This window comes from Billgrantia zhangzhouensis (assembly GCF_021404465.1).
GTDB lineage: Bacteria > Pseudomonadota > Gammaproteobacteria > Pseudomonadales > Halomonadaceae > Halomonas > Halomonas zhangzhouensis.
Map to the genome: position 1 here is coordinate 282,008 of NZ_JABFTT010000005.1, position 40,554 is coordinate 322,561.

The 40,554-nt window shown below is 62.0% G+C and carries 44 protein-coding genes and 7 tRNA genes (1 of these 51 running past the window's edge); 26 read left to right on the top strand and 25 right to left on the bottom strand.

Going from position 1 to position 40,554, the window contains the following annotated elements; all coding sequences use genetic code 11:
* From HOP51_RS08600 to HOP51_RS08685, 19 genes are all read left to right on the top strand, one after another.
* On the top strand, nt 1-369 hold the 3' portion of the coding sequence (locus HOP51_RS08600; protein WP_234273525.1) for a hypothetical protein. The gene continues 225 nt to the left of window position 1, outside the view; 369 of the gene's 594 nt are visible here — the last part of the coding sequence; the start codon falls outside the window, past its left edge; its stop codon occupies nt 367-369.
* Between the two features lie 90 nt (nt 370-459).
* Entirely contained in the window at nt 460-660 is a 201-nt protein-coding gene (locus HOP51_RS08605) for a helix-turn-helix transcriptional regulator (RefSeq protein WP_234273526.1), read from the top strand.
* Entirely contained in the window at nt 657-1,007 is a 351-nt protein-coding gene (locus HOP51_RS08610) for a hypothetical protein (protein WP_191225069.1), read from the top strand. Before HOP51_RS08605 ends, HOP51_RS08610 begins: the two co-directional genes overlap by 4 nt.
* Nucleotides 1,008-1,148: 141 nt before the next feature.
* The gene (locus HOP51_RS08615; RefSeq protein ID WP_191225068.1) at nt 1,149-1,547 is read left to right on the top strand and encodes a helix-turn-helix domain-containing protein; all 399 of its coding nucleotides are present in this window, start codon (nt 1,149-1,151) and stop codon (nt 1,545-1,547) included.
* A 349-nt stretch (nt 1,548-1,896) separates the two neighbouring features.
* Nucleotides 1,897-2,070, top strand: coding sequence for a hypothetical protein (locus HOP51_RS08620; RefSeq protein ID WP_234273527.1), 174 nt, complete (start codon nt 1,897-1,899; stop codon nt 2,068-2,070).
* Nucleotides 2,071-2,142: 72 nt separating this feature from the next.
* Nucleotides 2,143-2,511 (top strand): hypothetical protein, encoded by a 369-nt coding sequence (locus tag HOP51_RS08625; RefSeq protein WP_234273528.1) that lies wholly within the window; start codon nt 2,143-2,145, stop codon nt 2,509-2,511.
* Entirely contained in the window at nt 2,508-2,783 is a 276-nt protein-coding gene (locus tag HOP51_RS08630) for a hypothetical protein (RefSeq protein ID WP_234273529.1), read from the top strand. Before HOP51_RS08625 ends, HOP51_RS08630 begins: the two co-directional genes overlap by 4 nt.
* Nucleotides 2,784-2,938: 155 nt before the next feature.
* Nucleotides 2,939-3,874, top strand: a complete 936-nt coding sequence (locus tag HOP51_RS08635) for a hypothetical protein (RefSeq protein WP_234273530.1) — start codon at nt 2,939-2,941, stop codon at nt 3,872-3,874.
* A 95-nt stretch (nt 3,875-3,969) separates the two neighbouring features.
* A complete protein-coding gene (locus HOP51_RS08640; protein WP_234273531.1) occupies nt 3,970-4,497 on the top strand; it encodes a hypothetical protein in 528 nt (175 codons plus the stop codon).
* 281 nt (nt 4,498-4,778) lie between these two features.
* On the top strand, nt 4,779-4,949 hold the full coding sequence (locus HOP51_RS08645) for a hypothetical protein (protein WP_191224648.1): 171 nt from the start codon (nt 4,779-4,781) through the stop codon (nt 4,947-4,949).
* A 23-nt stretch (nt 4,950-4,972) separates the two neighbouring features.
* The gene (locus tag HOP51_RS08650) at nt 4,973-5,584 is read left to right on the top strand and encodes a hypothetical protein (protein WP_191224649.1); all 612 of its coding nucleotides are present in this window, start codon (nt 4,973-4,975) and stop codon (nt 5,582-5,584) included.
* Between the two features lie 11 nt (nt 5,585-5,595).
* Entirely contained in the window at nt 5,596-6,534 is a 939-nt protein-coding gene (locus HOP51_RS08655; protein ID WP_191224650.1) for a major capsid protein, read from the top strand.
* A gap of 52 nt (nt 6,535-6,586) precedes the next feature.
* Nucleotides 6,587-7,411: a hypothetical protein gene (locus HOP51_RS08660; protein WP_234273532.1), complete on the top strand. Its 825-nt coding sequence runs from the start codon at nt 6,587-6,589 to the stop codon at nt 7,409-7,411.
* A gap of 221 nt (nt 7,412-7,632) precedes the next feature.
* The gene (locus HOP51_RS08665) at nt 7,633-10,269 is read left to right on the top strand and encodes a tape measure protein (RefSeq protein WP_234273533.1); all 2,637 of its coding nucleotides are present in this window, start codon (nt 7,633-7,635) and stop codon (nt 10,267-10,269) included.
* Entirely contained in the window at nt 10,269-10,673 is a 405-nt protein-coding gene (locus tag HOP51_RS08670; RefSeq protein ID WP_234273534.1) for a hypothetical protein, read from the top strand. Before HOP51_RS08665 ends, HOP51_RS08670 begins: the two co-directional genes overlap by 1 nt.
* Nucleotides 10,651-10,818, top strand: coding sequence for a hypothetical protein (locus HOP51_RS08675; protein ID WP_234273535.1), 168 nt, complete (start codon nt 10,651-10,653; stop codon nt 10,816-10,818). Before HOP51_RS08670 ends, HOP51_RS08675 begins: the two co-directional genes overlap by 23 nt.
* Nucleotides 10,815-11,033 (top strand): toxin-antitoxin system protein, encoded by a 219-nt coding sequence (locus HOP51_RS08680; RefSeq protein ID WP_191224655.1) that lies wholly within the window; start codon nt 10,815-10,817, stop codon nt 11,031-11,033. The genes HOP51_RS08675 and HOP51_RS08680 overlap by 4 nt, the downstream gene beginning before the upstream one ends.
* 187 nt (nt 11,034-11,220) lie before the next feature.
* Complete coding sequence (locus tag HOP51_RS20965) at nt 11,221-11,484, top strand: HGGxSTG domain-containing protein (RefSeq protein ID WP_276574348.1); 264 nt, start codon at nt 11,221-11,223, stop codon at nt 11,482-11,484.
* Between the two features lie 241 nt (nt 11,485-11,725).
* The gene (locus HOP51_RS08685; protein WP_191224656.1) at nt 11,726-12,085 is read left to right on the top strand and encodes a hypothetical protein; all 360 of its coding nucleotides are present in this window, start codon (nt 11,726-11,728) and stop codon (nt 12,083-12,085) included.
* 142 nt (nt 12,086-12,227) lie between these two features.
* On the opposite strand, the gene HOP51_RS08690 is transcribed toward HOP51_RS08685, so the two are convergent.
* The 12 genes from HOP51_RS08690 to HOP51_RS08745 form a co-directional block, all read right to left on the bottom strand.
* Nucleotides 12,228-12,315 (bottom strand) — tRNA-Ser (locus tag HOP51_RS08690).
* 106 nt (nt 12,316-12,421) lie between these two features.
* Entirely contained in the window at nt 12,422-12,925 is a 504-nt protein-coding gene (locus HOP51_RS08695; protein WP_234273536.1) for a YiiD C-terminal domain-containing protein, read from the bottom strand.
* 5 nt (nt 12,926-12,930) lie between these two features.
* On the bottom strand, nt 12,931-13,491 hold the full coding sequence (locus HOP51_RS08700; protein ID WP_234273537.1) for a nitroreductase family protein: 561 nt from the start codon (nt 13,489-13,491) through the stop codon (nt 12,931-12,933).
* Between the two features lie 43 nt (nt 13,492-13,534).
* Nucleotides 13,535-14,371 (bottom strand): NADPH-dependent 7-cyano-7-deazaguanine reductase QueF, encoded by an 837-nt coding sequence (gene queF, locus HOP51_RS08705; RefSeq protein ID WP_234273538.1) that lies wholly within the window; start codon nt 14,369-14,371, stop codon nt 13,535-13,537.
* Nucleotides 14,372-14,374: 3 nt separating this feature from the next.
* Entirely contained in the window at nt 14,375-15,148 is a 774-nt protein-coding gene (locus HOP51_RS08710) for an ABC transporter permease (RefSeq protein WP_234273539.1), read from the bottom strand.
* Nucleotides 15,145-16,110 carry an ABC transporter ATP-binding protein gene (locus HOP51_RS08715; RefSeq protein WP_234273540.1) on the bottom strand — a complete coding sequence of 322 codons (966 nt, stop codon included), beginning with the start codon at nt 16,108-16,110 and terminating at the stop codon, nt 15,145-15,147. Before HOP51_RS08715 ends, HOP51_RS08710 begins: the two co-directional genes overlap by 4 nt.
* Before the next feature lie 151 nt (nt 16,111-16,261).
* Nucleotides 16,262-16,336, bottom strand: a tRNA-Gly gene (locus HOP51_RS08720).
* A 43-nt stretch (nt 16,337-16,379) separates the two neighbouring features.
* Nucleotides 16,380-16,455: transfer RNA gene (locus tag HOP51_RS08725), tRNA-Glu, on the bottom strand.
* Between the two features lie 20 nt (nt 16,456-16,475).
* Nucleotides 16,476-16,550 (bottom strand) — tRNA-Gly (locus HOP51_RS08730).
* Between the two features lie 58 nt (nt 16,551-16,608).
* Nucleotides 16,609-16,684 (bottom strand) — tRNA-Glu (locus HOP51_RS08735).
* A gap of 88 nt (nt 16,685-16,772) precedes the next feature.
* Nucleotides 16,773-16,847, bottom strand: a tRNA-Gly gene (locus HOP51_RS08740).
* Nucleotides 16,848-16,884: 37 nt separating this feature from the next.
* Nucleotides 16,885-16,960: transfer RNA gene (locus HOP51_RS08745), tRNA-Glu, on the bottom strand.
* 150 nt (nt 16,961-17,110) lie between these two features.
* Between HOP51_RS08745 and msrB the strand changes: the two genes are divergently transcribed.
* From msrB to htpX, 4 genes are all read left to right on the top strand, one after another.
* Nucleotides 17,111-17,512, top strand: coding sequence for a peptide-methionine (R)-S-oxide reductase MsrB (gene msrB / locus HOP51_RS08750; RefSeq protein ID WP_234273541.1), 402 nt, complete (start codon nt 17,111-17,113; stop codon nt 17,510-17,512).
* Nucleotides 17,513-17,578: 66 nt separating this feature from the next.
* A complete protein-coding gene (ylqF, locus tag HOP51_RS08755) occupies nt 17,579-18,559 on the top strand; it encodes a ribosome biogenesis GTPase YlqF (RefSeq protein WP_234273542.1) in 981 nt (326 codons plus the stop codon).
* 65 nt (nt 18,560-18,624) lie between these two features.
* The gene (locus HOP51_RS08760; RefSeq protein WP_234273543.1) at nt 18,625-19,857 is read left to right on the top strand and encodes a pyridoxal phosphate-dependent aminotransferase; all 1,233 of its coding nucleotides are present in this window, start codon (nt 18,625-18,627) and stop codon (nt 19,855-19,857) included.
* Nucleotides 19,858-19,981: 124 nt separating this feature from the next.
* Nucleotides 19,982-20,881: a protease HtpX gene (htpX, locus tag HOP51_RS08765; RefSeq protein ID WP_234273544.1), complete on the top strand. Its 900-nt coding sequence runs from the start codon at nt 19,982-19,984 to the stop codon at nt 20,879-20,881.
* Between the two features lie 75 nt (nt 20,882-20,956).
* On the opposite strand, the gene pdxB is transcribed toward htpX, so the two are convergent.
* Complete coding sequence (pdxB, locus tag HOP51_RS08770; RefSeq protein WP_234273545.1) at nt 20,957-22,111, bottom strand: 4-phosphoerythronate dehydrogenase PdxB; 1,155 nt, start codon at nt 22,109-22,111, stop codon at nt 20,957-20,959.
* Between the two features lie 134 nt (nt 22,112-22,245).
* On the opposite strand from pdxB, the gene HOP51_RS08775 reads away from it, so the two are divergent.
* Nucleotides 22,246-22,527, top strand: coding sequence for a hypothetical protein (locus HOP51_RS08775; RefSeq protein ID WP_234273546.1), 282 nt, complete (start codon nt 22,246-22,248; stop codon nt 22,525-22,527).
* A gap of 30 nt (nt 22,528-22,557) precedes the next feature.
* Here HOP51_RS08775 and HOP51_RS08780 read toward each other — a convergent pair whose 3' ends face one another.
* Nucleotides 22,558-22,914: a glutaredoxin family protein gene (locus tag HOP51_RS08780; RefSeq protein ID WP_234273547.1), complete on the bottom strand. Its 357-nt coding sequence runs from the start codon at nt 22,912-22,914 to the stop codon at nt 22,558-22,560.
* On the bottom strand, nt 22,911-25,109 hold the full coding sequence (gene rlmKL, locus HOP51_RS08785; RefSeq protein WP_234273548.1) for a bifunctional 23S rRNA (guanine(2069)-N(7))-methyltransferase RlmK/23S rRNA (guanine(2445)-N(2))-methyltransferase RlmL: 2,199 nt from the start codon (nt 25,107-25,109) through the stop codon (nt 22,911-22,913). The genes HOP51_RS08780 and rlmKL overlap by 4 nt, the downstream gene beginning before the upstream one ends.
* A gap of 282 nt (nt 25,110-25,391) precedes the next feature.
* Between rlmKL and rmf the strand changes: the two genes are divergently transcribed.
* Entirely contained in the window at nt 25,392-25,598 is a 207-nt protein-coding gene (gene rmf, locus HOP51_RS08790; protein WP_043516906.1) for a ribosome modulation factor, read from the top strand.
* 121 nt (nt 25,599-25,719) lie between these two features.
* Here the strand turns inward: rmf and HOP51_RS08795 are convergent, their stop codons facing one another.
* The 5 genes from HOP51_RS08795 to HOP51_RS08815 form a co-directional block, all read right to left on the bottom strand.
* Complete coding sequence (locus tag HOP51_RS08795) at nt 25,720-26,751, bottom strand: quinone-dependent dihydroorotate dehydrogenase (RefSeq protein WP_234273549.1); 1,032 nt, start codon at nt 26,749-26,751, stop codon at nt 25,720-25,722.
* Between the two features lie 120 nt (nt 26,752-26,871).
* Nucleotides 26,872-31,710 (bottom strand): NAD-glutamate dehydrogenase, encoded by a 4,839-nt coding sequence (locus HOP51_RS08800; RefSeq protein WP_234273550.1) that lies wholly within the window; start codon nt 31,708-31,710, stop codon nt 26,872-26,874.
* Nucleotides 31,711-31,912: 202 nt separating this feature from the next.
* Nucleotides 31,913-33,022: a tRNA (uridine(54)-C5)-methyltransferase TrmA gene (gene trmA, locus HOP51_RS08805; protein WP_234273551.1), complete on the bottom strand. Its 1,110-nt coding sequence runs from the start codon at nt 33,020-33,022 to the stop codon at nt 31,913-31,915.
* A 35-nt stretch (nt 33,023-33,057) separates the two neighbouring features.
* Nucleotides 33,058-33,834, bottom strand: a complete 777-nt coding sequence (gene murI / locus HOP51_RS08810) for a glutamate racemase (protein ID WP_234273552.1) — start codon at nt 33,832-33,834, stop codon at nt 33,058-33,060.
* Between the two features lie 101 nt (nt 33,835-33,935).
* On the bottom strand, nt 33,936-34,481 hold the full coding sequence (locus HOP51_RS08815) for a hemerythrin domain-containing protein (protein ID WP_234273571.1): 546 nt from the start codon (nt 34,479-34,481) through the stop codon (nt 33,936-33,938).
* A gap of 248 nt (nt 34,482-34,729) precedes the next feature.
* Here HOP51_RS08815 and HOP51_RS08820 point away from each other — a divergent pair, with 248 nt between their 5' ends.
* A complete protein-coding gene (locus HOP51_RS08820) occupies nt 34,730-36,073 on the top strand; it encodes a replication-associated recombination protein A (RefSeq protein WP_234273553.1) in 1,344 nt (447 codons plus the stop codon).
* Between the two features lie 112 nt (nt 36,074-36,185).
* On the opposite strand, the gene HOP51_RS08825 is transcribed toward HOP51_RS08820, so the two are convergent.
* The 5 genes from HOP51_RS08825 to HOP51_RS08845 form a co-directional block, all read right to left on the bottom strand.
* Nucleotides 36,186-36,563: a hypothetical protein gene (locus HOP51_RS08825; RefSeq protein ID WP_234273554.1), complete on the bottom strand. Its 378-nt coding sequence runs from the start codon at nt 36,561-36,563 to the stop codon at nt 36,186-36,188.
* A gap of 70 nt (nt 36,564-36,633) precedes the next feature.
* On the bottom strand, nt 36,634-36,945 hold the full coding sequence (locus HOP51_RS08830) for a hypothetical protein (RefSeq protein ID WP_234273555.1): 312 nt from the start codon (nt 36,943-36,945) through the stop codon (nt 36,634-36,636).
* 185 nt (nt 36,946-37,130) lie between these two features.
* Nucleotides 37,131-37,289, bottom strand: coding sequence for a hypothetical protein (locus HOP51_RS08835; protein ID WP_234273556.1), 159 nt, complete (start codon nt 37,287-37,289; stop codon nt 37,131-37,133).
* A gap of 80 nt (nt 37,290-37,369) precedes the next feature.
* Nucleotides 37,370-38,425, bottom strand: coding sequence for a DUF6708 domain-containing protein (locus HOP51_RS08840; protein ID WP_234273557.1), 1,056 nt, complete (start codon nt 38,423-38,425; stop codon nt 37,370-37,372).
* Nucleotides 38,426-38,428: 3 nt separating this feature from the next.
* On the bottom strand, nt 38,429-40,554 hold a 2,126-nt coding region (locus HOP51_RS08845), incomplete at its 5' end, for a T6SS effector BTH_I2691 family protein (protein WP_234273558.1).

Below are 40,554 nucleotides of genomic sequence, written 5' to 3' on the forward strand. Positions count from 1 at the left end.
GAGATAGGCGTCGCAACCGGGGTTCTGATCAGTAGGATTGGGTATGGATACTCTGTTGATGAGGTGGCTGAAATGTCTTTAAAGACAGAAACGGGTAGCAAAAATCTCATCAGCAAACAAAAACAGAGGGGGTATGAAGCGCTGCGCAGGGAAGCTAGGTCACTAGCGCTAGATAAGTGGGCTAGGGGGCAGTCTGAAGGGCCAAGGGTAGGAGAGATGGCTAGTTGGGTACATGAGGTGCTATGCGACAAGTACCGGAGAGGGCACCCGTATTTTGATTGTGTGCCTGCCTTATCTAAAAAAGTGGCAGAGTGGATCCGCCCGATAGCCCCCGACTACGCAAAAAAACCAGGCAGGAGCAGGAAATAATTGGCCCGCCTGGCCTAGCAGGAATATTTCTCTATCCTGCCAAACCGCACCATCAACCTTGTCGATAGCCGATGAGACAAGGTGACTCAGATGGAGAAAGCAACACACACTGCCAGCAAGTGGCTCAGTGATAAGCAGGTAGCCGAGCGGTACGCAATTGGCCGGGTTACACCCTGGCGCTGGGCAAGGGAAGGCAACTTCCCGGCACCCGTAAAGCTAGGCCCGAGCTGCACCCGCTGGCGCCTAGCCGATCTGGAAGCATGGGAGGCAACACGGGAGGTGGCACAATGAGCCGACTCCCGCTGTTTCCCACCGACGAGCACTTCATCACCCATACCCGCGCTGTTCTCGCCATGCTGCTGCGTGGCGAGCACTGCGATCAATTCTCCTATCACCAGCATACTGGTTTGCCTATCGCGGACTTCCGAACCCGCGTGAGCGAGCTATATCGCAATGGCTGGCCCATTGAGCGTGCATTCCACCATACGCACGACAACAACGGTGAGCCACGACGATGCAAATATTACTGGCTGGATCGTGAACTGATGAGGGCTTACTTCGGCCAGGAACCGGCTTTCAAGACACGCTGTGAAGCGTTCGCCCAGAAGTACGGAGGCAGCCTATGCCGAGCCAGCTAAAAGAAAACCCCGTCCTGGCGGCTACCAGTGACGAGGCTTCATTCCAGACTGAACACCTGAATGATAGCCCAGCCGCCCAGGAGAATACCAGCAGTCTCACGGCCCCCTCATGCGGGGCCGTACCCAAGGCAGGTTGACTCTATGGCGAAGAAACCCAAGGTCCATTGGGGGGCTGGGGGCGCTCTCGCCATACCCAAGTTTCTGATGGGCCACGAAGACTTCCGCGAACTGTCGCCGTCTGCGCTCAAGGTGCTGCTTGTGCTGGGATACCAGTACAACGGCAAGAACAACGGGGATCTCTCGGCCACTCACAAGATGATGCAGGACTGGGGCGGTATGGCAGAAGCAACGCTCTCCAGAGCCCTACGAGAGCTTCAGGAGCGCAATCTGATAACCAAGACACGGACCAACTATAAAGGCCGTGACGGCGCTCGCTGCGCCCTGTACGCACTGACATGGGCACCTGTCGACGAATGCCCCGGCAAGATGCTTGAGGTCCGCCCTACTATCGTCGCACCACGGAAGCTGTCAGGAGGATAGAGCATGAGTTTCGATGATTACCAGCTTCAAAAATTGAAGTCATAGGCACCAAAAAATGAAGCCTTCCAGCCCGTCGAGCCGAATATCGACCGATAAGGCATCAAAATTTGCAGCCTTACCCCGGCTTTTCGAGGTTTTGTGACTTCAATTTTTGAAGACCCTTATAAGTTACCAGGGGGTATAGCTCAGATGAGGGGTTATCGGACCGTTGCGGGGCGATGGCGGGAGTGCCAACGGGCCCCGATCATCACTGGACCAGCCCGCCCTATCGTCACCGGGCAAAAAGGGCTTGCCCATCCCAGCAGCATGGCATACATTGTCACACATACGCACACACAAGGAATGAAGCATGGCCCCGCACGATCAACACATCAGCCTCAGGCTTTCTGCCGACCTGTTGGAGAGGGTGGAGACGTACCGCTTGGAGCTGGAGAAGATGACGCGCCAAACCGTGAGCCAGGCGGCTGCGCTTCGGGCGCTGATCGACGCAGGGCTAGAGCTCGTAGAGAAGGGAAGGAAGTAGTAAGAGCGCCCCCGCGACTGCGCCAACAGTCCGAGGGCATGACACATCGGCTGCCACTGAGGAGACGCCGGCATGCAAGCACATATTAACACCGAAACCCGCCGCAACATCGCCCGCGCCTACGACACACTGCGCCGTGAGCAGGCCAAGGCCTATCGGCTCGATACCACCAGCCATATTCGGCCCGACTTCAACCGGACTGCCATTCAGGGCAACTACATCTTCCTGAATCAGGTTCCAGGCCTGACCAAGGACCAGCATATCCGGCTCATGCGTGAGGCCAAGGAGCGCATCCGCAAGCGCGATGCTGAACCGGCCGCATGGTTCTACCGCCCCGACCGTGCCACTTGGGTACATGCCCGCTATGAGCGCGGCGAGTTTAAGGACAAGTCAGACGCAGAGCTGGGACGTGCATTCACTGGCGACGAGGAGCAGTCATGAGCAGCCAACAGCAGACCAACGAGCCGACCCTGGCCCTGGTGCATGCCGCCGACTACTACGACGCGCTCACCCTGGCCAAGGCATATTTTGAGGAGGCTGACGCCCTGTTCACCGCCATAAGGAATGAAGCGAGTAGCGATAATCCAGATATGTCGGTGATTGAGCGCCTGGCAGGACTTGGGCAGCGTGAGTCTGACGACAATGCCGGCCACTACGGCAACGAGGCCGACAAGCTCAAGATGGGGCTAAAGGAGCAAGGGTGGTCAACATGACCATTCATGTCGGGAGTCGGCTCATGAGCAGCGAGCCGCCGCCAAAGTAGCCCCAGTCTTGAAACCCAAGCCCTGGCCAACGCCGGGGCTTTTCCGTTGATTCCCGCTCAGCGTTGAGTGGTAGCCTATAAGCAAAACCAAAAAGGGGGCGCGGGATGAGGAAGTGGATTGGCATCACAGCATTGGTGTATCTGTCAGGCTGCGCCAGCCAGGCAGCCAATAACAGCGATTACTTGGCATTCAGCACGAATCAGGAGCAAGAAGAGACCCTGATGCGATCCGTACACGCTGAGGTCGGCACAGATGGTGAGTACCTTTTTTCTGGCCTGTATCGCATTCAGAGCATGCATGGACGAGGTCATTGGCTCTGCGGTCAAGTCAAGCTGCCCAATGAGCAAGAGGTCTATAACGTGGTCCGCCATCGCTCGGGTACAGTTGAACTGGCTCCAGAACCACAAAAACTTGAGGCTTGCGACCTAGAGCGGTACTCCGCTGCCTTAGGTTTTAGGCCCTCAGGAGAGAGGATGTTTATCGGCGAACAGGCAAAGGAACCCTGCAGCCATATGCAAGACATGAAGCCACACTATCCAGCAGGGGCAATCACGGTGCGAGAAATCGCCACGCTTGGTTGCGTGGCAGAAGAAAGAGGGGAAGTACACGGCATCCCTTATTGGATTAACCGTGCTTCGAATGCTGGGCGTTTTTACAACGCACCGGCTCGTTACGGTGTGGGGGATGATCACTATTGGGTGGTAAACTGCTCTACAGACGCCATCACGGATGCTCGTTCTTGCACGATCAGGCGGGATGGCTTCTTCCTATTTTGGCAGAATGGCTACGGCATCATGACCACAGGAACTGCTTACCCTGGATCCAATATGCATTTCAGGGTAGATAGCAATGCAGCCTTATCAGCACCCGAAAGCACAGGCCTTACTGGAGCTGCTGCCAATCGGCTTGTGCAACAGATGCTTGCAGGCAACTCACTGATCACTCGGTATTCAGACTGGCCATACAACACGCGTAATGATGTGACGATTCCCACACGCGGATTCGCCCAAGCGCTTGATTATATGCACAGTATTAGATAGCACCTGCGTACAGGACCAGAACAGGCCCTTCGCACTTACAACCATCAGGTATGGATGCAACCTTTCTTGACCACTACACCAAAAAGGACAGGGAAATGAAGACGGATAAATGGGACGGCTGGGCAATGACGGTCACGCTGCTGGCGTGCCTCACGGTGGCGTTTTCTGGATTCATGATTGCTCAATACGGCTTCATCGAAGTACCGACCCGCACCGGACAGACACGTACTGACATCAATGTCATGGTGTGGAGCCTAGCCATCGGCCAAGGCCTGGGCGCCATCCTGTTTGCCGGGCTGTTCAACATGGTCCGCGACATCTACCGCAATACCTGTCAACAACCCGAAGAAACTAAAGTGCCTCTGCCTAAGTTAGAAGAGCCAGAGGGGTTTTCAGGCCTGCTGGTGGAGCGTGTGCGTGACGCCTCGCCGCTTGCCGGGCATGTACGCGCTGGCTATCGCCTAATGGCCGTCAATGGGCGCCCTGCTATCAGTGAGCAAGCCGCTGCCGAGAGTGTGGTGGATGGCGTCAACACCTTTACCTTGGTCGACACCAACGGCAACGAGATAGAGCGCCGTCTTGAGATGCGACCACAGCCATTGCACCTACGCTTCGCTCCTTAACCCTAGCCCCGCCATTGAGCGGGGCTTTTCATTAGCAAAATCGATAGACAAGCACGTAATCTTTCGATTCTATCGATTTATCACCAGATGGACTCACTTGCTTACCCCAGCTTTGGGAAAAGCGCTATGCGGCGGACGCATACTCCCCCTACCCCGCTTGTATCATCTGGTCCCACGACGTTCTTGCTATGCCAATCCCACAAAATACCCAACAAAAACAGGCTTATTAGGCCTGATACGACTATACTGGATAAAACCCCAGTAGGTTTTGAGGTGTACCCATGCCGACTGCACATAAAGGCCGTGTGAGAGGGCCGAACGTTAAGCCTACCCGCCAGGCCGTCGCCGCCTATTACGAGCTGCTCAAGCGCAAGGCCGAGCAGGGCAACGTCAATGCTGCCGGCTGGTTACTCCAGTTAGACCTGTTGAACCAGCCCCGTGAGGGGCAATGACATTTCCTCGAGGAGGAAAACACATGCTTGAGATCGACCTGAAAGGTATTGGCATTGAGCTGGACGACGACCAGAGCGACGCGCTCATGAAGGCTGTCAACGACGCCCACGAGGTGGACGTCCAAGGCCTCAAGAGCAAGCGCGATGAGCTGTTATCGAAGCTGGCCAGCCGTGGGGAGCGCGACCCCGAGCCAAACCAGGAGATCGAGAGCTACCAGCGAGAGCTGCAAGACCGGGATGAACGGCTGAACCAGCTCCAGGCGCAACTTGATGAGCGCGACCTGGAGACAGAGCTGCACCGCGCAGCCGGCAAGGCCTCACTGATTCCCGAGGCGGCAGCAGATGCCTATCTCGTCGCGAAGACCCTCTTCAAGCGTGAGGAGGGCCAGTTCGTGGCAAAGGACGGCGATAGCGTCCTGATGGGCAAGGATGGGCCGTTGACCGTTGGCGAATGGATCGAAGCACAACGCGAGACCCGCCCTCACTGGTTCCCTCGCCCCGTGGGGGCAGGAGCACCTGGCAACAACGGTAGGGGTCAGGCCTCACCAAGCCGCAGATCCGCAATGTCTCCGAGCCAGAAAGCGGAATTCATCCGCAAGCATGGACCGGAGGCCTACGACAGATTGCCACGTTGAGGTGAACCCCAATGGCTACATCAGTAACGAGTGATTTTCAGGTATACGACGCCCTGTCTCAGTCCGCTTATCTCGAACGCCGAGAGGACGTGATTCAGGTATTCAACGCCGCTTCAAATGGCGCCATCGTGCTGGAGAACCAGGCGATTCAAGGCGACTTCAACAAGCGGGCGTTCTACACCGTTGGCGGCTCGATGCAGCACCGTGACGTCAACTCTACCGCCACCGTCACCGCCGAGAAGATCGGCAGCGAAGAGATGGTGGACGTCAAAATTCCGTGGAAGTACGGCCCCTACCAGTCCACTGAAGAGGCCTTCAAGCGCCGCGCTCGCTCCCCCGAGGAGTTCGCCGACGTGGTGGGCCGCGACATGGCTGACGCCACCCTGGATGGCTTCCTGCAGCACGGCTATGGCGGCCTGCTGGCTGCCGTGGGCGCCAATACCGACATGGTGGTGCCGGCAGACTTCGACATCGACGGCAAGAAGGTGCTGACCAAGGGTCTCCGCACCCTGGGAGACCGCTTCGGACGCCTGGCCCTGTGGGTCATGAACAGCGCCACTTACTTCGATCTGGTGGACAACGCCATCGATGAGAAGCTGTTCGAGGAAGCCGGCCTTGTCGTCTACGGCGGCCAGCCCGGCACCATGGGCAAGCCGGTGCTCGTCACCGACACCATGGCCGTGGACAAGATCCTGGGCCTTCAGCCCGGCGCTATCCGCATCACCGAGTCACAGGCTCCCGGCGTTCGCAACTATCCGGTGAACGACCAGGAGAACCTTGGCCTGGGCTTCCGTGGCGAAGGCGCCTTCAACCTCGCTCTCCTGGGCTACTCCTGGGACGGCGATGCCAACCCCAACCTGGCCGCCCTGGAGACTGCCGCCAACTGGCGTAAGCACTTCCAGAGCAACAAGAGCACCGCCGGCTTCATCATCGACCTGTCCGGCGAGTAACTCTCAAGGGGTGGCCTAAGGGGCTGCCCCGCTCTCCCTGCGAGGTGACACCATGACAAGCCCCATCATCCGTAAGCGCCGTGAACACAAGGGCCGTGGTTACTACATGGCCGACATCGACTTTGACGCCGCCCTGAAGGCACGCATGGGGGCAGGCCTACAGTTCAACCGCGACCGCGCTGTAAAGGCGCTCCGCACCGCTGTGAAGCACGTAGACAGCACCTTCGCCGAAACCATCGACAGCATCGAGGCGGTACGCTCGAACCGCGACATGAAGGCCGAGGCCATCAAGCGCAAGACCGACGAGATCGCCGCCGACTTCATCAAGTCCGTGCAGGAGATGGCCGCGTGGGCCGACGACGAGGCGACCGGCCTGCTCAATGGATTCTCTGCGCTCATCCCGGTGCGGGATCTCAAGGAAAGCGACATGGGTAGCCACCTGCGAGACCAGGAGCTGCGCGCCTTCCTGCGCAACTTGGACACCAAGGAGCGGCGCCTGCTGCTGCGTGAGTGCGAGAGCGGCAAACACCCGGAGCTGACCGCCGCCATGCTGCGCGGCCCTGCGATGCTCAGCGGCATCACTGAGGAGCAGAAAGTCTCCCTGGCCAATGCCGGCGTGGTGTCGAGCAATCCCGACGAGGTGAAGCAGTACCAGGCGCTTCTCGGCATGTCGAGCGAGGTACGCCGCACCCTATCGCAGGCCGCCGAGGCAGTGGGCAAGGCCAGCGGCAACGAGTATTTCGTGAACCTGGCCAAAGGGCTGTCAGTCGGCCAGACAGAGCAATGCCTGCGCGACCTGATCGAATCCCTGCCCCTGGAGCGCCTGCCCGCTGAGCCTGTACCCGAGGAGCCTGAAGCTCCCGAGGCGGCCGCATGAGTCAAGGATTCGATACAGAGACACTGCTGCGCGGCCTTGAGGGTATGGCAATAGTTGCACTTCCCGAGCATGACGAGCTGAGAACAGCCTTGGGTGGCGTGGCGGTAGCAACAGCAAACTTGGACTTTCGGCAAGGCCGTCTCTCCCAAGCTGACCACGCAGCGGCATTGAAGCGCGTGCGTGAGCTGGTCCCGTCGCAGAAGACGCACTAAGGGGGCGCCATGAGCAACTTTTCTTCAAGGCTAGAGATCGTCGTAGACAGTCGCACGGGGGAAAGGCGGCTCAAGTACTTCCGTGATGAGCTAGAGCGAACCGAGAAGTCCGGGGATCGGGCATTCGGTAGCATCACACAGGGCGTGAAAAACACCGTCAGCGCCCTGGGGCCGCTGGGCGGCATCGTGGCGTCGGCCTTCTCCGTCCGGCAGCTTACCCGCTACGCCGATGGCTGGTCAGACCTCAATGCCCGCGTGTTCAACGTCACCAAGGATGTCGGCCTGGCAGAGGAGACGATGCGCCGGATCTCCGACACCGCCCGCGTGACGTATTCCAACCTGGACCAGACAGCCGAGGCGTTCCTGAACAACGCCACGACTCTGACAGAGCTGGGATTCAGCACAGAGCGGCAGCTTGATCTGTCCGACGCGCTGAACAACGCGCTGGTGATCTCGGCCACCAAGGGCCAGCAGGCACAGTCGGTCATGATGGCCCTGTCTCGCGCATTCGCCCTGGGCGAGCTGCGCGGCGACAACTTCAACAGCGTCATCCAGAACGGCGGGCGCATCGTGGAAGCCCTGGCCGATGGCCTCGGCGTCACTACCCTGGAGCTGCGCAAACTTGCCAGCGATGGCGTGCTGACCACCGAGCGCGTCGTTAACGCTCTCACCTCGCAGATGGAGCAGTTGCGCAAGGAAGCCGAGGAGATGCCGGCCACCATCGGCGACGGCTTCACCCTGCTGGGCAACGCGACACAAGAGCTGGTCGGCACCTTTGATCGCTCGTTTGGCGTGTCTGAGGGCATCGCCGGGATTCTGGTCAGCACCGCCGACACCATGCGCGAGTCTGCGGACGCCATCGGCGACAACCTGGAGACGATCGGCAACGTTGCTGCCGGCGTGGCCATCGTCGTTGGTGGGCGCTACGTGGGGGCAATCGGTGCATCGACCCTGGCCATGGGTCTAGCCCGCGTCGAGGCAATGCGGTATCAGGCCGCCCTGGCCAGCATGGCAGGCGTAAGCCGCACCGCTGCCGCCTCACAGGTTGCACTGGCTACTGCTGCCCGAGGAGCTGCCGGAGCCCTGGCGTTCGTTGGCGGCCCCCTAGGCGCCGCTGTGATCGCCGGTAGTGCCCTGTACTACTTCCGCGAAGAGTTAGGGCTGACCGGAGAGCGCCTTGATGGTGTGCAGAAAATCACCAATGAGGCCGAGGCTGCCATGAAGGGCCTCGAAGAGGCCATAGATGACAGTAGCTCGGCCGCACTGGATGCCAACTATCAGGAGCTGACGCAGCAACTATTCAATGTTGGGCGGGCTGCCGCTGCAGCGCGTGTTGAGCTTGCCGAGCTGGAGGCGCAGGAGGCTAAGCGCCGCAGCCAGGATAGTTCGTGGTGGCGCGGAGCGACTGGCGGGCATAGCTTCGAGCAGCGTGGCGAGGACATGTCTGCAATCGTTAGGGCAAGGGAGGATCTGGCTGAGCTTGACCGGCTAGAGTCCGAGCTTTTCGAGAAGTTGGCGGCTAATGATGAGGCGAGGGAAGAGGCGGCTCGCCGCCGCGCCGAGCGTCAACGAGTTCGGCAGCATAACCTTGATCGGGATAACAATAGCAATACCGAGACCACGCGCGACCTAACCAAGGCAGCCCGAGAGGCCGAACGCGAGCTTGAGCGTCTGGCGGGTGGCTTCCAGTCCCTCTATGACCGCTTGCGCCCCATAGAGGCCTCACAGCGCCGTTACCGGGATGACCAAGAGCTGATTAACCGGGCGGTAGAGGCTGGCTTGCTGCCGCTCGCTGAGCAGTCACGCCTGCTGCGGGAGTTGGAACGCGACTTCATGAATGCCGGTAATGCGGCTGAAGTGTATGGCTTCACTGGTAGCGGCCTTAATGATCCAGAGCAACAGAGCTATTGGGAGCGCTGGCTAACTTCAGCAGAGACTGCTTTCACCGACTTTGACGCCATGGCTGCGAACACCGCTGAGAGCTTTCAGCGTGGTTTCGGCAACGCCTTTGAAACAATGGTGTTTGATTCCAAGTCGGCAGGGGATGCCGCCCGAACCATGTTTGAAGGCGTGTCACGCACCGCAATCAATGCGCTCGGACAGATGGCCGGGCAGTGGCTCGTCTACCAGGGTATCCAACTGGCTACCGGACGCACGATGGAAGCGTCCGCCATCGCAGGAGCGGCCACCACCGGCACGGCCATCGCCTCAGCCTACGCCCCTGCCGCCACGATGGCCTCTCTCGCATCCTTCGGGGCGAACTCTGCCCCGGCCATGGCGGGTATCTCGTCTACGTTCGCACTGAGCAAGAGCTTGGCCCTGGCTGGCATGGCCCACGACGGCATTGACCGCGTACCGCGAGAAGGCACTTGGCTGCTCGACCGTGGCGAGCGCGTGATGAACCGCCCGCAGGCCGACCGGCTGGACCGCTACCTGGAACAACAAGAGAAAACCACCAAAGGCGCCGGCACAGTGGCCCCGGTGGTGAACATCATCGAGGACGCCAGCAAGGCCGGACAGTCGAGCGCTAGGCAGGACGATGATGGCAAATGGGCAATCGACGTGTGGGTGGCGAACGTCGCCCAAGACGGCAGCGCTGCTCGCATGCTGGAACAAACCTATGGGCTGAGGAGGCAGGGTAGATAATGGCTTTCAGAGTCGATACATACGACCCCGAGCTTTTCACCGCCGGCGTGTGGGAAGAGTTCCAGGGTGGGCGCTTCAAGATCGCCTACCACGGCAACACCGACTATCGCCAGGCGCTGAGCGACCTAGGGAAACGATACCGCAAGCGCTACGGCGACGAGCTCACGCCAGAGCAGTCCGACGAAATGCACGCCGAGGCTATCGCCATGGGGCTGCTGAAGGACTGGGAGAAAGTCGAGGCCACGGACCAGGACGGCAAGCCGGTTGACCTGGAGTACAGCGTCGAGAACGCCACCGCCGCACTGCTGGCCAACCTGGATCTGGTGAACTTCGTTGTTCGCCGGTCTCACGATCTGAGCCGTTTCAAGAGAGACCGAGACGATGAGCCGGCCAAGGGCGAATGACCGCCGGCATCATGCCTACATCGTCGTGAGGGGGCGCCGGTTGGCCACCCTTCACGGCGACGAGGTGCAGGAGCTGCGTGAACGCGCCCACGCCCAAGCCTGCCGCATGGGGCTGCACCGTGCTGTGGTGGAGATCGACCGATGAGCAAGAACCGCCTGTTCCATGGAGCGCCGACTGTTCGGCTGATCGCCAGCGTTGAGCAAGCGACCGTCGATGCAGTAGATGAGGTGATCGGCTACCCGTACAACTCACCGCACCCGGCCAAGGGCAACCGCTCGGAGTTCGTCAGGATCGCCATAGAGAACGAGTTGGCACGCTGGTCTGATGATACTTCCCACCTAGAAAAGGGGCAGGAGTGATGATTTCTTCAGTCCTGAAAAAGAATCGTCGTTTATCAAAGCCCGCCTTCACGCAGCATCTTCACGCGCTGGTATCCATGCCGGTATCCACCGCAAGGCAGGTTTCCACCGAGGTTTCCAGCAGGAGGCCAGTATGAGCGGCAGCCAAGACGAGCTGAGACAGCGCTGGAAAGCTGCCTGTAAGGCGATGCGCAAAGGGGTAAGGGTAGACCTGGCCGAGTTCGCCGAGCTGCGCTGTGGGGCTAAGACGCGAGCAGGAACGCCATGTAAGCGCCGCGACCTATTCGCCAGTGGACGCTGCAGGATGCATGGGGGCATGTCCACCGGCCCGAAGAGCGGCCCAAGAGCCAAGATCGTGCAGCCGGCGCCGCCAGAGGAGCCCTACAACCCGGCAGACAACCCGGAGCTGATGCGGCTGATCAATGCCCAGCTTGAGCACTGCACGCTGTAAAGCCCATGGATGCTTGAGAAAAGTATAGATTCGCGCCGAGGTTCGCAGCCTCGGTTCGCAGCAGAACACCGCGATGGTGGACTAGGAAGTTGTCATGAATGGCCAGGATGGCCGGGGGGATAAGTCGTGAGTGCCCCATGGGAGTAAAAACCGCGACCTGTGCCCGTCATTGCCCCTGCGGGGTGGTGGCGGGCATTCTATTGTTAGGGTGTGTCACAAATAAAAACGAGGGGGGTGTGGTATGTTCGGCTCATTCAAGATCCATGCAGGTGACTTTGGCGAGAAGAAGGACGCGCAGTTCGTCGCCAAGACCTTCCTGATGCCCAAACCAGGGGCTTTTTGGGGTCAGGAGAAATACGACATCAGCCAGGTGGAAGTGCTCGAACAGGCGAGCGAGGAGAACGTTAAGCGCCTCGGTGGTACGGTTGGCTGGGGTGTGGCAGGTGCTGCGCTACTCGGCCCTGTAGGGCTGCTGGCTGGCCTTCTGGTGGGCGGCAGAGGAAAGGACGTGACTTTCATCGTGCAGTTCATGGACGGCAAGAAGGCGCTCTGCACGGCGTCCAGCAAGGTTTACACCCAGATCCTTGCGGCCAGGTTCTAACTTGCTTGCAGCCTCTACCTGCGAAAAGGTGTATTCGACCCAGCAAAACAAAACCGCCTCATCTGTACCGTTTTCGGTTTGATGGGCGGTTTGTTGGGTTGCCTAGAAAAACGCTTCTAAGCACCTGATAAAACAGGGTAAATGGCGGAGGGGGAGGGATTCGAACCCTCGATGCCTTTCGACATACACACTTTCCAGGCGTGCTCCTTCGACCACTCGGACACCCCTCCACATTGTGGTCCTCACGCCTTTTGGCTGCGCCATGTGCGTCAGAACGGCGCAAAGTCTAACGGCTTAAGTGCGCGTTTGCAAGCCGGTTTTTCGGCCTGGCCGCATTCAGCCAGCGGACAGCACGACGTAGTCGCCGTGGGCTTCCAGGCATAGGGTGTCGCAGCACCAGAGCTGCTTCACCAGACTGATCCGGCCACGCCCACGGCTCGCCAAGCGCTCGGCCAAGGCGGCAGGCCCCTGCTCACTCTGCGCAACGCATGTCAGGCGGTAGTTGCCCGTGACGGGCGCCAGGAAGCGCTGGCTGGCCTCGGCCACGACGACGTCGCGAGCGTAGCCACGCTCGCGCAGCCACAGAGTGACCCAGCACCAGCCCAGCAGGGTGATCTGGGCGGTCAACGCCCCGCCGAAACCGGTGCCTTTGTCGTTGAGGTTGGGTTCGAGGGCAAGCTCCCACACCAGGCTCTCCCCTTCCCAACGCATCTCGCGAATGCCCAGGTGCGCGACCATGGGGATGGCCTCGGCCAACCAAGTGTGGAACGCCTGCGGCTCGTCGCGCTGGCCGGGTTCGGGCAGCGGCAGACGCGGGTGGGGGACACCGGCTTCTCGCATGGCATTCAGGTCCAGCGTTCGACGAAGTCGCTGATGCGATGCTCGGCGATGGGCTTGTGGCGTCCGCCGAGCTGCCCCAGGTAGACGAAGGCGATCAGCTCATCCTCCTCCGCCAAACCGAGCCCCTTGCGCACGGTGGGGTCAAAGGCGTACTTGCCGCTGCGACACATCGCGCCGAGCCCTTGAGCGTGAGCGGCCAACAAAATGCCGTGGGCGGCGCAGCCAGCGGAGATCACCTGCTCGATCCTGGGCACTTGGGGCACGTCCGGGGTGACCTTGGCCACCACTGCGATGACCATGGGAGCGCGCAGCGGCTTCTTGCGTGCAGCATCCAGGGCAGCATCCTCGATGCTCGGGTCCTCGCGATACTCGGCTTCGGCGAACAGCTCACCCAGCCGCTCGAGGCCCTCACCGGAAAACTCGATGAAGCGCCAGGGGCGCAGCTCCTTGTGATCAGGCGCGCGCAGCGCGGCGCGATAGATCGCCTCCATCTGCTCGGGGCTCGGCGCCGGCCCCATCAACTTGCCCATGGAGCTACGCTCATGCAGCAGGGTCATCGCATCCATGTTGCTCTCCTCTCGAGTCTTTCTCGGCACTCTACCCAAGGCGCTACTGGCGCGCCAGGCGCAGCGGCTCAGGCGGGCGCTCGCCGGGAGTGGCGCGCCAGGGGCTGATGTCGAGCCCGCCGCGGCGCACGTAGCGCGCCAGCACCAGCAGCCGCTCGGGCTTCGCCCTGGCCATCAGGTCGGTGAAGATGTGCTCGACGCAGTGCTCGTGGAAGTCCTGATGCTGGCGATAACCGATCAGATAGCGCAGCAGGCCCTCGCGGTCGAGTTTGGGACCACGATAGCGAATCAGCACGCTGCCCCAGTCGGGCTGGCCGGTGACCGGGCAGTTGGACTTGAGCAAGTGCGAGTAAAGCGTTTCCTCGACGATCTCCTCACCGGCTTCGAGGTGCTCGGCGCTGGGCGTGTAGTCGTCGATCTCGATGTCGAGTTCGTCCAGGCACTCGCCCGGCAGCCGACATACCGCAAGCACCGCGTCATCGACGTCGAACAGTTCGACGGCCACCGGAGCGCCGGCCGCCTGCGCCAGATCACGCTCGAGAGTCTCGATCACCTGCTCGCGGCTATCGAAGCGGGTCTGGTTGAAGCTATTGAGATAGAGCTTCCAGGACTTCGACTCGATCAGGTTGGGCGATTCGGCCGGCAGGCGGAAGCGTGCCACGGCGACCAGCGGCTTGCCGCGAGCGTTGAGCCAGCTGACCTCGAAGGCGTGCCACTCGTCCTCGCCAACGAAGGGCAACCTGTCCTCCTCGATACCCAACGGCGCACGGTTGGCGGCGCGGGGAATGGGATAGAGCAGCCCGGCATCGTAGTGTTCCGGGTAGGCGGACTCGCGCCCCAAAGGGGCATGTTCAAGCGTTTCAGGGCGATAGTGATTCATTATTCAGCTTCTAATACCCTTGCCCTGCTCCAACATCCACAACGCGATGGCGAAGAGCACGACGATGAAAGCAACGATGGCGGCCAACGCCCAGCCCACCGGGATATCGGAGACACCGAGAAAACCGTGGCGGAACACGTTGACCATGTAAAGTATCGGATTGAGCAGCGAGGCATTCTGCCAGAAAGTCGGCAGCAGCGAGATCGAGTAGAACACCCCACCCAGATAGGTCAGCGGCGTGAGCACGAAGGTCGGCACAATGGACACGTCGTCGAACTTGTTGGCCAGCAGCGCATTGATGAAACCACCAATGGAGAACAGCGCCGCGGTGAGTACCACCACACCAAGGGTCAGCAGCGGATGCGCCACGCTGATGCGGGTGAAGAACAGCGACACGAGGGTGACGATTGCCCCCACGCCCAGGCCACGGGCCATGCCCCCGAGCACGAAGCCGGCGAGAATCACCCAGTTGGGCATTGGCGAGACCATCATCTCCTCCACGCTACGCTGGAACTTGTTGGAGAAGAAGCTCGAGGCCACGTTGGAGTAGCTATTAGTGATCACCGCCATCATGATCAGCCCCGGGACGATGAAGTCCATGTAGCTGAATCCGTCCATCTCACCGATACGGGAGCCGATCAGGCTGCCGAAGATGATGAAGTACATGGCCATGGTGATCGAGGGCGGCAGCAGGGTCTGCGGCCAGATCCGCGTGAAGCGCTTGATCTCCTTGAGTACCAGGGTCCAGAGAGCGATGGCGACCTGAGTGGCGCTCATTTGCCCACCTCCGCCCTATCGACGACTTCACGGTGCTCACCGTTGCCCTGCTCCACCATCGACACGAACATCTCCTCCAGCCGGTTGGCGCGATTGCGCATGGAGACCACCTCGATGCCCTGCTCATCCAAAGCGGCGAAAACGTCGTTCAAGCGCTGGCCGCGGTGCACCATCACGGCCAACTGGGCGCCCTCCACCTGGCTCACTTCGAAGCCTTCGATGTGCGGAACCTGCGCCACGGGATGCGCCAGGTCGAGCAGGAACGTCTCGGTGTCCAGCTCGGCGAGCAACTCACGCACGCCGGTGTTCCGTACGATCTCGCCATGATTGATGATCGCCACGTTGCGACAGAGGCTCTCGGCCTCCTCGAGATAGTGTGTGGTGAGGATGATGGTGGTGCCCTCCTCGCGATTGATGCGGCGCATGTATTCCCACATGCTGCGACGCAGTTCGATATCGACACCGGCAGTAGGCTCATCGAGAATCAACAGCTTGGGCCGGTGCATCAGCGCACGGGCGATCATCAAGCGGCGCTTCATGCCGCCTGAGAGCATACGCGCGCTGCCGTTGCGCTTGTCCCACAGCCCAAGATCCTTGAGTAGCTGCTCGGCTCGCGGCAGCGCTTCGCGACGCGGCATGCCGTAGTAGCCCGCCTGGGCCAACACGATGTCGAGCACCTTCTCGAACTGGTTGAAATTGAACTCCTGGGGTACCACGCCTAGATGATACTTGGCACGAGCGAAGTCACGGTCGATATCGATACCGAAGATCGAGACCTGGCCGGCGGTCTTCTGCACCAGCGAGCACACCACCCCCAGAGTGGTGGACTTGCCGGCCCCATTGGGCCCCAGCAGGGCGAAGAAATCCCCCTGCTCGACGTCGAGATCGATGCCCTTCAGGGCGTGAAAGCCGTTGCCGTAGACCTTGGTCAGGCCACGGATCGACAGCGCCGGTTCGGCCATGAGACATCCTTGCGTTGGGATGGAAGCGAGTTCAGAACATTAGGGCGCGAAGGGATTTTTCAAGCCTGCACAGGAAAAACGCCGTCATCCTCGCCCATGGGCAAGGACATCGAAATTTAATGTGGGGGGGGCGAGCCTTGGCACAAAAATATGGAGCGGGAAAGGAGATTTGAACTCCCGACCCTCGCCTTGGCAAGGCGATGCTCTACCACTGAGCTATTCCCGCTTGATCGATCGGTCATGCCTGCTCGACAAGTATAACCGAAAGGTGGCGTCCCATAGGGGGTTCGAACCCCTGTTCCCGCCGTGAAAGGGCGGTGTCCTAGGCCACTAGACGAATGGGACGCAGCAGCCAGACAGTGCGCTGGAGCGGGAAAGGAGATTCGAACTCCCGACCCTCGCCTTGGCAAGGCGATGCTCTACCACTGAGCTATTCCCGCATGCACGACAGTCTATGCTATCAGCAATGCAACCGCTATCACGGGTGCAACCGGAAGATGGCGTCCCATAGGGGGTTCGAACCCCTGTTCCCGCCGTGAAAGGGCGGTGTCCTGGACCACTAGACGAATGGGACGCAACTGGAGCGGGAAGGTGATTCGATCGGACTGGCGCACCAGCTCCCGACCCTTCACCGAACCTGCTCATTCTGCCGAAGCAGAATTTGGAGCGGGAAAGGAGATTCGAACTCCCGACCCTCGCCTTGGCAAGGCGATGCTCTACCACTGAGCTATTCCCGCACTCCGGTACCCGGTTGAAAACAAGCCGTGAAACGAGTGGCGTCCCATAGGGGGTTCGAACCCCTGTTCCCGCCGTGAAAGGGCGGTGTCCTAGACCACTAGACGAATGGGACGCAGCCGTCTCGCTCTCGCCTCAACGAGGTGGCGCGAATCTTACTCAAGCCCCTGGAGGCTGTCAACTGCCAGCCTGGGGTTGGCTGAGGGAGGGAAAGCAGCCAAGCTTTCTGTGTCAGATGACAACGTCGCACAGCAGGAGAGAGGCCATGCGCAAGAAGATCGAGAAGAGCGATGCCGAGTGGCGTGCCCAGCTCACCCCGGAGCAGTATCGTGTAACACGGCAACAGGGCACCGAACCGCCCTTCAGCGGCGATTATCAGGTCACCGACGAGCACGGCATCTACCACTGCGTCTGCTGCAATGCTCCCTTGTTCGAGAACGAGCACAAATTCCAGGCCCACTGCGGCTGGCCGAGCTTCGACCGCCCGCTGGGCCAGGCCGCCGTCGAGGAACGCTTCGACGACTCCCACGGCATGCGCCGCACCGAAGTGGTATGCGCCCACTGCGATGCCCACCTGGGTCACGTCTTTCCCGACGGCCCGCCCCAGACCACCGGCTTGCGCTACTGCATCAACTCGGTAGCCATCTCGTTCCACCCCGGCGAATAGCTCTGCCCTGCCGAGGCCGCCCTTCTGCTATGATGGGCGGCCTCGTAAGGTTTGCAGGAGTGGCACATGCTCGGCTGGTATCCGGGACACATGAACAAGGCGCGCCGCCAGATCCAGGAGGCGCTGCCGGAAATCGATGTGGCGATCGAGGTGCTCGACGCCCGCCTGCCCTACTCCAGCGCCAACCCCATGCTTGCCGGCCTGACCCGCCACAAGCCGGTGCTCAAGATTCTCTCGCGGGCCGACCTGGCCGATCCGGAGCGTACTCGTGAATGGGTTGCCTACTTCGATGCGCTACCCGATACCCGGGCGCTTGCCGTCACCACCACCAACGCCCGCGAGCTCAAGCGCATCCCCAAGCTGTGCCACGAGCTGGCCGGCCAGGTGCGCGCCGACCGTGACGTGCGGGTGATGGTCATGGGCATCCCCAACGTGGGCAAGTCGACCCTGATCAACGGTCTGGCCGGCAAGGCCATTGCCAAGACCGGCAACGAGCCGGCGGTGACCAAGCGTCAGCAGAAGGTGCGCATCGCCGGGCGGGTAGCACTGATCGACACCCCTGGGGTGCTGTGGCCGAAAATCGAGGATCAGGCCAGCGCCTACCGCCTGGCGGCGACCGGCGCCATCCGCGACACCGCCATCGATTACGTCGAGGTGGCCGTGGTCACTGCCGCCGAGCTGGCCCGACGTTACCCCGAGGCGCTCAAGGCCCGCTACAAGCTGGGCGATCTGCCGCCCTACGCCGCCAACCCCGAGGCGGAACGGGTCGAGGCCGACGGTCCCCAGCGCGTCGACCTGCTCGCCGTGGCCGGCTTCGACGGCCATGCGATTCTGGCCGAGATCGCCAGCCGCCGAGGCGGGCTGCGTGCCGGCGGAGAGGTCGACCTGCATCGTGGCGCCGAGGTGCTACTGCATGAGCTGCGCGACGGCAAGTTGGGCCGCCTGACGCTGGAAACCCCGACCGACATCCCCGCTCCCACGGAGGAGGAAGATACCGCCGCCGAAGCAGAGAACAACGATGGCGGCGGCGCCCATAACTCCGCATAATCACTGAGTTCCGGCAGCCTGGCTGACCGGAGCCACCGGACACCACTGGAATCTCGGACACCTCAATGGACACGCCCACCCTGTTCAGGAAATCGCACAAGCTCGACAACGTCTGCTACGACATCCGCGGTCCCGTGCTCGAGCACGCCAAGCGGCTGGAAGACGAAGGCCAGCGCATCCTCAAGCTCAACATCGGCAATCCTGCCCCGTTCGGCTTCGAGGCTCCGGAGGAAATCCTCCAGGACGTGATGCGCAACCTGCCCACCGCCCAGGGCTACTGCGATTCCAAGGGACTCTACTCGGCGCGCAAAGCGATCATGCAGGAGTGCCAGCGCAAGGAGATTCCCGGCGTCGGCATCGAGGACATCTTCATCGGCAACGGCGTTTCCGAGTTGATCGTGATGGCACTGCAGGCGCTGCTCAACGATGGCGACGAGGTGTTGATCCCGGCGCCCGACTACCCGCTATGGACTGCCGCCGCCAACCTCGCTGGCGGCCACGCCGTACACTACCGCTGTGACGAGCAGGCCGACTGGGCGCCCGACATCGCCGACGTGCGTGCCAAGGTAACCGGACACACCCGCGCCATCGTGATCATCAATCCCAACAACCCTACCGGCGCGGTCTATCCTCCCGAAGTGGTGCGCGAGCTGCTGGCTATCGCTCGCGAGCATGACCTGGTGGTGTTTTCCGACGAGATCTACGACAAGATCCTCTATGACGGCACCGAACACGTCTCCACCGGCGCGCTGGCCGATGAGGACCAGTTGGTGGTGACCCTGAACGGACTGTCCAAGAGCTACCGCTGTGCCGGCTTTCGCTCCGGCTGGATGATCCTTTCCGGCAACGTGGCCATGCAACGCGCCAGGGACTATATCCAGGGTCTCAACATGCTCGCCTCGATGCGCCTGTGCGCCAACGTGCCAGCCCAGCACGCCATCCAGACGGCACTAGGCGGCTACCAGTCGATCAACGACCTGATCCTGCCCGGTGGCCGTCTGCTGGCCCAGCGCGACATCACCTACGAGAAACTCAACGCCATTCCCGGGGTTTCCTGTACCAAGGCCAAGGGCGCGCTCTATGCCTTCCCGCGACTCGACCCCAAGGTCTATCCCATTCAGGACGACCAGAGACTGGTGCTCGACCTGCTGCTGCAGGAGAAGATCCTGCTGGTCCAAGGGACCGCCTTCAACTGGCCGGAGCCGGACCACGTGCGCATCGTCACCCTGCCCTGGGCCGACCAGCTCGGTGACGCACTGGATCGCTTCGCCCGCTTCTTGTCGCGCTACCGCCAGTAAGCGCCGGAGAACCCCCGATTTTTTCGGCTCTGACTTGAAACCTCCGTTCACGAGCCGTATCTAATTCAGCAGATTTTGCAGGGCCGCACGACGGCCCATCCCTTACGACCGGAGACTTCTGACGATGATGAGAATTCTGCTCTTCCTGGGCACCAACCTGGCGGTGATCGTCGTTGCCAGCATCACACTGCGCCTGCTCGGCGTGGAGGGCTATCTGACCGAACAGGGCATGAACTTCAACGCCCTGCTGATCTTCTGCTTCATCGTCGGCATGGCCGGCTCGATGATCTCACTGTTCATGTCCAAGTGGATGGCCAAGCGCGGCACCGGCACGGTGGTCATCACCCAGCCGAGCAATTCCACCGAGAAGTGGCTGCTCGATACCGTGGCCGAACTCTCCCAGCAGGCGGGGATCGAGATGCCTGAGGTCGGCATCTTCCCGGCGCAGCAGTCCAATGCCTTCGCCACCGGCTGGAACAAGAACGATGCCCTGGTGGCGGTATCCGCCGGCCTGCTCAATCGCATGCGCCCGGAAGAGGTGCGCGCGGTACTGGCCCACGAGATCGGCCACGTTGCCAACGGCGACATGGTCACGCTGGCGCTGATCCAAGGTGTGGTAAACACCTTCGTGATGTTCTTCGCCCGCGCCGTGGCCCACCTGGTAGACAACTTCCTGCGTTCGCGCAACGACGGTGCGGGCCTGGGCTTCATGGGCTACTTCGCGGTGGTGATCGTCGCCGAGATCGTGTTCGGCCTGATCGCCTCGGCCATCGTCGCCTGGTTCTCGCGCTTCCGCGAGTACCGCGCCGACGCAGCGGGAGCCCAGCTCGCCGGCACCGGCCCCATGATCAACGCTCTGGCCCGGCTCAAGGCCGAGAGCGACATGCCCAACCAGATGCCGGAGACTCTGACCGCCTTCGGCATCAATGCCGGCCAGACCCGCAAGATCATGGAGCGCCTGTTCGCCAGCCACCCGCCGCTGGACGATCGGATCCGGGCACTCAAGGAAGCGGCTTACCGCTGAGAGAACACCCCCTTGCAACCGAAGAGCCCGCCACATGGCGGGCTCTTCGCGCTTCCGGGCTTGCGGACGAAGCCGTCAGATCACGTTCAGGCCCGCTCCCTGCAGCCACGGTGCCAACGCCTGGGCTTTCGGACCCAGTTCGAGAAAGAGTGTCGAGAGTTCCCGGCGCAGCGGGTAGTTCGCGCGACAGGCATCGAAGCCCTTGGCCATGCCGAGCCGGTAACTCTCACGCCGCAGGCTGTCATGGTCGCGGCGCACATCGTACACCGCGCGTAGGCAGAGCCTGAGGGCCTCTTCGGCCTCGAGTCCATCATCGAGCGCGATTCTCGTGACAGGCGGCACTGGTAACAGTTCATCCAGGCCAAGCCGGGCCGGCAGCCCCAGGTGCCGGCACAGCGCGGCATAGATCTGGTGCGTGCCGCGCAACTTGCCGTCGAGGCTATGGCCGGCAATGTGCGGCGTGGCGATCTGCGCCAGGTCGCGCAGGGCCGGGTCGATGCCGGGCTCCCCCTCCCATACGTCGAGTACCGCACTGATATCGCCCTGCCCCGACAAGCGTTGGCGCAACGCCTGGCCATCGATGCAGTCGCCGCGACCGGCATTGAGCAACAGCGTGCCGGGCGCCAGCTCGGCAATGCGCCGGGCATCAAGCAAATGATGAGTGGCATGCGGGCCATCACGTACCAGAGGGGTATGCAGGCAAAGCACGTCGCACTCGCCGATAAGCGTCTCCAGTTCCCTGAAACCTTCGTGTCCCTCCACTTCCGCTCTCGGTGGGTCGCAGGCCAGGCAAGCGACGTCCATGGCAGAGAGTCGCGCCAGCAACCGCCCGCCCACGTTGCCCACACCAACGATCCCCACACGGCGTTCGCCGAGCCGCCATCCCTGGCGCTCGGCCAGGGTCAGCAGGCAGCCCAGTACGTAGTCGACCACCGCCTCGGCATTGCAGCCCGGCGCACTGGCGAAGGCGATGCCATGGCGTGCCAGCGCCGCCTGATCGACATGGTCGGTGCCGATGGTGCAGGTGCCGACAAAGCGCAACCGGGAACCCTTTGCCCTGGCTGCATCGAGGGTCGCCGCATCGAGCCGGGTGATGGAGCGAATCACCAGCGCGTCGACGTCGCGCAGGGCCGCCGCGTCGATCTCGCGCCCCGGCATTCTTACCAACTCACCCAGTGGGCCGAAACAGGCCTCGGCACCGGGTACGTTGGCATCGACCAGCAGTCTCACGTTCGCCCCCTCCCTGCTCGCTGTTTTTCTCGCTGTTCATGGCAATGGCTTGTGCCGCCAGGATGATACCTTACAATACCGCGACCGATCCTTCGTGCCGCCCAGGGCGGCGTCCAGACGCATTGGGAGTCTTCGTGATCGTCCGCTGGGAAAGTGACCATGATTACGTGCTGGTGCATATCCACCAGGACATGTTCGGCGACTGGATCTTCAGCCGCGCCTGGGGCCAGATCGGCACCCAGTTCGGTGGCTTGAAGCACATGCTGGCCGACGATCACGACCAGGCCATGATGTGGCTGGCCGACGAGACCACCATCCAGTCATCCCGCGGCCTGCGCAAGGTACTCGAAGTGGAAGCCGAGAGCGCCGAGGGACAGGCGGCGGTGCGGCAGCTGTCGCTGCTGGACCACGTCTGAACTCCAGGACCTTGACATGCTCCCCTCGGGTCAAGCCAGGTAGCGTCGTCCTGCGGGCCGGCAGGCAGGCGCTTTACGCTCCTTCCGTTCCTCTTCCCGCAAGTCGTCCCGCCCCTCCTGCAGTCGCCTCCAAGCCTCCGCGTCCAGCGCCCCGCGCTCACTCAGCCAATCCGCCAGCCGCTGCGGCTCGAAGCCCATGTCGAGTTCATCGTCCGCCGTGTCCACCAGCACCGGGATGCGCACCCCGTAACGCGCCATCAACACTTCGTCTTCGCTGATCTCGACCTTCTTCAGGAAATACTCGCCGTCATGCAGCAGGTCAAGCAGGACCTCGAGCCGTTCGCAAAGGTGGCAACCCAGGGTGGTATAGAGCGTCAGCTGCATCATGCGGCCTCCCGGTGACGAATCAGGAACACATGGTGGATGTCGTGTCGGCGCTCGAAATCGGGATCGAAGGTACGCGCCGAAATGTCCTCCACCGCGAAGCGCTCGGTCAGCCCCTCGTCGAGCTGGAAGCGTCGCTGGTTGTTGGAGAACACCAGGGTACCGCCCGCAGCCAACCGTGCCATGGCAAGCGTGACCAGGCGGACATGGTCGCGCTGGACATCCAGGGTGCCTTCCATCTTCTTGGAGTTGGAGAAGGTGGGCGGATCGAGGAAGATCAGGTCGAACTCGGCCCTGGCGGTCTCCAGCCAGCGCAGGCAGTCGTCCCGCACCACACGATGGCGGGCAGGATCGAGGCCATTCAGGGCGAAGTTGTCACGCGCCCACTCCAGATAGGTGTTGGAGAGATCGACGCTGACACTGTCGCTGGCACCACCGGCCTCCTCGCTCCCAAGCGCCGCCTGCACGGTGGCGGCGGCGGTATAGCAGAACAGGTTGAGGAAACGCTTGCCCGACGCCATGCCGGCAAGCATACGCCGTACCGGACGGTGGTCGAGGAATAGCCCGGTGTCGAGGTAGTCGCGCAGATTGACCCATAGCCTGGCGCGCCCTTCACGCACCTGGAAACGCTCGCCGGTACTCGCCTGCTTACGGTACTGCGCCTTGCCGCTCTGTTTCTCGCGGCGCTTGATCACCACCTGGCCGGGGTCGACATCGAGCACCTCGGGAATCACCTGCAACGCATCGAACAGCCGCTTCTGCGCCTGGGCGGCATTCACCGAGCGCGGTGGGGCGTACTCCTGGACATGCACCCGGCCGTCGTAGACATCCACCGCCAGCGCATACTCCGGCATGTCGGCGTCATAGAGCCGGTAGCAGGTCTCGCCGCTCTGCTTGAGCCATTTCCTGAGTCGCTTGCGGTTTTTCTCCAGGCGGTTGGCAAACATCTGCGCACCCTCGCTGCGCGGCGCCGCTGCCGCCACTGCGCTGGCCTCGCCTTCAGCGCTTCCGGCGTGCACGTCCATCAACAGCAGCTTGGCCTCCAGCGGGCCATTCTTCAGCGAGTACTGCTTGTCGGCCCGCAGTCCGATGCGATGTCCCAGGTCCGGATTGGCGGTGAACACCGCCAAACGCCAGCCAGGGAAGGCGCGCCGCACGCCTTCGCCCAGCTCGCGGTAGAGCAAGACCAGTTCGGGCAGCTCGCCCAGCCGCTCGCCGTAGGGCGGATTGGTCATGACCAGCCCCCGCATCTCCTCGCCCAGCTCGGCCGGGCGCTGAAGTTGACCGAGCGAGGCACCGGAGAAGCCGATCAGCGCAGGAATTCCGGCACGCATGGCGTTGGACTTGGCCGCGGCCAGCGCCGGCGGACTCTGGTCGAAGCCATGCAGCCGGTTGCGGCAACGCTTGCGACCGATGCTGGCGCGTGCCTCGGCTTCACGCTTGAGCTCGGCCCACAGTGCTTCGTCGTGCTGCGCCCAGCCGTGAAAACCGAAACGCACCCGGTTCAGGTTGGGCGCCATGTCGGCGGCCATCAGCGCCGCCTCGATCAGCAGTGTACCGGCACCGCACAGCGGATCGACCAGGGCTTCGCCATCGCGCAGCCGCTGCGGCCAGCCGGCCCGGATCAACAGCGCCGCAGCCAGGTTCTCCTTGAGCGGGGCGTGGCCCACGTCGCGCCGATAGCCGCGCCGATGCAGGCTGTCTCCGGAAAGGTCCACGCCCAGCGTCAGCCGCCCGCGGTGCAGGTGGGCATAGAGCCTGAGGTCGGGACGCTGCAGGTCGACATCCGGTCGAGCTCGCCCCTGCGCCAGCAGGGCATCGACCACCCCGTCCTTGACCGTCTGGGCGCCGAAGCGGGTATGGCGAATCTGCTCACTACGGCCGTGGAAATCCACCGCCAGCGTCGCGCCGGACCGCAGGTGGCGGGACCAGTCGACGCCAGTGACGGCATGATGCAGCTCCTCAGGGCGCTCGACGCCCTCCTCGCGCAACAGGCACAGCACGATACGATTGGCTAGCCGCGACCACAGACAGGCGCGATAGGCCACTTCCAGCACACCATGAAAGTGGACGCCGGCTACCGTCGTCTTGTCGATCTCGGCGCCCAGCGTACGCAGTTCGTCGGCCAGCAGCTCTTCCAGCCCCTTGGGGCAGGTCGCCAGGAAGGCCCGTATTTCGCGTTGCGATGGCTCATTCATGTCGCGTTCCCGCCCCCTTCGGCCGGGTATATTCCTTTCGTTACAATTTTGTCTCTGTCTTATGACGAAACATAGGTCGACATGCCCCCCATGATGGGCTAAGAGTAGTCATGGTAGCTACTGTAAAGACGCATGCGTCCACTTCGCGGGTTCAGACTGGCCCCGCATGACCTCGCTCTGCCGTCGTTAAGGGAATGAATAACGGCTAAGCGAACGAACGGTGGAACGCCGGGGTGCGTATGTCGCGCGCTCCAAATTGGTACCTTTACAAGAGGTCATCCGATGAAAAGACAGAAACGTGATCGCTTCCAACGCGCCTATCTCCATGGCTACAAGGCCGGTATTTCCGGGCGCTCCCGCGACGACTGTCCCAGTCAGGATGTCAACATACGTGAATATTGGATGAGTGGTTGGCGTGAAGGCCGAGGAGACCAATGGGCCGGCATGACCGGCGTCTCCGGCATTCACAAGAACCCGATGGTGCTATAACCCTTTCCCACCCAACCTATCGTCCCTTCGCCAACACCGGAGTGGCAAAGCCAAGCTAAGCCCGTGCCATGCACGGGCTTTATTCGTTTGGCTCGGCCAGTTCCGAGCCGGGCCTCGCGCATCAGTGCGGCCTGGCTGCCACGGCCGCCCTGATCGCGCGAGCACATTCGCTGATCAGCGCCGGGCCACGGTAGATGAAACCCGAATAGAGCTGGACCAGGTCGGCACCGGCCTCGAGCTTGGCCGCCGCCGCCTCACCGCTGTCGATGCCGCCCACGCCGATGATCGGCAGCTCGGGCAGGTGACGGCGCAGCTCGCGAATCACCCGGTTGGAGGGCTCGAACACCGGCCGTCCCGAGAGCCCGCCCTGCTCGTCGGCATGAGGCAGCCCAATCACTGCTTCCCGCGACACCGTGGTATTGGTCGCGATCACCGCATCCACTCCGCTATTGGCGATGCTCTCCGCTACCAGTCCCACCTCTTCGGCACTCATGTCCGGCGCGATCTTGACCGCCAGCGGTACCCGGCGGCCGGCGGCTTGGTCCAGACGGCTGCCCGCCTCGCGCAAGGTGCCCAGCAGGGCATCGAGGTGCTCACCGAACTGCAGGTTGCGCAGCCCCGGGGTATTGGGCGAGGAGATGTTGACCGTCACATAGTCGGCATGGGCATGAACCTTCTCCAGGCAGATCAGGTAGTCATCCACGGCACGCTCCACCGGCGTGGTGAGGTTCTTGCCGATGTTGATGCCGATCACGCCATCGAAACGGGCGGCACGCACGCGCGCCACCAGGTGATCGACACCGGCATTGTTGAAGCCCATGCGGTTGATGATGGCGCCGCGCTCGGGCAGTCGGAACAGGCGCGGCCTGGGGTTGCCCTCCTGTCCCTTCGGTGTGACGGTACCGACCTCGACGAAACCGAAGCCGAGCGCGCCCAGCGCATCGAGATGATCGGCATTCTTGTCGAGCCCCGCCGCCAGCCCTACCCGATTGGGGAAACGCAGCCCCATCAGTTCCACCGGATCGTCGACGCGTCCCCCACCCAGCAGCCCCGCTAGCTTGAGGCGATGGGCCAGGTCCAGAGCCGAGAGCGCATGGCCGTGGGCGGTTTCGGCATCGAGACGAAACAGGATCGAACGGGCAAGCGCGTACATGGCGGCTCCTGGCAGTTGGCGAATGACGAGGCGGGCGGATTATAGCAGCGCCTTTGGCCCAAGACGACGAACCCCGCCACAAGGGCAGGGTTCGCAGCACTACAAGGAGGCCGGAGACGCTCAGGTCTCGCCGTTGCTTTCGGCCAGATCGACCAGCTCGCGCACCGCCACCGCGAACAGCGGGAAGCTCGCCTGGCTGCCTCCACGCACCTCGGCGATCAGGCGGCACCAGCGTTCGTGCAGCGAGGCATGCATGGCCAGCCAGTTGTCGACCCTGTCGTCAGGCTCGCGGCCATCCTCGGTCTTGAGCACGCTGACGGTCAGCGCCAACTGCTGACGATCTATATCGTCGCGGAAGGTTTCACGAGCCTGGGCCTGCCAGCTGTCGCGCACTTGAAGGTTGCTCACCTGCTGGATCATCCACGGCAGCTCGAGGCGGCTGCCGATCTCGAAGAAGACCTCGGCGACACGCTGCGGCTTCTCGTCGGCCTGACGCGCCGCCTGGATGATGCCCAGCGCACCGTAGAGGCTGCCCGAAGCCGCCACCGTGGCGGCAAGTTCCTCGGGAACGCCGGCTTCGAGCAGCTCAGCGCGCTTCTGCTCCCAGCGCTCGCGCTCCTCGCCGCGCAGCAACTCGCCGATGCTCTCTTGCAACTGAGCGACACGAGGTGCGAAGTACTCAATGGCGTCGCGAGTGGAAAGCCCCAGACGCTGACGCAGGAACCAGCGGGTAGTGCGCCGGATGAGCCGCATCAGGTCGAGCATCATGGCGTACTGCACCTGACTCGGTATCTGGTTGTCCAGCGCCTCGATTCGCTCCCACAGGTCGGAGAGCTGGAAGCTATCGCGCGCGACGACGTAGGCCCGGGCGATATCGGCCGGACTGGCGCCGGTGGAATCGATCAGGCGGCGCACGAAAACGATGCCCATGTGATCGACCAGATCGTTGGCCACCTGGGTGGTAACGATCTCGCGCTTGAGACGGTGATCGTACATCTCCTCCTGGAAACGCTCGACCAGCACCCGCGGGAAGATCCGCTCCACGTACTGCTGGATGTAGGGGTCGTCGGGCACGTCGGAAGCCAGTACATGGCCCTTGAGCACACTTTTGGCGTAGGAGATCAGCACCGAGAGCTCCGGATGGGTCATGCCCTGGTCGGCATTGGCCCGCTCCTGCAGCTCCTCGTCGGAAGGCAGGAACTCGAGTTCGCGGTCGATCTGGCCGGCGGCTTCGAGTTCGCTGACGAAGCGACGATACGGGCCGATGCCATAGCGCGACAGGATCTGCGAAAGATCCAGCGCCTGGGTCTGCCGATAGTTGTCGAGAATGACCAGGTCTGCCACTTCCTCGGTCATGTCGGCCAGCAACTGGTTGCGCTGCTTTTCGGTCATGTCGCCGCGCTTGACCACCTCGTCGATGAGGATCTTGATGTTGACCTCATGATCGGAGCAGTTGACGCCACCTGCATTGTCGATGAAGTCGGTGTTGACCAGCACGCCGCGGGCAGCCGCCTCCATGCGGCCGCGCTGGGTCAGGCCCAAGTTGCCGCCCTCGCCGACCACGCGACAGTTGAGTTCGCCGCCATTGATGCGCAGCGCGTCGTTGGCCTTGTCGCCGACCATGGCATCGGTCTCGGCACTGCCCTTGACGTAGGTGCCAATGCCGCCATTCCACAGCAGGTCGAAGTGGGACTTGAGCATCGCCCGGATGAAGTCGTTGGGTGAGAGGCGATCCTCCTCGATGCCGAAGGCCTCCTTCATCTGCGGCGAGATCGGGATCGACTTGGCGCTGCGCTTGAACACGCCGCCTCCCTCGGAGATCAGCGAGGCATCGAAGTCCTCCCAGCTGGAACGCGGCAGATGGAACAGGCGCTCGCGCTCGGCGAAGGTGGCCGCCGCATCGGGGTTCGGGTCGACGAAGATGTGCAGGTGGTTGAAGGCGCCCACCAGGCGGATCTTGTCGGAGAGCAGCATGCCGTTGCCGAACACGTCGCCGCCCATGTCGCCGATGCCGACGACGCTGAACTCTTCCTCCTGGGTGTTCAAGCCGAGATTGCGGAAGTGGCGCTTCACCGACTCCCAGGCGCCACGTGCGGTGATGCCCATCTTCTTGTGGTCGTAGCCGTTGGCGCCGCCCGAGGCGAATGCGTCGCCAAGCCAGTGGCCGTATTCGGCGGAGATCTCGTTGGCGATGTCGGAGAAGGTCGCGGTGCCCTTGTCGGCCGCGACTACCAGGTAGGCATCGTCTTCGTCATGCCGCACCACGTTCTTCGGCGGCACCACTTCGCCTCCGACCAGGTTGTCGGTGACATCGAGCAGCGCCCGGATGAAGGTCTTGTAGCAGGCGATGCCCTCCTGCTGGATGGCGTCGCGGTCGCCACCCTCGGGCAGCCGCTTGCAGACGAAACCGCCCTTGGCACCCACCGGCACGATCACCGCGTTCTTCACCTGCTGCGCCTTGACCAGGCCCAGCACCTCGGTGCGGAAGTCCTCCTGGCGATCCGACCAGCGCAGCCCACCGCGCGCCACCTTGCCGCCGCGCAGATGAACGCCCTCGACCCGTGGCGAACAGACGAAGATCTCATAGGCCGGGCGCGGCTTGGGCATGCCGGTGATTCGCTTGGGATCGAGCTTGTAGGCGATGTAGTCCTTGAGCCCGCCGTCGGCGCTACGCTGGTAGTAGTTGGTCCGCAACGTGGCCTGGATCATCTCCACGAAACGGCGCAACAGCTGGTCGTCGTTGAGGCTCGCCACACCGTCGAGGTGGCGATTGATGCGTTCGATGCAGGCGTCGATCTCGGCATCGTCGGGACGCTGCTCGGGGTCGAAGCGCAGTTGGAACAGAACCACCAGTTCACGGGTGATTTCCGGATAGCTGGTCAGAGTCGTGGCGATGTAATCCTGCGACATACCGAAGCGGATCTGCTTCAGGTAGCGGGCATAGGCCCGCAGCATGGCCACTTCGCGCCAGTCCAGGTTGGCGGCGATCACCAGGCGGTTGAAGCCGTCGTTCTCCGCCTCGCCGACCCAGATACGCTTGAATGCCTCGATGAAAGGCTCGCGCATCTTCTGCAGGCTGACCTCGGTGCTGGTGTGGTGCTCCAGGTTGAAGTCGTGCAGCCAGTAGAGCGCATCGGGCGCGACGATCTCGTAGGGGCGCTCGCCGATCACTCGCAGCCCCAGGTTCTCCATCACCGGCAGCACGTCGGAGAGCGGGATGGTGTGGTCACGCTGGAACAGCTTGAGATTGACCCCGCTACCCTCCTCCTCCACCAGGCGGTAGAGAGAGAGCGCCAGCGGCTCGCCGGCATCGAGCTCGGCCAGGTGCTGCAGGTCGAACACCGCCGTACGCGAGCCGAAGTCGTCGCGATAGCTGGCCGGGAAGCCGTCGCGGAAGCGATCCATCAGCCGGTTGGCCTGCTCCTCGCCGAACCCTTCGACCAATGCCTCGTGCAATTCGTCGCGCCAGCTGCGGGCCAACTGGGCCACCTTGGCTTCGAGGCGCTTGAGGCTGACCTCGTGCGGAGCGTCGCCACGGAAGCGCAGAATGAACTGGATGCGCGCCAGGATCGACTCGGAAAGATAGGTGTTGAAGTCACCGAAGGTAGCGTCGAGCTCTTCACACAGCAGGTTCTGGATGCGCACGCGCAGGTCGGTGGAGAAGACGTCACGCGGCACGAACACCAGGCACGAGTGGAAGCGCCCGGAGCGGTCGGTACGGATGAACAGCCGTACCCGGCGCCGCTCACGGATGTCCAGGATACCCAGCGCCGTGTGGGCAAGTTCCTGGGTATCGATCTGGAACAGATCGTCGCGCGGATATACCTCGAGGATCTGCAGCAGTTGCTTGCCGTTGTGCCCCTTGGGATTGAAGCCGGCGATCTCCATCACCGCCTTGAGCTTGCGCCGCAGCAGCGGAATGTTGCGCGGTGATTCGTTGTAGACGCTGGATGTGAACAGACCGAGAAAGCGGTGTTCGCCGACCAGACGACCCTGCTCGTCATAGCGGTCGATCGAAATGTAATCCGGGTAGGTGGGACGGTGCACCCGGGCATGGTGCGCGCTCTTGGCGAAGGAGAGCAGCTGCGGTGCCAGCACGAAACGGTTGCCATCAATGCCGAGCTCGGTACGGATACGTTCCTGGTAGCGTGACAGATCCAGGCGAAACACGCCCAGCTTGCTCTGTTCGTCCCTGACCAGCCGGTCGCCCTCGGCGTCGGATTCGATGTCGTAGGCGTCGTAGCCAAGGAAGGTGAAGTTGTCGCGTATCAGCCATTCGATGAAGGCAACGGCTTCTTCGTGATCGCCAGGCTCAATCTGCTCGGGGCGGCTGGCCTGAAGTTCGGCAACGGCCTGACGAGCCCGATCGCACATGGCTTCGTAGTCGCCCACGGCAGTGCGTACGTCGCGCAGCACCTCGTGCAACGACTGCTCGATCTCGGCCAGCACTTCCGGATTGGAGTGGCGGTCGATCTCGATGGCGATCATCGACTCGCGATTGTCGGGTGCGTCGGCGTCTCGCGGCGACACGACACGCAGCAACTCGTGGTTACGATTGCGCTCCACCGCCAGCACGGCGTTATGGATGGCATGCACGGTCAGGCCACGACGATTCAGCTCGATGCGCACCGAGTCGACCAGAAAAGGCATGTCCTCGTGCAATACCGCGACGAAGCTATGCGAGGACTGCCAGCCGTACTCTTCGAAGTCAGGATTGAAGACGCGCACCTTGGGCGAGGCATGGTCGAAGTGCTGGATGAAGTGCCATACCGAGAGCGTGGCCCCATAGAGGTCGTCTAGCCGGCGGTCGGCGAGATCCTCCAGCGGCGCCGTGGCATAGAAATGGCGGGAGAAGGCTTCCACCTCCTCGGCCCGCGTCTTGTCGAGTCGGCTCTCCAGGCGTTCGCGCAGTTGCTTGAGAATTTCCTGCCGTCCAACTTCGATCGTCTCGTATTGCATCCCTCACCTCGGCTGCCTGGGGCCGTTGCGGCCCTGGGAAAGAATCGGCGTGACTCGCGGTCACATGTCGGGAAGCTTACTGCAGCCCAGCTCCGCGCCCCACCGACTTGCCAGCCTTCTCATGGAGCATGTCGGTTGTGCATCAAGACTGAACGTTTCGCTACTTGACAACGACGAACCTTTCCCGACCAGAAGTGAAGTCTCAAGCGTCCTTTCTCTCCAGCAACACCCCACATTCACAGTGATGTGTCCAAGGGAACTGATCGAACAACGCGAAACGAGCGACCCGATGAGTGCGGCTCAGCGTCTCCAGGTTGCGCTCCAATGTATCGGGGTTGCATGAAATATAGACGACTCGCGAGTATTCGCTCAGTTGGCGGCAACTGGCTTCATCAAGGCCGGCGCGTGGCGGGTCCACCAGTACGGTGGAGAAGTCATAGGCTTCCAATGTCATCTCGGTCACCCGCCGCCCTCCCTTCTCGCCCTTCAGTGCAGCGCTGAACTCCTCGGCCGACATGCGTCCCACCACAGCGTTGTCGATGGCGTTGGCTGCCAGGTTCTGCTGGGCACTGGCCACCGAGGTACGCGAGATCTCGGTGGCGAGCACATGGCGAAAGTTCTCGGCCAGGGCAACGGTGAAGTTGCCGTTACCGCAGTAGAGTTCCACCAGGTCACCAGCCTGGCTGCCCCGGGTCACATCCCGCACCCAGGCAAGCATGGCCCGGTTGATCTCGGCATTGGGCTGGGTAAAGCTGTTTTCCACCTGCTGGTAGTGGAACGTGCGCCCTTCCACTTCCAGCCGCTCCCAGACATGGTCGCGCTCGAGCACCAGCCGCTGCTTGCGCGAACGGCCGATGACGAAGATATCGAGGTGCTGTTGCAGCCAGCGGGCCGCCTCCTCCCAGGCACCGTCCAGCGGCCGGTGATAGATCAGCGTGACCAGCGCCTCGCCGGAAAGCGTGGTCAGGAACTCGACCTGGAACAGGCGGCGACGCAGCACGTCGTTTTCCAGCAGCACCTCGCGCAAGCGTGGCATCAGTTCGTTGATGCGCCGGCTGGCAACGGGATAGTCATCCAGTCGAATCACCCGCTTGTGCTTGGGGTCGTCGCGATCGACCTCGAACATGGCGTAGTAGAGGTCGTCGCCTTCATGCCATAGGCGAAACTCGCAGCGCTGACGGTAGTGGCTCGGCGGTGAGGGAAACACCTCCAGAGCCGGCGGACCGAAACGCTGGAACTGCTGGGTGATGCGTTCACGCTTGGCCGCGAGCTGCTGGTCATAGCGCGCGAGGTCGACAACGGGAATGGACACGGCAACTCCTGTCGTGTGCAGGAAGGAAAAGGGGTTCAGCCGACGATCAGCAGGCGTGGTTCGTCGAAATCGAAGACGGCCAGGGCTCGGGCAAGCCGCGCATCGGGCGCCGTAGCCAGCCCTTGGTCGCGCCCTGTCCTGGGCGTGGGGTCGCCGGCCACCTCGGCGGTACGCCGCGCAATGGCCTCGCCGGAATCGACCAGGCGTATCGGCCGTGGCGATGCCGCGCTCATCCTCTCGCCAAGCAGCGGGAAATGGGTGCAACCGAGCACCACCGTATCGAGATCGGTGGACTCCCACAGCGGCGCCGTAACGGCGTCGATGATGGCCTGGTCCGGCTCGTCGCCGGCCAGAAAGCGCTCGGCCTCGCGCACCAGCGGGTCGGCGGCAACCCGTGTGACGCGACAGTCGGCGGCAAAGGTCTCGATCAGGCGATCGGTGTAGGGGCGCGCCACGGTGGCGCTGGTCGCCAGCAGGCCGATGTGCCGACTCACGCTCATGGCCGCGGCGGGCTTGATCGCCGGCACCGTGCCCACCACCGGTACCGTCAGGTGTGCACGCAGGGCCTCCAGCGCCAGGGTACTGGCAGTATTGCATGCCACCACCAGCACACAACAGCCGCTGGCCGCGACCGCCGCCTCGCACACCGCCAGAATGCGCTCCACCAGCCACGCATCGGGACGTACGCCATAGGGCAACATGGCATTATCGCAGGCATACACCAGCGCGGCATCGGGCAAGCGGCGCCGCAGGGGCGGCACCACCGATAGGCCGCCAACGCCGGAATCGAAGATCAATATCGGGCCGGACATGGCGAAACGGTGCTCATGGAACTCGCTCGGCTACTACTCGAAGGGGCCTATTCTAGCAGCATGCCGAGCGAGCTGAAGCCCTCGCTTCGCCAACGTCTTCCTCAGGCCGTCGGCTCCGGGGTTTCGCACAGTTCGGCGTAGAGTTCCGGATAGGCCTCCTGCAAACGCTCCAGCTTGGCCGCCGCCCCTTCAGGCAGTGTCTGGGCCAGGTGTTCCAGGTCATTGTCGTCGAAATATTCGCCGATCAACGGGAAGAGCAGTTCGCGTTCGTCGCGCAGGTAGTTGCGGTGCGCAACCAGATAGGCTTTCAGGTCCTCGGCGAAGCGATCCATTGGGACCACCGCGTCCATCAGGATCATGTCGATATCGTTGGACAACCGCATCAGGCGCTGCCGCAAGGCCTGGTAATCGCTCGACAAGCGCTCGGTGAAAGCCCTGCACTCCGGGGCCAGGGCCTGCAACCGATCCGAGCAGACACGCTCCAGCGGAACGGTGAAATCCTCCATGTAGTCAAGGATGTAATCGACGACTTCACGCACCAGTTGAAAGTTGGGCCGGTCACCATTGGCCAAGGCCTTTTGCTTGAGCTGCAGAACGTGCAACAAGCGCGCCATGTTGGCATGATCCTGACGCAGCTGGGTCAGCATGGGCATGTCGAGGCTCCTCTTACGATGAGCGGGTATAGTGGTTGGAGTCGCGGGACGAAAGCAGGTTCAGTCATGTCGCTATCGAGATACGGCCCTGTCGCCAACAAGACACGACACGAATGGCGGGATGTGTATCACACTAGACCCTTTGGCCCATTCCCGCACATCGCCCAAAGTCGTATTGCAACCCATTGAGTTAGTGCTAGCCGCCTGACCGGCACTGCACGTCAGCATGAGGAGTACATTCCATGGATCTTTTCGGCCAGGCGCACGACGACAACGCCCCGCTGGCCTATCGCATGCGCCCTCGCCGTCTCGACGACTACGTGGGCCAGCAGGCTCTGGTCGGGCCGGGCAAGCCGCTGCGGCGCATGGCCGAGAGCGGCATTGTGCGCTCGATGATCCTGTGGGGGCCGCCAGGTACCGGCAAGACCACCCTGGCCGAAATCCTCGCCGAACACTCCGGTGCGCACCTGGAGCGGCTTTCCGCGGTGATGGCGGGCGTCAAGGAGATCCGCGCCGCGGTAGAGCGGGCCAGGGCCATACAGGCCCAAGGCCAGCCTACCCTGCTGTTCCTCGATGAGATACACCGGCTCAACAAGAGCCAGCAGGACGCCCTTCTGCCTCACGTGGAGTCGGGCCTTTTGACGCTGATCGGTGCCACGACCGAGAACCCCTCGTTCGAAGTCAATTCCGCGCTGCTCTCGCGTGCCCGCGTACACGTGCTCACCTCACTCGACGAGAGCGAACTCATCGAAGTAATGCAGCGTGCCCTGCGCGACGAGGAGCGAGGGCTGGGCGGGCGCCGCATCGCAGTCGACGACGAGGTGCTGGCCATCCTGGCCCGCGCCGCCGCCGGCGACGCCAGGCGCGCCCTGGGCATGCTGGAAACCGCCTGCGACTTCAGCGTGCCCGAGGGCGAAGGCGAAAGGCTGCCGCGCGAAGCGCTGGATACCGCGCTTGGCCATCAGACCAGCGCCTTCGACAAGCAGGGCGACCATTTCTACGACCTGCTCTCGGCGATCCACAAGTCGGTACGCTCGTCGCGCCAGGACGCGGCGCTGCTCTACATTGCCCGTTTCATCCAGGGTGGCGGCGATCCGCTCGACGTGGTGCGCCGGCTGGCGGCGATCGCCTCCGAGGATGTCGGCAACGCCGACCCTCGCGCCCTGCCGCTGGTCATGGCGGCCTGGGACGCCTACCTGCGCCTGGGCGACTACGAAGGCCAGCGCGCCATTGCCCATGCCGCGATCCATCTTTCCATCGCCCCCAAGAGCAACGCCATCGACCAGGCGTGGAAACGCGCCAAGGCGTTCGTCGCTGCCCAGCCCCGGCTCGGGGTTCCTACCTACCTGCGCAACGCCCCGACCAAGCTGATGGAGTCGCTGGGCCACGGCCATGGCTATCGCTACGCCCACAACGAGGCGGAGGGCTACCCCGCGGGCAGCGATCATGACTGCTGGCCCGAGGAAGTGCCGCGAGAGACCTTCTACCAGCCCAGCGAACACGGCCAGGAGAAGCGCTACGCCCAACTAATGGCCTGGCGCGCCGAGCTGGATGCGCGGGCCGACCAAGGGAAAGAAGAGGGATAGCAGCCGACTCAGGCATGGCGAAATCAGGGTAACGACCGTAAACGTCCCGCCGAGTCGGCGGGACGTTTACGTTTGCTATCGGATCAGGCTCTCTTATGCTTACCTGCCGCCCTCACCCCTCGATGTTTTCATGGCTCTGCGCCCGGCGATGATAGAAGAAAAGATAGGCAAGCCCGAGCGGTGCGATGAAGATGGCAAAACTCCAACAGAGCGTCATGGTGAATATTTTCACCACCAGCAGCATCACCGCATTGACGAAGAACACATTGTCTCCCAGCAGGAACCCCACTGCCTGTTCGTAAATGAAGCGCGAATAGGGGTACAACAAAGCATTAACGGTCAGCAACAGTAGTTGATCCATACGTATTTGCCCATCTCCCTGCGTGATAGCAAAGACGATCAACACCGACATTCCGATGCCGAAGAACAGCTGGCGCAAGAAGTAGCGAAGTGAAAGACCGCCGAATGTCGTGGCAATGAAATGACGCATGGATATCTCCTATGATCCGTTTTTCTTTTTTGCCTGTCCGAACCCGGCCAAGCTCTGGAGGGGGTCACTTCTAGTGGGGGGAGTCCAACTGCTCCATCAGGTTCTGCCATGCCCTTTCGCTGTTGGTGGAAAGCACGCCTCCCAGCAAGGCATTACTGGCGATTTTCGTCACGCGCAGACTACATTGAGAAACCATGTCGTCGTAGCGATCCAACGCGTCGCATAATCTATGCACTAACCACTGGGCGTAGTCGGCATCCATGCGTGGCACGAGGGTATCGATCGCCTCTTGCAGTTCCTGGAGCTCCTCTTCGATCTGGGCCACTTTCGCTTGATCGTACTCCGGCAATTCCTCCAGCGCTTTTGCCAGGTTCTTGTTCACCGAGGAAATTCTTCGGCTACACCGACGCATGATATCACGATAGCGGGCCACTCAGCCCCCTCCTCAGAGATGGCTTCAAGGCGAGGTTGCAAAGTATCCCCGAAACAAGAAGTAGAAGATTGTCAGCGCCTCCGCTCAGTCCAGCAAGAAGCAGAACAATGGCCAGAGGGCTTCACCTGCCTTGATCAGGCGTTCGTTCTGGCATTCATCAGCCCCGCCAGATCGGCGGCAATGCCCACCGGATCCTCCAGCGCCACCATCACCGGCGACATGCCGAGCGGCTCGGCCAGTGGGCGGCGTGCCGTTGCAAAATTAACCGGCTGCGAGTAGGCAGCCTGTTGCATGTGGATAACGCCGGTGCCCTTGGCCAGCAGCAAGCTATCAAGGGCGAGGCCTCACGCTCAATTCACTTTACCAGCCTCTACTAGCGCCAAAGCCCGGATACGATCCAACCAATCACACCGACGAAGCCACCTACGCCAATAACGGTGCAGATCAGCGGCCAGTAAAGCTCCCACCAGCCGATCGGGCCATTGTCGCGCCACGTCAGCACGTAGGGATCATCCGCATCCACCTGGCTCTCCCGCTCCACCTCATCAGGCCACTTCGGCACCTTGCTGGTCCACATTGCAAACATCCGGCCGATGGCGTTAAGCCCCAGCACGGGGGAGCCAATCAACTGTAGCCATGGCCAATGACCCGTCCAGGCATAATTTTGCACGATGCTCCAGCGCCAGCCCTCTTTTCGCCCATCTACCGGCATCAAATATCCCGTACTCTCTTTGAGATGACGCCAAGTGCGCTCTACGCCATCCTTCGCTTCCATATAGGGCTGCAGAAAGGCCCAGAACTTGTCGATCGACTCAGCATTTCCCAGTAATGATGGATATCCCAGTGAAAACGACTCGCGCACCGTTTCGCCATCAGCATCCAATACGTGGGCACGCAGGTCATAAGTGGTGCCGCTGAGTGGGCTCTTTTCCCTCCCTAAAGTCAGGAACAGTGAGTCCCAGGGCACCGTCAGGATGGTGCCGTTCTGGCGGAAGAAATGCACCTGTCGTGTCTTTCGATTCAGGCGCATGGGGTAGTGGGTCAAGCGGCCACACTCGGTTCGTATCAGCCACCAGCCTCCCCAAACGAGTGCTAGGAAAAGCGGAGTCAAAAAGCTTAGTCCAATCCAGTCCACCATCTCTACAGGTGCGGTGCGGCCGGAAAAAAATAGAGCACTATATATCCCTGCCCCCCCCCCAGCGGAAAGTAAAATGACGCAGACTCCAAACCAAGTATTGAATCCCTTGATCGGATACCAGCGGTCCACGATGTCAATGTAACTGCTATTAAACCTGATCACCGATAAGAAATCCATCGGCGGCGCGCTACTTGGCTTCTTCTGGTGGTAACGTGCCGCGCGCTCGGCCTCGGTCAGGGGGCGATCCACGGGGAAACGGATATTGCGGTAATCCAATCCGGCGTAATCCATACGTCAGCCTTTCATGTCGTTAAGGACCAGTTCCAATTCGCGCAGCTCCAAATCAGGGTCCAGGTAGCGTTCGCTTGTCTCGAACTTGCCGAAATAACATCGCTCCAGCCAGTCCTGCACCTTGTTGTCCTTGAAGATCTCTATCAGGACGGCGATAACGATCACCAACACAATCATGACGATACCCACACCGGTGGTGGCAGCACCAAAAATCCACGCACCCAATTTCGTGAAGGCGACCATCGCAACCACTGTTGCTCCCATACTTGAAAAGTAGAGCCAACCCACTGCATTCCCCTCTTGGAGCTCCTGACGCCCACGGATACCGTCCCATGCTGCCATCGCCACACCTGTGGCAATACCCAAAGTTTTCCCTACTATACGCAAGGCAACGCCAACGTATCGCTCCAGCGCCTTGGCAATGCGGCTACCTGTCTGCGCCGCCCTCTCCGACCATCTGCCAACTGTCTCCGACAGCACCCCCACCAAACCCGCAAGGCCAGTGTGATAGCGCCAGCGGTTTTCGTTCTTCTCATGCGCCAGACTATTGGCCAGGTCATCGGCTAGCTTGCCCAGCGCGATGATCTGCAGTATGCCCGTCACCACGCCTAATCCGGCCTCAGTGGGCAGCAGTTGGCGCCAACGCAAACGTGTCATTTCCTGACGATCGGCCGGGGTCAGGATAACGGCCTCGGCGAAACGGCGGGCATTGCCCTGGGCGTCCTTTCCGGGAAAATCCCCAACGACCCTGGGATCAGCCATGATCAGGTAACGATGCCGACCGGCGCTTTCGACAGCAGTGCCGTAGATGCGCGCCTTGCGCATCTGGATATCGATCGCACGATTCAGATCAGCCAACGCTCCCACTTCGGGATTGACCGCCACCATGCGGGCGATCAGCTCCGCAATTGCCTGGCCTCTACTCATCGTCACATCCACCAGGATCACCGGCGCACGGGCAATGACGCCCATTGCCACCAACGCCGGCCCCACGGCCCGGTCAACCGCTTTTGCGGCCACCTTACCGAAGGGGCCGCCCATAGCGACTGTCAGTCGTACGACCGCGTTCTTGCTCCCCTCACGGAGCGCTTCAAGCGCCTCGTCGTAGCCATTGATCAGGCCATTCCAGGGTAAACCATGCAAAGCTTCCGGTTGCAGGCCACTCCCCACTTGCCCTTTCCACTGTTCCAGTATCAGCTCCTGATGGTAACCCAAGGCTCTCAACACCAGATTACGCCGCTCAACGGTCGTAGCAGAGAGCCAGCGCTCGTAAAGCGCTGCGCAAGGGGCATACTCCTGAGTGTCTTGGATGCATAGCAGCAGCGTATCGACAAAGGAAGCACCGGAATCGATGTCCTTGTCGTCATGTTGGGCGTCCAGGTGCTGGTAGAGGTTATCGCTCTCCATCCACTCCACATGGGCTTGAGCCAGCGGGGCCAATTGCTCGGTATCGAAACTCTGCAACTCCTGTTGCCAAGCGGCCTCCCATGATTGCAACCTTGGCCTGTCGAGCTTGTCGCGGTAGCTCCTCCAAGCGGCGTCTCGGGCAGTTGCCAACTGCTCGGGTGTGGGGTCACGCCAGCGCTCCAACATCTCCTGCTGCCGCTCACGCACCCTGGAGCTTAATGCTCCTGCCAGCGCTGCCCCGCCACCTCCATAGCCTCCACCGTAAACCAACTGATAGGCGCTACGTTCGGTGCGATAGATCTGCCGATTCTCGGCATCTTCACGAATACTCTGACGGATATTGGCTATGGCTGAGGAGATCGCTAGCGGGCGGGCGTGGTCGGGATCTGCCATCTTTTCACGCAGCCTCGCCCCCATCAGCCCCGCCAGATCGGCGGCAATGCCCACCGGATCCTCCAGCGCCACCATCACCGGCGGCATGCCGATCGGCTCGGCCTGGGCATCGGCCCAGCGTTGCAGCCCCTCGATCTGCTCCTCGATACCGTTCATGGGAGCCAAGCTGTGACCGAAGGGGGTGGGCGGTGGAACGCTGTCTTCGTTGGAAACGGACGCCGGCATATCGGCGGGTATCCAGGGGTAGCCGGCTTCGGCGACACGCTCTTCCAGCTCGGCCAGAGGGGCGGCGTGATCGGCACTACCGCCACGCCATTCGGCCAGCGAGA

Bases quoted from the DNA above. Each gene is read 5' to 3' on its own strand.
- HOP51_RS08605 (WP_234273526.1), top strand. From the start codon at position 460: ATGGAGAAAGCAACACACACTGCCAGCAAGTGGCTCAGTGATAAGCAG.
- HOP51_RS08610 (WP_191225069.1), top strand. From the start codon at position 657: ATGAGCCGACTCCCGCTGTTTCCCACCGACGAGCACTTCATCACCCAT.
- HOP51_RS08615 (WP_191225068.1), top strand. From the start codon at position 1,149: ATGGCGAAGAAACCCAAGGTCCATTGGGGGGCTGGGGGCGCTCTCGCC.
- HOP51_RS08620 (WP_234273527.1), top strand. From the start codon at position 1,897: ATGGCCCCGCACGATCAACACATCAGCCTCAGGCTTTCTGCCGACCTG.
- HOP51_RS08625 (WP_234273528.1), top strand. From the start codon at position 2,143: ATGCAAGCACATATTAACACCGAAACCCGCCGCAACATCGCCCGCGCC.
- HOP51_RS08630 (WP_234273529.1), top strand. From the start codon at position 2,508: ATGAGCAGCCAACAGCAGACCAACGAGCCGACCCTGGCCCTGGTGCAT.
- HOP51_RS08635 (WP_234273530.1), top strand. From the start codon at position 2,939: ATGAGGAAGTGGATTGGCATCACAGCATTGGTGTATCTGTCAGGCTGC.
- HOP51_RS08640 (WP_234273531.1), top strand. From the start codon at position 3,970: ATGAAGACGGATAAATGGGACGGCTGGGCAATGACGGTCACGCTGCTG.
- HOP51_RS08645 (WP_191224648.1), top strand. From the start codon at position 4,779: ATGCCGACTGCACATAAAGGCCGTGTGAGAGGGCCGAACGTTAAGCCT.
- HOP51_RS08650 (WP_191224649.1), top strand. From the start codon at position 4,973: ATGCTTGAGATCGACCTGAAAGGTATTGGCATTGAGCTGGACGACGAC.
- HOP51_RS08655 (WP_191224650.1), top strand. From the start codon at position 5,596: ATGGCTACATCAGTAACGAGTGATTTTCAGGTATACGACGCCCTGTCT.
- HOP51_RS08660 (WP_234273532.1), top strand. From the start codon at position 6,587: ATGACAAGCCCCATCATCCGTAAGCGCCGTGAACACAAGGGCCGTGGT.
- HOP51_RS08665 (WP_234273533.1), top strand. From the start codon at position 7,633: ATGAGCAACTTTTCTTCAAGGCTAGAGATCGTCGTAGACAGTCGCACG.
- HOP51_RS08670 (WP_234273534.1), top strand. From the start codon at position 10,269: ATGGCTTTCAGAGTCGATACATACGACCCCGAGCTTTTCACCGCCGGC.
- HOP51_RS08675 (WP_234273535.1), top strand. From the start codon at position 10,651: ATGAGCCGGCCAAGGGCGAATGACCGCCGGCATCATGCCTACATCGTC.
- HOP51_RS08680 (WP_191224655.1), top strand. From the start codon at position 10,815: ATGAGCAAGAACCGCCTGTTCCATGGAGCGCCGACTGTTCGGCTGATC.
- HOP51_RS20965 (WP_276574348.1), top strand. From the start codon at position 11,221: ATGCGCAAAGGGGTAAGGGTAGACCTGGCCGAGTTCGCCGAGCTGCGC.
- HOP51_RS08685 (WP_191224656.1), top strand. From the start codon at position 11,726: ATGTTCGGCTCATTCAAGATCCATGCAGGTGACTTTGGCGAGAAGAAG.
- HOP51_RS08695 (WP_234273536.1), bottom strand. From the start codon at position 12,925: ATGCGAGAAGCCGGTGTCCCCCACCCGCGTCTGCCGCTGCCCGAACCC.
- HOP51_RS08700 (WP_234273537.1), bottom strand. From the start codon at position 13,491: ATGGATGCGATGACCCTGCTGCATGAGCGTAGCTCCATGGGCAAGTTG.
- queF (WP_234273538.1), bottom strand. From the start codon at position 14,371: ATGAATCACTATCGCCCTGAAACGCTTGAACATGCCCCTTTGGGGCGC.
- HOP51_RS08710 (WP_234273539.1), bottom strand. From the start codon at position 15,148: ATGAGCGCCACTCAGGTCGCCATCGCTCTCTGGACCCTGGTACTCAAG.
- HOP51_RS08715 (WP_234273540.1), bottom strand. From the start codon at position 16,110: ATGGCCGAACCGGCGCTGTCGATCCGTGGCCTGACCAAGGTCTACGGC.
- msrB (WP_234273541.1), top strand. From the start codon at position 17,111: ATGCGCAAGAAGATCGAGAAGAGCGATGCCGAGTGGCGTGCCCAGCTC.
- ylqF (WP_234273542.1), top strand. From the start codon at position 17,579: ATGCTCGGCTGGTATCCGGGACACATGAACAAGGCGCGCCGCCAGATC.
- HOP51_RS08760 (WP_234273543.1), top strand. From the start codon at position 18,625: ATGGACACGCCCACCCTGTTCAGGAAATCGCACAAGCTCGACAACGTC.
- htpX (WP_234273544.1), top strand. From the start codon at position 19,982: ATGATGAGAATTCTGCTCTTCCTGGGCACCAACCTGGCGGTGATCGTC.
- HOP51_RS08780 (WP_234273547.1), bottom strand. From the start codon at position 22,914: ATGATGCAGCTGACGCTCTATACCACCCTGGGTTGCCACCTTTGCGAA.
- rlmKL (WP_234273548.1), bottom strand. From the start codon at position 25,109: ATGAATGAGCCATCGCAACGCGAAATACGGGCCTTCCTGGCGACCTGC.
- rmf (WP_043516906.1), top strand. From the start codon at position 25,392: ATGAAAAGACAGAAACGTGATCGCTTCCAACGCGCCTATCTCCATGGC.
- HOP51_RS08795 (WP_234273549.1), bottom strand. From the start codon at position 26,751: ATGTACGCGCTTGCCCGTTCGATCCTGTTTCGTCTCGATGCCGAAACC.
- HOP51_RS08800 (WP_234273550.1), bottom strand. From the start codon at position 31,710: ATGCAATACGAGACGATCGAAGTTGGACGGCAGGAAATTCTCAAGCAA.
- murI (WP_234273552.1), bottom strand. From the start codon at position 33,834: ATGTCCGGCCCGATATTGATCTTCGATTCCGGCGTTGGCGGCCTATCG.
- HOP51_RS08815 (WP_234273571.1), bottom strand. From the start codon at position 34,481: ATGCTGACCCAGCTGCGTCAGGATCATGCCAACATGGCGCGCTTGTTG.
- HOP51_RS08820 (WP_234273553.1), top strand. From the start codon at position 34,730: ATGGATCTTTTCGGCCAGGCGCACGACGACAACGCCCCGCTGGCCTAT.
- HOP51_RS08825 (WP_234273554.1), bottom strand. From the start codon at position 36,563: ATGCGTCATTTCATTGCCACGACATTCGGCGGTCTTTCACTTCGCTAC.
- HOP51_RS08835 (WP_234273556.1), bottom strand. From the start codon at position 37,289: ATGCAACAGGCTGCCTACTCGCAGCCGGTTAATTTTGCAACGGCACGC.
- HOP51_RS08840 (WP_234273557.1), bottom strand. From the start codon at position 38,425: ATGGATTACGCCGGATTGGATTACCGCAATATCCGTTTCCCCGTGGAT.